Raw genomic sequence first — 57347 nt, 5'->3', positions numbered from 1 at the left:
GGTGGCCACCGACGACGGCGGCCCCCGCGACATCCTCGGCCGCTGTGAGAACGGCCTGCTGGTGGATGTGTCCGATCTCGACGCCCTGCAGAAGGCCGTGGAGGACGCCCTGGCCGAGCCGCGGCGCTGGCGCCGCTGGCGCGACAACGGCATCGAGGCGGTGAGCCGCTATTTCAGCTGGGACGCTCACGCCACCCGCTACCTGGGCGAGGCCCTGGCCGCCACGCGGGCGGCCGCCCGGCAGCGGCCTCCCCACTGGTTTCTGGAGGCGGTGGGAGAGGAGGTTGAGCCGGAGATCCCCCGGGTGCCGGAACGGCTGCTGGTGCTCGATCTCGACGTCAGCCTCGCCTCGCCGGACGAGGGCAGCCTGGCCGAGCTGCGCCATCGCCTCACGGCTGATCCGGAGCTGGGGATCGGTGTGGTGTCAGGCCGGGGCTTCGCGGCGGCCCGGCTCCGCTACGCCGAGCTCCATCTGCCGCGGCCCTGCGTGTGGATCACCGAGGCGGGTACGGAGATTCACTACAGCAGTGCCAGCGCGGACTGGCTCGACCGGCACTGGCAGGCGCACATCGGCCGCCAGTGGGACCGGCAGGGGGTGGAGGCCGCCATGGCGGAACTGGAGCCGCGCCTGCGCCGCCAGCCGGAAGCGGATCAGGGGGTCTTCAAGGTGAGCTACGCCCTCAGCGAACCCGATCAGGGGATCCTGCCGCTGGTGCGCCAGACCCTGCGCCACCACGGGCTGATGGCGCGTCCCCATCTGTTCCAGCACTGGTTCCTGGATGTGCTGCCCCTGGCGGCCTCCAAGACCGAAGCCCTGCGCTACGTGGCCCTGCGCTGGCAGCTGCCGCTCGCTTCGCTGCTGGTGGAAGCCAGCCAGCAGGGCGACGGGGACCTGCTGCGCGGCCTCATCCTGGGCGTGGTGCCGGGTGATCATGACCCGTCACTGGACCGGCTGCGGGGGCACCGCCGGGTGTTCTTTTCGCGCCGCCCCCAGGCCTGGGGCCTGCTGGAGGGTCTGGATCACCACCGCTTCCTGCGGCGTTGAACCCCCTTGTGGCGGCGTTCCCTTGCCGCGGGCGTCAGAAGTTGTAGACCGACCCGCTCTCCGTGCTGCGACTGCTGCTGCCGCCGCTGCCTCCATCGGCAGCCCAGGGTTCAGGGCTGAGGCGATCTGCGGACCAGTCCCCGGATTCAGCCCCTTCGCCGCCGGCCTGCTCGGCGGCGATCTGCTCGGGCGTGCGGCCGTACTGGGGGTTGGCGTCAGGCATCCAGAAGCTGAGGTCGTTGTACCAGTACAGCCGGCCCGGCAGCTGGCTGGCCGTGAGCTGGGTGCTGGCCATGGCCGTGAGCAGTTGCCCGAGTTCCAGCGGGGTGAGGTTGGTCTGGATGTCTTCGCCGGCGATCCTGAGCAGCTCGGGCAGGCGGGTGAGCGTGGTGGGCTCGCTGAGCTTGCGGAACACCTGCTCCAGCACCTGCCGCTGGCGAGCCATGCGGCCCAGATCGCCTTCGGGGTCGTTGCGGAACCGCAGGAAACCCTCCAGCTCCTCGCCCCTGAGCACCTGGGGTCCCGGGTAGAGGTCGATGTAGAGGCCCTGGGCGTCGTCCACGTAGTAGAGGCGCCGGGGCACGTCCACCTCCACGCCGCCGAGGGCGTCGGCGACCCGCTCCACCGCCTGCAGGTTCACCAGCAGGTAGCGGTCGATCGGCTCCTTCAGCAGGCCGCCGAGTTCGCGGCGGGCGCCGTCCATGCCGCCGAAGGCATAGAGGGCATTGGCCTTGAGCACCCCGTAGTGCTCCGATTCGACGTAGGTGTCACGCGGCACCTGGGTGACGCGGGTGGCCCCGTCCCTGATCTCCACGGTGAAGATCACATCGGTGTTGGCCCCCACCTTGTCGATCCCCATCACCAGGATCGGCTTTCCCGCCAGGGGCTGGATCGTGCCGGCGAGGTAGCTGGAGCTTCCCTTCAGGGCCGCCACCGCGCCGCTGAGAAGACCCGGCAGGGGTCCGGTGAGGCCGTAGCCGAGAACCAGCCCGAAGCTGAAGGGCAACAGGGACCATCTGCGACGCCTGCGGGCCGGGCGGAGCCGCACGCCCTTCTCCTGGGCGTTGGATGACGGTTTCGGCGCCGGCTGCTGGCCCATGGACACTCCTGGTCGGCGCACGATAAGGGCGCCCGGCCTGCCGCACCAGGCCTCAGGAGGCCACTACGCGAATCTGTCCGGCTGCGGCGTCGGCCCGGCGGCGGGCCTCGGCCTCGCTGGTCCCGCGGGCCAGGGCCACCCCCATGCGCCGGTGGGGTCTGGCGTCGGGTTTGCCGAACAGCAGCACCTGGGTCTCCGGTTCTTCCAGGGCCTCGGCCACACCCTCGAACGCCACCCGTTCGGCGGCTTGCTCGGCCAGGATCACCCGGCTGGCGGCGGGCCCGAGGCTCTCGATCCGTGGAATCGGCAGGCCCAGCACGGCCCTCAGGTGCAGCTCGAACTCGCTCAGGTTCTGGCCCATCAGGGTCACCAGGCCGGTGTCGTGGGGACGGGGTGAGAGCTCGGAGAACACCACCTCCTCCCCGCAGAGGAAGAACTCCACGCCGAAGATGCCGGCACCGCCGAGGTTGTCGGTGACGGCCCGGGCCATCGCCTGGGCCTGGGCCAGCTGGGCGTCGCCGAGGGCGGCCGGCTGCCAGCTGCACTGGTAGTCGCCCCGCTCCTGGATGTGGCCGATGGGCGGACAGAACAGGGTGGGGCCGCTCCACTGCTTCACCGTGAGCAGGGTGATCTCCAGCTGGAAGCGCAGGAATTCCTCCACGATCACCCGCGCTCCCGCGCCCCGGGCGCCGGCCATCGCCGTGTCCCAGGCGGCGGCGATTCCCTCCGGCCCCTGCACCACGCTCTGGCCCTTGCCCGAGGAGCTCATCACCGGCTTCACCACCACCGGCCAGCCCAGGGGCGCGGCGGCGGCGGCCAGCTCCTCGGCGCTCCCGGCGTAGGCGAACCGGGCGGTGCGCAGCCCCAGCTCGGTGGCCGCCAGATCACGGATGCGGTCGCGGTTCATGGTCACCGCCGTGGCCCGGGCGGTGGGGATCACGGTGATGCCCTCGGCCTCCAGCTCGGCCAGGGCATCCACTGCCAGGGCCTCGATCTCCGGGATCACCAGATCGGGCCGGTGGCGCCGCACCACCGCCCTGAGGGCATCCGGGTCGGTCATCGGGATCACCTCGGCCAGATCCGCCACCTGCATCGCCGGCGCACCGGCGTAGCGGTCCACGGCGATCACCCGGCAGCCCAGCCGCTGGGCCGCGATCGCCACCTCCTTGCCCAGTTCACCGCTGCCGAGCAGCATCAGGGTGCGCGGAAAGGCGGTGGCCATCGGTCGCGGCGGTGCGGCAGCGGCGATCCTCCCGCATCCCCGCCGGCCCTGCTAGAGAGGGCCGATCGGCGCGCACCCCAGATGCGAGGGCTCCCGGATCCAGCTCTGATCGGTCCAGGCGTGCCTGATCCAGGTGTGATCGCTCCGCTGCTGGCGTTCAGCACCGCAGGCGATGCGGCCGAGATGCTGCCCTTCGGGCTGGACATCAACACCCTGCAGACCTCGGTGCTGGTCTACCTGGGGCTGTCGTCGCTGGTCTTCGTGCTGGTGTGGGTGGTGGGCTATCTGCGCAGCCGCTGAGCCATCCCCCGCCCGGCTTCCTCACCCCTCGGCGATCCCACCGCTGGCGTTGCTGTCCGGATCGGAGCCCAGGAGGGTGAGCTGGCGCACCGGCGGTTCCTCGCTCACGAATCCATAGGACTCGAACACCGCCGGATCCGGGTGGGTGATGCGCGGCCCATCGCCGTGGCGCTCCAGGCGGAAGCCCTCGTCAGCCATGCGGCGCATCAGCGCCGCCGCCTCCTCGAAGCGTGCCGCCATCGCCTCCAGGCTGGCGCAGTCGGAGGTGAGGCCGGTTTCCCTCCAGGTGAAGTGGGCCATGGCGCAGGTTGGGCGTGCAGGTCGGGGGCCGTCAGGGCAGCAGTGCCAGCCCCAGAAGTACCAGTAGCAGGCTGGCGATCCAGAAACGGCTCACCACCTGCACCTCCGCCACTCCGCCCAGTTCGACGTGATGGTGGAGCGGGGCCATGCGGAACACGCGCCGCCCCTGGCCGTCCGGCCCCTTGGTGGCCTTGAACACCCACACCTGGATGATCACCGAGAGGGATTCGGCCAGGAACACCCCGCCCATCACCAGGAGGGGCCAGAGGCTGTTGGAGAGCAGGGCCACGGCGCTGAGGGCGGCACCCATCGCCAGCGAGCCGGTGTCGCCCATGAACAGGCGGGCCGGATTGCGGTTGTGGGCCAGGAAGCCCAGCCAGCAGCCGGCCATGGCGGTGCAGAAGGCGGCCAGGGCCGGATCGCCCCCGTGCCCCCGCAGCATCAGCTGCAGGCCCATGCCGGTGAACACCACGGCGCCGCAGCCGGCGGCCAGGCCGTCGAGGCCATCGGTGAGGTTGGTGGCGTTGCTCTCGGCCAGGAACACGAACAGCCCCAGGGGCCAGATCAGCAGGCCGAGGGGCAGCACCCAGCCCAGGGGCAGGGCCACGTCGCCGGGGCTGGCTCCCGCCAGCCACTGACCCTGGGCCGCCCAGATCAGGAACAGCAGGGCCGCGCCGGCCTGGAGCAGCAGCTTGCCCCGGGGCGAGAGGCCGGTGTTGGTGCGGCGGGTGAGGCTGCGCCAGTCATCCACCGCGCCCACGGCCATGTAGGCCAGGGTGACGGCCGCCACCGCCAGCAGCCGGGGATCGGCGGGGCTGATCAGGCCGCCCACGATCACCCCCACCGGCACCGCCAGCAGGCCGCCCATGGTGGGCGTGCCTGCCTTGCTGTGGTGGCCCTGAGGGCCTTCCTCGCGGATCACCTGGCCCAGCTTCAGCCGCCGCAGCCGGGGCACCCCCCAGGCCGTGACTGCCGCGCTCACCCCAGCCGCCACCAGCAGCGGCAGGGTGAGCATGGAGTTGGCCACCAGCCAGTCGCTCAGCAGACAGACGACCAGCAGCAGCACTGCCAGCAGCGCCGCCGCCCGCCGCCCGCCACCGGCCGGAGTCTCGCCCTGCGTCAGCACGGGATCAGTCTTCCCAGTCCTCGTCCTGCTGCTCGTCGTCCTTGTTGTAGTCCTCCTTCTCGCCCATCAGCGCCGAGAGTTCCTCCTCCTCCACGGTGCTCACATCCGTGGTGGCGCTCTCCTCATCGGCCACCAGGCGGCCGCTGGTCTCCAGCCAGCTCAGCAGGTCGGGCTCATCGCGCAGGGGCAGCACCGGCGCCGGCTCGTCCCGGTCGTAGCGGGTGAGGGAGGGGTTGACGCTCTCCAGACGGCTGAGGCTGGAGGGGGAGAGCTTGCTCATGCGGTCCGGCGTTCGTCAGGCTTGCGGGCAGGCTTTGGGGGCCAGGGGGACGGCGCAGTCGCCATCTCCGCTGCGACCCTCCACCCTAGACCCCCAGCATCCGGCCACTCCTCCCCGGTTCCCATGCCCCCGCCTGCCGCCTCCGGGCCCCCGCCCCCGCCCGCCCCGCCTCCCCCTGCCGAGCCGTTGCCCGCCGCCGCGGGCCCTGCCGGCGCCGCCGCAGTGGTGCGGCCCGTGCTGCGCCTCTGGGCCCTGGCCCTGGCCCTGAGCAGTGTGCTGGCGGCCGCCGGCGGGCGCTGGCCCCGGCCCCTGGTCCCCGACGCCGCCCTGGTGTGGAGCCTGGTGCTGGGCCCGCCCCTGCTGATGGCCCTCTGGCTGGCGGCCACCTGGCGTCTGCACCCCCAGGCGGCTGCCGGCGACAGGGGAGAATCGAGCGACCGAATCCAGGAACGGGATTGATGGGGCGTGCCAAGAAGGCGGTGCTGGCCTACTCCGGCGGGGTGGACACCAGTGTCTGCATCCCCTACCTGAAGAACGAGTGGGGCGTGGAGGAGGTGATCACCTTCGCCGCCGACCTGGGCCAGGGCGATGAGCTCGAGCCGATCCGCCGCAAGGCGCTCGATTCCGGTGCCAGCCAGTCGATCGTGGGGGATCTGCTCGAGCCCTTCATCGGCGAGTTCGCCTTCCCGGCGATCCGTGCCAACGCCCTCTATCAGGGCCGCTACCCCCTCTCCACCGCCCTGGCCCGGCCGCTGATCGCCCGCCGCCTGGTGGAGATCGCCCGGGAGGTGGGTGCCGACGCGGTGGCCCACGGCTGCACCGGCAAGGGCAACGACCAGGTGCGCTTCGATGTTGCCATCGGCGCCCTGGCGCCGGATCTGAAAGTGCTCACCCCGGCGCGGGAGTGGGGCATGAGCCGCGAGGAGACGATCGCCTACGGCGAGCGCTGCGGCATCCCCTCGCCGGTGAGCAGGAAGTCGCCCTATTCGATCGACCTCAACCTGCTGGGCCGCTCGATCGAGGCCGGACCCCTGGAGGATCCCGACGTGGAGCCCCCCGAGGAGATCTATGCCCTCACCGTGAGCGTGGATGCCGCTCCCGATCAAGCCCAGGTGGTGGAGATCGGCTTCGAGCAGGGCAATCCCGTGAGCCTCGACGGCGTGCGCCTCGATCCGGTGAGCCTGATCCGCCGCGCCAACGAGCTGGCCGGTGCCCACGGCTTCGGCCGGCTCGACATGATCGAGGACCGGGTGGTGGGCATCAAGAGCCGCGAGATCTATGAAACTCCGGGCCTGCTGCTGCTGATCAGGGCCCACCAGGAGCTCGAGAGCCTCACCCTGGCGGCCGACGTGCTGCGCAGCAAGCGTCAGCTGGAGCAGCAGTGGGCCGATCTGGTGTATCAGGGCCTGTGGTTCGGCGCGCTCAAGGACGCCATCGACGGCTTCATCGAACGCACCCAGCGCACGGTGAACGGCACGGTGCGGATCAGGCTGCACAAGGGCAACGCCACGGTGGTGGGCCGCAGCAGCGCCAGCGACAGCCTCTACGTGCCCGACATGGCCACCTACGACGCCGGTGACCGGTTCGACCACCGCGCCGCCGAGGGGTTCATCTACGTGTGGGGTCTGCCCACGCGCCTCTGGGCTGCCCGTCAGCGCGGGGGTTGACCGACGCCGAAGGCGTGCCGCAGGTTGCGGGCCCACCCCCGCTGGCGGGGTGGTGAGGAGACCGCCGCCTCCGCGTCGTGGGTGGCGGCCGGCATCAGGCTGCCGGCGATCGGCAGACCGCCCGGCTGCAGCTGGCGCAGCTGTTCACGCAGGCCCTCGTTGCCGTGCAGCAGCCGCTCCTTCTGCTCCAGCAGCGGCCTGAGGCGGTTCTCGAACTTGCTCTCGAAGATGCGCGGCAGGTCGTCCAGGAGAGCGCGCATCGCCGCCAGTTCCTCGCGGCAGGCGGCCAGTTCCTTTTCCAGGGACTCCCGCTTCCAGGCCTGCTGGTGGGAGGCCAGCAGGGCGTCGGCGGCATCGGCCTGGGTGCCACTGGCGCCCGCGCCCCGATCCTCTGGCCAGTGGGGAGCCGGGGGCATGGTCCCGGCATCCGCAGTGGCTCCCGGGGAGTCGCTCCTCAGGGAGCCGCTCCCCGGGAATCGGTTCCCTGAGGAGCGGCTCCCTGACGAGCCTTGACCGGAGGATTGGTCCGCCTGCATGTCCTGAGGGTAGGCGGAAACCGGTTTCTCAGGCCTGCTCGGGCTGGGGTTCGCTGCCGGCGCTGACGGCCGCGGGGATGGAGCGGGGCGGCGGCATCGGTCCGTCCTGCTTGACCGTGAGGTAACGGATCACGTCCTCCGAGAGGCGCATCGCCCGCTCCAGGGGAGCCACCTGCTGACCATCACCGTTGTGGTTCAGCTGCACGTAGATGCCTTCGCGGTGCTTGGCGATCGGGTAGGCCAGACGGCGCTTGCCCCGCATCTGGCAGTCCAGCACGTCACCGCCGGCGTCCACCACCAGGTCGCGGTAGCGGTTCACGTGGGTTTCGACTTCCTCCTCCGGAATGTCGGGGCGAAGGATGTACATCGTTTCGTAATAGGGCTGCGTCATGGTCGCCTGTGGGACGGGCCGATGGGCGTTGCCCACCAGCGACGGATCGACCAACCTATCCCAGCGCCCGCGCCTGCACCCGGTCCGGGTCAGTAGAGCTGCATGCGCACCGCCTCCGAGAGGCTGGGGATGTCCGCCTCCTGGCCCCGCAGGCTCTGCACCACCCCGAACAGCACCAGCAGCAGGGCCCCGAGAAACACCGTGTTGCTGAGGGTGCGGACTGCGAAGCCGCCGGCCAGGGGCGCCAGCAGCACGCTGAAGGCCAGGGTGAGCAGGATCAGCAGGATGTCGATCAGGATCGCCTGCAGCACGTTGAAGCGGATCAGGTAGGGCACCCGGCCGTTGCGCACCACCGCCAGGAACAGCACCAGGAAGATCACGAAGCCGCCGAAGGGCACCGCCTGCTGCAGCAGCAGCAGGGGCAGGGCCGGCAGGCTCAGCCACTGCAGCGGCGGAAACAGGCCGAACAGGCTGCGGCCGAAGCCCAGGGCATCGCTCCAGGGCAGCACGTAGGCGAGGGCGGCCAGCAGGCGCTGCCAGATCGGGGGGCCTTGCATTGCTGCCGGGATCATTGCCGCTCAGGCTAGGGACCGGGGCCGGCATGGCCCGGCGTTCAGCTCCCGAGGGCCGCGGCGGCCGCGGCGCGCATCGCCTCCACCGGCACGTCCGGCCGGCCGCTCCACAGGCGCAGGGAGGCCGCCCCCTGCTGCACGAGCATCTCCAGCCCGTCGAGCACCGGGCAGCCCCGCGCGGCCGCCGCCCGCAGCAGCGCCGTGGGGCGTGGTGTGTAGATCAGGTCGTACACAGTGGCGCCGGAGGGCAGGGCATCGAGCTGGGTGGCGCTCAGGGGGCAGCGCTCAGCGGCGCCGGGATCGGAGCTGGCGGCCATGCCCACCGGGGTGGTGTTCACCAGCAGGGCGGCCTGGCCCAGGGCCCCATCCAGCTCCTGCCAGTCCAGGCCCCGCAGCTGGGGGGCCCAGGCACGGCAGCTGGCCACGAACCCCGCCACGGCTTCCGCCCGCCGCCCGCTGACGGTGATGGCGTCCATCCCCAGCTCCACCAGGGCCGCCACCACGGCCCGGGCGCTGCCGCCGCAGCCCAGCACCACCGCCTGACGGCCGCTCCAGGTCGCCGTCCCGCCGCCGGTCCGCAGGGGCGCCAGGAAGCCCTCCACGTCGGTGTTGGTGCCGCGCCAGCCGCCGCCGGCCAGGGGCACGAGGGTGTTCACGGCGCCCAGCCGCTCGGCCAGGGGACTGAGCTCCCGGCACAGCGCCGCCACGGCCTGCTTGTGGGGAATGGTCACGTTGAGGCCGCGGCAGCCCAGCGCCGCCAGCCCCTCCACCGCCGCCGCCAGCCGGTCGGCGGGGGCCGGCAGGGCCAGATAGACCCAGTCGAGCCCCAGGGCGGCGAGGGCGGCGTTGTGCATCACCGGGGAGAGGGAGTGGCGCACCGGATCGCCCAGCACCCCCACCAGGGCGGTGGCGGCGGTGATCGGCTGGGCCATGGCGGCGGCGGTGGCGATGTGGCCGAACCGTAGGCCTCGGTTCGGGAGCTGTTCGGGAACCACCCCTCGCCCCGCAAGGGCTCCGCTGCTGAGGATGCACCCATCGAATCAGTCACCACGAGGAGGTGGGACCCCATGGGCAAGGTTGTTGGCATCGATCTCGGCACCACGAACAGCTGTGTGGCCGTGATGGAGGGCGGCAAGCCCACGGTGATCGCCAACGCCGAAGGGTTCCGCACGACCCCCTCGGTGGTGGCCTACACCAAGAACCAGGACCAGCTGGTGGGCCAGATCGCCAAGCGCCAGGCGGTCATGAACCCCGAGAACACCTTCTATTCCGTCAAGCGCTTCATCGGCCGCCGCGTCGATGAGGTGAACGAGGAATCCAAGGAGGTGAGCTATGCGGTGGAGAAGTCCGGCGCCAACGTGAAGGTGAAGTGCCCGGTGCTCAACAAGCAGTTCGCCCCGGAGGAGGTGAGCGCCCAGGTGCTGCGCAAGCTGGCCGAGGACGCCGGCAAGTATCTCGGTGAGACCGTCACCCAGGCGGTGATCACCGTGCCCGCCTACTTCAACGACTCCCAGCGCCAGGCCACCAAGGACGCCGGCAAGATCGCCGGCCTCGAGGTGCTGCGCATCATCAACGAGCCCACCGCCGCGGCGCTGGCCTACGGCCTCGACAAGAAGAGCAACGAGCGCATCCTGGTGTTCGACCTCGGCGGCGGCACCTTCGACGTGTCGGTGCTGGAGGTGGGCGACGGCGTGTTCGAGGTGCTCTCCACCTCCGGCGACACCCACCTGGGCGGCGACGATTTCGACAAGGTGATCGTCGACCACCTGGCCGACACCTTCAAGGCCAACGAGGGCATCGATCTGCGCCAGGACAAGCAGGCCCTGCAGCGCCTCACCGAGGCCGCCGAGAAGGCCAAGATCGAGCTCTCCAGCGCCACCCAGAGCGAGATCAACCTGCCGTTCATCACGGCCACCCCCGAGGGCCCCAAGCACCTCGATCTCACCCTCACCCGCGCCAGGTTCGAGGAGCTGGCCAGCAAGCTGATCGACCGCTGCCGCGTGCCGGTGGAGCAGGCCCTCAAGGACGCCAAGCTCTCCTCCGCCGAGCTCGACGAGATCGTGATGGTGGGTGGTTCCACCCGCATTCCGGCGGTGCTGGAGCTGGTGAAGCGCATCACCGGCAAGGACCCCAACCAGACCGTCAACCCCGACGAGGTGGTGGCCGTGGGTGCCGCCATCCAGGGCGGTGTGCTCGCCGGTGAGGTGAAGGACATCCTGCTGCTGGACGTCACGCCGCTGTCGCTCGGCGTGGAGACCCTGGGCGGCGTGATGACCAAGATGATCACCCGCAACACCACCATCCCCACCAAGAAGACCGAGGTGTACTCCACCGCGGTGGATGGGCAGACCAACGTGGAGATCCACGTGCTCCAGGGCGAACGCGAGATGGCCAGCGACAACAAGTCGCTCGGCACCTTCCGCCTCGACGGCATTCCGCCGGCGCCCCGCGGCGTGCCCCAGATCGAGGTGACCTTCGACATCGACGCCAACGGCATCCTCAGCGTGACCGCCAAGGACAAGGGCAGCGGCAAGGAGCAGAGCATCTCGATCACCGGCGCCTCCACCCTGAGCGAGAACGAGGTGGAGAAGATGGTCAAGGACGCGGAGGCCAATGCCGCCGCCGACAAGGAGAAGCGCGAGCGCGTCGACCTCAAGAACCAGGCCGAAACCCTCATCTACCAGGCCGAGAAGCAGCTCGGCGAGCTCGGCGACAAGGTGGGCGCCGAGGACAAGGCCAAGGTGGAGGCCTCCAGCGCCAAGCTCAAGGAGGCCCTGGAGAAGGAGGACTTCGACACCATCAAGGGCGAGCTGGAAACCCTCCAGCAGGCCCTCTACGCCGCCGGTGCCGCGGTGTACCAGCAGGCCGCCGGGGCGGAGGCCGCCGCCGGTGGTGCTCCGGGCGGCAACGGTGCCGGCGGGGAGGCCGGCAGCACCGCCGGCAGCGATGACGTCATCGACGCCGAGTTCACCGAGAGCAAGTGAGCGCGCCCCCGCTCACCGGCCGCCGCTGACCCGCTGCCGCTGAGCGAGCCAGCCCCCCGCAAGGGGGGCTTTTTCATGGGCGCCTCCATGGTGCGCCTCGAGCCGGTGGATCAGGCAGGGGCCCCTTCGATCCGCTCGGCCACCCATTCGGCCGTGGCGGGCGCGAGCAGCACGCCGTTGCGGTAGTGGCCGCTGGCCACCAGCAGTCCCGGCTCCGGGGATTCCAGCACCGGCGCCGGCTGCCGGACGGGCCGGCAGCGCTCGCCCTGCCAGTGGTGCACCACCGTGGCCCGCTGCAGCCAGGGCAGCTCTGCTCCCGCCCAGCCGCGCAGGTCCTCCAGGGCCCGTGGATCAGCGTCGCCGCCCGGCTCCAGGGTCGCGCCCAGCCAGCAGCGCCGGCCGCCCGGCAGGTCGGGCCGCGGCACCAGGTTGAGGCCGCGCCACACCACCACCCCCGGCCAGCCGCTGCCGGGTTCGCTCCAGCCGGGCCCGTCGTCGAGCTCCAGCTCCAGCGCCTGACCGCGCACCGGCTCCATCGGCAGGTCATGACCCGCGCCCGCCAGCAGACCAGGCGTGGCCACCCCGGCGCACAGCACCAGCCAGGGGGCGTCCAGGCTGGTGCCGTCGCCGCAGCGCAGCCGCCAGCCGCCGCCGCGACGCTCGATTCCCGTGGCCTCCAGGGCCAGGGTCCTCAGGCCGCCGGCCCGGGCGCTGGCCAGCAGGGCGGCCATCACGCTCGGGGGATCCAGCTGGCCATCGGCCGCCGAATGCAGGCCTCCGAGGGCAGCGGCGGGCAGCTCAGGCCGAAGCGCTCTGAGCTGCTCGCTGGACCGGAGACTCAGCGGCAACCCCAGGGGCGCCCGCCCGGCGGCCAGCCGCTGCTGCCGGACCTGTTCGGCCGCGTCCGCGGCCAGCAGCAGCAGGCCCCGGCGGCGGGGCAGCCTGTGGCCCTCCGCCTCCAGGCCGGCGATCCACTGCTGCCAGAGGCTGTGGCTGCGCTGGCGCAGGCGCCAGACCCGGCCGCTGGAGCGGTGGAACACCTGGGCCATGAGCACGCCCAGGGCCGCCTGGCTGCCGGCCCCGGGGGCGGGCGGCCCGTCGAGGGACGGATCCACCAGCACCACCCGGTGGCCGCGGCGCTGCAGCAGCCAGGCGATCGACAGGCCGATGATGCCCCCCCCAACCACCAGCACCTGCCGGGGCGGGGGGCGGTCGTTGGCAGGGCCGGCCGTCAGATCGCTCAGATCTGCTTGAGGTCTTCCTTCACCTGGGCCGGCAGGATCTGGGCGTACTTGCCGAAGCCGCTGGCCACGGCGATGTAGGTCTTGCGCAGGGCTTCGGCATCCTGCAGACGGGCGGCCTCATCGAGCTGGGCGAGGGAGCGCTTGAGCTGGGCCGCCAGCCGCTCGGCCTCGGGCTGGTCGTCGGGCAGCAGGCGCTGGTTGATGTAGAGCATCTGACGGCCCACTTCCTGCATCGGGCCGTGGATCAGGTTGCGGGTGAAGGTCCAGTCGCGCCGGTTCACCAGGTCGGCGAGCTCGGGCAGGCGGTCGCGGGCCGCCAGGAAGCCCTCGGCCTGGCGCTCGATGCTGGCGATGTCCTCGGTGCTCAGGGTGGGCGGCTGGGCCTGGGCGCCGCTGCAGGCGGCCAGGTTGACGCACAGCACCGCCGCCAGGGCGACCATCAGCAGCCGGCGCAGGGACTGCAGCAGGGTCGCGAAGGGCGCGGGTGCCGGCGCACCGGGAGCCATCACGGGGGCCATCAGGGGATCCATCGCAGGGAGCATCGGCGCACAGCATCAGCTGTGGCTGGGCCTGACTGTATCCGTGTCGTCCCGCGTGAGCGGCGCTGTTGTCGCCGCTTGCAACCTGGCCGGACACAGTCAGCACCCCTGCACTAAAACGGACTGAGTATGAGTTAGAGCGATGCGCGAAGCTGTGCTGCCCCTGGCCGCGATCCGCCGCCCCCTGGAGCGCAGCCTCGATGAGGCCAAGGTGGCCTGGCTGATGGAGGCGATCGCCGCCGAGGGCCAGAAGGAGCCCATCGACGTGCTGGAGGTGGATGGCCACCTCTGGGGGTTCAACGGCTGCCACCGGGTGGCGGCCCATGAGCGTCTCGGCCTCACCACGATCCGGGCGCGGGTGCGGCGCGCCAATCGTGAGGTGCTACGCATGCACATGCTCTGAATCTCCGCCCGGCTGCCGTCCCGATGCCGCCTGCCACCGCCATCCTCCAGGTGATCTGTCCGGACCGGCCGGCGCTGGTGAGCGAGCTGTCCGGCTGGGTGGCGGCCAACGGCGGCAACATCCGGCACGCCGACCACCACACCGACGCCGGCGCCGGGCTGTTCCTCAGCCGCATCGAATGGCAGCTGGAGGGCTTCGGCCTGCCGCGGGCGGCGATCGCGCCGGCCGTGGGGGCCCTGGCCGAGCGCCTCGGCGGCGAGGGCCAGGTGCACTTCTCCGACGAAGTGCCGCGGGTGGCCATCTTCGTGAGCCGCCAGGAGCACTGCCTGGTGGATCTGCTCTGGCGCACCCGGGCCGGAGAGCTGCCGATGACGGTGCCGCTGGTGGTGTCCAACCACCCGCACCTGCAGGCCACGGCGGAGAGCTTCGGGGCCACCTTCGTGCATCTGCCCGTGAGCGCCGCCACCAAGGCGGAGGTGGAGACCGAGCAACTGCGCCTGCTGGCCGACCACGGCATCGAGCTGGTGGTGCTCGCCAAGTACATGCAGGTGCTCAGCGGCGACTTCCTGGCGCGCTTCGATGCCGCAGGCCGCCCCGGTGGATCGGGGGCCTCGGGCCATGGCGTGATCAACATCCACCACTCCTTCCTGCCGGCCTTCCAGGGGGCCCAGCCCTACCACCGGGCCTGGGAGCGGGGCGTGAAGCTGATCGGCGCCACCGCCCACTACGTGACCGAGGAGCTCGACGCCGGGCCGATCATCGAGCAGGCCACCGTGCACGTGAGCCACCGCGACGAGGTGGACGATCTGATCCGCAAGGGCCGCGACACCGAGCGCCTGGCCCTGGCCCGGGCCCTGCGCCTGCACCTGCGCCGGCAGGTGATGGTCTACCGCGGCCGCACGGCGGTGTTCGACTGAGGCTCAGGACGTTGTCCCGCCCGTCTGGTCCAGGTGCCTTGACCTGGACCAGACGGGATCGTGACTCAGACGAAGACAACGTCGCTGGTGCTGATGCCCGAGACGCCCTCCAGCACGGCAATCAGCTCGTCGCGGTTGCGCCCACCGGTGTCAAGCCTGCCGTTGCCGTTGCGATCCCAGTAGAGGGAGAGGTTTCCATTCGATGTGGAGGTCAGATAAGAGTTGCTGCGCAATTGCAATCTGTCGCTTCCGACTGTGAAATCCCTGATCAGTGCATAGTCGGCTGTGCCCAGATTGCCGCTGTTGCGGTCGTCGTAGAACACGCCGCGGCCGTCGCCCAGCACGAACACGTCGGCACCAGCATTGCCGGTGATCACGTCGATCTGGCCGGCGCCCATGGCGGAAGCTGTGGTGCCGCTGGCCAGCACACCGCTGAGGCGGTCGTTGCCGCTGCCGCCGGTGATGGTGTCGTTGCCGGTGGTGCCCCAGAGGATCTGATCGGTGCTCGGTTCGGGGTCGGGGCCGGGGGGCTCCTGCTCCGGCTCGGAGCTGCTGGGCGTCACACCCCAGGCAAAGGGGTCGGCCGTGCCCGAGTAATGGGGGGTGACGAGGTCGCCTGCCTTCACGCCCCCGGTGAGCAGCAGGCCGGCGATGTGGGGCGCGGCCATGGAGGTGCCGCTGAGATAGGCGAGCTGGCCGTTCTGGTAATAGGAGAGCACGCTCACGCCAGGCGCGGCGAAATCCACATCGTCAACGCTGTCTAGACTGTCCAGGCGGTCCCAGTTCGACCAGGACGCCATCCTGTAGTTGCTGTCGACGGCGGAGATGGTGAACACATTGGGATGATCACCGGCCGCCGCCGGCGAATAGCCGTCGGCATCCTGGCCACTGTTGCCTGCCGCGATGGCGAAGAGAATGCCCTGGCCTGCGGCATTCTTCACAGCCGTGTCCAGCGAGGAGCTGAAGCCCCCGCCCAGGCTCATGTTGATCACCGCCTTGCTCTTGTCGAGCTTGTTGTCGTTGATCACCTTCACCGCATGGTTGATGGCATCGATGATCGTGGTGTAGCTGGCTCCACCACCGCTGCTGTTGAACACCTTCAACGAGACGGTGTTGGCACCGGGGGCCACACCCACCACCCCCGTGCCATTGGCCAGGGCGGCGATGGTTCCGGCCACATGGGTGCCATGGCCATTGCCATCGGTGAAGGCGCTCTCACCGCTGATCCAGCTGCGATGCCAGCTGCCGGTGCTGGCCAGATTGAGATCGCCGGTGGTGCTGAGCACACCGGAGTCGATCACAAAGGCGAAGGAGTCGCTGGCGATATTGCCCCGGGCGGAGATGTCTTCCCCCTGATAGACGGCACGCACTCCCCAGGGCAGAGTCTCGCCGCTGCTGGCTTTGCCATTGCCGTAGCTGGTGAGGGCAGTGGTGCCTGCGGCCTGGGGCTGAAGCGCCGAACTGCTGTCTGTAGAGCCGGGAATGGGTGGTTCCAGAAACACCGCCGCATCGGCCTCCACGCTTCTGACGCCACCCAGGGCCCGCAACCGCTGGGCCTGCTGATCGGTGATGTTGAGCACGAAGCCGTTCAGCTGATCGAAGACCAGCGCGGGGTCGCCCTTCACCCCGAGGCTGCGCATCAGTGCTTCGGCGCGTTGCTGAATGCCGCCCTGGCCCGGGGCCTCATCGAGGAACACGATGAAGTCCTTGCTGCTGGAGCCGGCGGCAGCATCGGCTGATGTGCCGACCCTTGGCTCCCGGGCCTGGAGGGTGATGGCTGAACCGACCTCCGGAGTGAGATCTGAGCTGTTGTCTGCACCCTCCTGCGACTGGATCTCAGATGCAGTGCCTGCGGTGTCCTGGACACGGATTTGAGGCGGCTCCGTGCTGCGATTGCCCCTGCTCGATGTCTGTGAAAGGATTGATGTGAGACTCAGTGGACTAGTCATCGACCGCCGGATTTCTGGCCTCAAGCTAGTCAGGGGCGCAGGGCCTGCTCTGCATGGTGTTGCAGGGTGTTGTTGGCCAGCGGCCCCTCCAGGTGCTGCCAGGGGAGCACGCGCTCCGGGCTCCAGGTGGTGTGGATCACCTCCTCCCAGGGGGGTGGCGGCGGCAGCTGAGTGTCCGCGCTGCGGGACGGTGCCGGCTCGTGCTCGCCCGCCAGCACGGCCCGGTAGGCCTGCTTCCACCCGCCCAGGCTGTCGTGGCGGCCGCGGGCGGCGGCGATCACCGGCGCCAGGCGCCGGTCGCTGCGCGACAGCAGCGCCTGGATCACGCTCCAGCCGTAGCTCTCGGGCCGCAGTTCGATGCCCCTGGGCTTGAGCCGCTTGGCCAGCAGCTTCAGGCGTTTCTCGGCCTCCGGCCGCACGCCCTGCCACTGGAAGGGGGTGTGGGCCTTGGGCACGAAGGTGCTGACGCCCAGGCTCAGCCGCAGGCCCGGGGTGGCCTTTCTGAGGGCCAGCAGCAGCTCGGCGGTGGCCTCCACGTCGGCATCCTCCTCGGTGGGCAGGCCCACCATCCCGTAGAGCTTGAGGCCGCTGAGGCCGCCCTCTTTGGCGTAGCGGGCGGCGGCGAAGATCTCCTCGCGCTCGAGCTTCTTGTTCACCAGCCGGCGCATGCGCTCGCTGCCGCTCTCGATCGCGATCGTGAGCGACCGGCTGCCCCGCCTGGCCAGGATCCGGCCGAGTTCGGGGGTCACCGTGGCGGCGCGCACGGAGCTCACGCTCACACGCGTGTCCGCGAAGCGGTCCTGATCGAGCCAGGTCAGCAGCTCGCCGAACTGGGGGTGCTGGGTCACCGAGGCCCCCAGCAGGCCCAGGCGCCGGGTGGCGGCCAGACCCTTCTCCACCGCCGGGATCAGGCCGTCGTCGAGGCTGGGGGTGCGGAAGGGCAGGGTGAGGTAGCTGGCCAGGCAGAAGCGGCACAGCTCCGGGCAGCTGCGCACCACCTCCACCATGTGGATCGAGGGCCAGGCCGCCTCCGGCGTGATCACCGTGGAGTGGCTGAGGGTGTTGCCGCGCCAGGTCTGCTTGGCCACCGTGGCGGGAATGCCCGGCGCTGTTGGCTCAATGCCCAACAGCCGGCCGTCGGAGCCATAGCGGGGGGCGTAGAGGCCGGGCACATAGACGCCGGGCACCGCCGCCAGGCGCCGCAGCCGCTCGGGGCGCGGCGCCTGGCGGCACTCCTGCAGGGCATCGACGAAGGCCGGCAGCAGCAGCTCGCCATCGCCCAGCAGCACCACATCGAAGAAGGGCGCCAGCGGCTCGGGGTTGGCGGTGAGCACCGGCCCGCCGCCGAACACGATCGGGTCGGCGTCGCCCCGCTCGCTGGCCCAGATCGGGATCCGCTGCCGCTCCAGCAGATCCAGCAGCACCGGCCCGTCCAGCTCCCAGCTCAGCGACAGGCCGAACAGGTCGAGGTCGCGGTGCGCTGGATCGCCCTGGTCGGTGAACAGCCGCCGCACATCCACGTCGGGCCGCTGGGCCAGGGTGGCCCACACCACCTGGTAGCCCAGGCTGGTGATGCCCACCGAGTAGGTGCTGGGGAAGGCCAGCACGGTGCGCAGCGCCCCGGCCAGAGGCACGGCGGGCTGGAACAGCAGGGTTTCCTGGTGCAGGGGACGCGGCGGAGAGACCCTCCCCAGCGTGTCACCCGGAGCCGGCCTACTGCCCGATCAGGCCGCTGAGGGGACCGATCAGGCCGCTGATGGCCGACGAGGCGGCGCCCGCGTCCGGCGTGCCGCCGCCGAAGGTGCTGATCACGGTGTTGGCGGCCATCTCGATCGCCGGCCACTTGTCACCGGCCAGGGGCTGGATCACCGGGGCCGCTTTGTCCCAGAGCCCCTTGAAGCCGCCCATGGTGGCCACGGCGGCGGCGAGGTTGCCCGCCTTCACTTCGCCTTCGCCCTTCTTCAGCAGGTCGAGCACGGGCGTGACCGCCGGCGCCAGGGCGGCCTGCCCGGTGGCGGTGGCGGCATCCTTGGCGGCATCACCCACGCCGCTGGTGGTGTCCTCCAGGGTCTGCTGGGCCTGCTGGCAGCCGCTGAGGGCGATGCCGGTGCCCAGAGCCAGGGCGGCGGACAGGCCCGCGGACAGGGCGGCGGATGGGCGGACCAGGCGGAACATGGGCATCGCGTGCATGACAACGCACCGGCAATCTATGCGTGTGCGCGAGTAGGGCAAGCGGTGTGATCGCCGGCAGTGAAAATTGATACAACACGTGGAATAGCGTTGCTTTTCTTATTCCGCGGTCGATGGGTTCCTGTGGTCGCCGCCTGTGCCCTTCCCCCGGCTCAGCCGCGGGCGCAGGGGCACCAGCGCCGGAGCGGGCATCCATCCCGCCCCGTCGCTGCTGGGCGTGAGGCGGATCAGCCGCTCGAACAGCGAGTCGCGGGCCAGCTGGCGCGCCACCAGGATGCTGCCCAGGCAGGCGCTGAGCACCGGCTTGAGCAGCAGCCACTGCTTGCTCAGCGCAAACACCAGGAACAGGGCGGTGATCGGCGTGCGGGCCGTGGCCGTGAGAAAGGCGCCCATGCCGGCGAACACGGCCGTGTTGGGGGCCTGGATGCCCGCCAGCTCCACCAGCTCCACGGCCACCAGGCCCAAGGCGCCGCCGAGGGTGAGCATGGGAGCGAACAGGCCTCCCGGCGCCCCCACCGCCGCGGCCAGGCCGGTGGTGAGGAACAGCACCACCGCCACGCTCAGCGCCATCGCCAGATCGATGTCGCCGCTGGCCACCGCCAGGCGCACGCCGGCGTCGTTGACGAAGGCATCAGGCAGGAAGGCATCGAGCAGGCCCAGCAGGGCCCCCGCCAGGGCCAGCTTCAGCGCCAGCGTGAGGCGCCAGCGGCTGCAGAGCCCCTGCAAGGCGAGCAGGAAGCGGCAGTAGCCCTCCGCCACCAGGGCCACCAGTCCACCCAGGCAGAAGAGCAGGATCAGGTCGACGGGCACGACCTGCACGTACACATAGAGCGTGCGTTTGAGCTGCAGTTCGCCGCTGGCGATCAGGCGTGTGCTGTCCACCCCCAGGCCGGCCAGGCCCATCAGATCGGCGCAGATGTCCGTCCAGAAGGTGAGGCCGAGCACGATCAGCATCACCATCGGCTTCACCCCCTGCAGCAGGGCCTCCACGGTGTAGAAGAAGCCGCCGATCGGCGCACTGAACACGGCCGTGATGCCCGCGCCGCCGCCGGCGGCCACCAGCAGCCGCACGAAGGACTGGGGCGCCTTCAGCAGCCGCGCCAGGCTCCAGCCCACGGAACTGCCCATCTGGATGGCCGGACCGGACGGGCCGAGGGGGAAGCCGCTGCCGATCGTCAGGATGCCGGCCACCAGCTTCACCAGGGCGATGCGCAGGCCGATCGGCACGCCCCGCCGGCGCAGGAAGAGCATCACCTGGGTGATGCCGGAACCCGCTGCGGCCGGCGCCAGGGCCTGGATCAGCACGCCGGCCAGCAGCCCGCCGCCGGCGCCGAACGCGGTGAGCACGAGCCAGGTGGGGCCCTGATCCAGCAGCCGGATGCGCCAGCTCCCCAGCGCGTCGATGCCGAGGGTGAAGACCAGCACGGCGGTGGCCGCCGCCAGGCCCGTGAGGGCCAGGGAGAGGACGACCGCGACCCGGCGCTGGCCGAGCAGCTGGCGGATCGCCCGCAGCTGCAGCCACTCGGCCCGCTGCAGCGGGGCTCCGGCCTTGCTGATCACCCGGCGGTGCTCAGACTTCGGCCAGCACCTTCGCTTCCTCCTCGGCGCTCACCACCCGGCCCTGGTCCTCGAAGCCCTCGATCTGGTCGAAGTTGAGGTAGCGGTAGAGCTCGGCGCCGTAGGGATCGATCTTCTCGGCCGCGATCGCCAGATACTCCTCCTTGCTGGGGATGCGGCCCAGCTGGGCGCACACCGCCGCCAGTTCGGCACTGCCCAGGTACACCTGGGCGCCGTTGCCGAGCCGGTTGTTGAAGTTGCGGGTGCTGGTGGAGAACACGGTGGTGTTGTCCTCCACCCGGGCCTGGTTGCCCATGCACAGCGAGCAGCCGGGCATCTCCATGCGCGAGCCGGCCGCTTCGAAGATGGCGTAGTAGCCCTCCTCCTTGAGCTTCTCCTCGTCCATGCGGGTGGGCGGGCACACCCACAGGCGGGCGGCGTTCTCGCCCTGGCCCTGGAGCACGTTGGCGGCGGCGCGGTAGTGGCCGATGTTGGTCATGCAGGAGCCGATGAACACCTCATCGATGCGCTCGCCCGCCACCTCGGAGAGCGTTTTCACGTTGTCGGGGTCGTTGGGGCAGGCCAGGATCGGCTCGGTGATCGCATCCAGATCGATCTCGATCACGGCGGCGTACTCGGCATCGGCATCCGCTTCCATCAGCTGGGGATCGGCCAGCCAGGCCTCCATCGCCCGGATGCGGCGGGCCAGGGTGCGGGCGTCGCCGTAGCCGCGGGCGATCATGTTCCTGAGCAGAGCCACGTTGCTGCGCAGGTACTCGCTCACCGTGTCGACGCTGAGCTTGATCGTGCTGCCGGCGCAGGAGCGCTCGGCGGTGGCATCGGTGAGCTCGAAGGCCTGCTCCAGCTTCAGATCGGGCAGCCCCTCGATCTCCATGATCCGGCCGTTGAACACATTTATCTTGCCCTCCTTGGCCACCGTCAGCAGCCCCTGCTGGATCGCCACGTAGGGAATGGCGTTCACCACATCGCGCAAGGTGACCCCCGGCTGCAGGGAGCCGGAGAACTTCACCAGCACCGATTCGGGCATGTCGAGCGGCATGGCGCCGATGGCGGCGGCGAAGGCCACCAGGCCCGAGCCGGCCGGGAAGGAGATGCCCAGGGGGAAGCGGGTGTGGCTGTCGCCGCCGGTGCCCACGGTGTCGGGCAGGAGCATGCGGTTGAGCCAGCTGTGGATGATGCCGTCGCCGGGGCGCAGGGCCACGCCGCCGCGGGAGGCCATGAAGTCGGGCAGCTCGGCGTGGGTTTTGAGATCCACCGGCTTGGGGTAGGCGGCGGTGTGGCAGAAGCTCTGCATCACCAGGTCAGCGCTGAAGCCCAGGCAGGCCAGCTCCTTCATCTCATCGCGGGTCATGGGCCCGGTGGTGTCCTGGGAGCCCACGGTGGTCATCAGCGGCTCGCAGCTGGTGCCGGGGCGCACGCCCGGCAGACCGCAGGCCTTGCCCACCATCTTCTGGGCCAGGGTGTAGCCCTTGCCGGTGTCGGCCGGGGCCACCGGCCGGATGAACAGCTCGGAGGGCGGCAGGCCCAGCTGGGCGCGCACCTTGTCCGTCAACGAGCGGCCGATCAGCAGGGGGATGCGCCCGCCGGCGCGCACCTCATCGGTGATCGTGCTGGGCTTGAGCTCGAAGCGGGCCACGATCTCGCCGGCATTCGGCTCACCGGCGGCGCGCTCGATCGTGCCGGCGTAGGGGCGGATGGTGATCACATCGCCGCTGTTGAGCGCCGTGACGTCGCACTCGATCGGCAGGGCGCCGGAATCCTCGGCGGTGTTGAAGAAGATCGGCGCGATCTTGCCCCCCAGGATCACGCCGCCGCTGCGCTTGTTGGGCACGTGGGGGATGTCGGTGCCGGTGTGCCAGAGCACCGAGTTGATGGCGGATTTGCGCGAGCTGCCGGTGCCCACCACATCGCCGACGTAGGCCACGGGATGGCCCTTGGTTTTCAGCTGGGCGATCAGCTCCAGGCCGCCGGGCATGCGCGTCTCCAGCATTGCCTGGGCGTGCAGGGGGATGTCCGGGCGGGTGGTGGCGTGGGTGGCCGGCGAGAGGTCGTCGGTGTTGGTCTCGCCCTCCACCTTGAACACCGTCACGGTGATCTCGGCGGGCAGTTCCGGCTTGGCGGTGAACCACTCGGCGGCGGCCCAGCTGTCGATCACCCGCTTCGCGTAGGCGTTGGTCTGCGCCAGCTCGAGCACGTCGTTGTAGGCGTCGTAGACCAGCAGGGTGGTGCTCAGGCCCGTGGCGGCGGCCTTGGCAATGGCGGGATCGGCGCTGGCGAGCAGCTCGATCAGGGCGCCCACGTTGTAGCCGCCGATCATCGTGGCCAGCAGCTGCACGGCCTCCACCGGGGTGAGGAGCGGGGTGGTGGCCTCGCCCTTGGCCACCGCCAGCAGCCAGCTGGCCTTCACGTAGGCGGCTTCATCCACCCCCGGCGGGATGCGTTCGCTGAGCAGGTGCAGCAGGAACGCCTCCTCGCCGGCAGGGGGAGCGCCCAGCAGCTCGGTGAGGGCGGCCGTCTGCCCGGCGCTGAGGGGCAGGGCCGGCACCCCCAGGGCCTCGCGCTCGGCGGCGGCGGCGCGGTAGTCGGCGAGGAAGGTGGTGGCGCTCATCCCGGATCGGATCACTTGGAGTCCATTGTTCTTGGCCGCGGCCCGGACTGTTGGTGGCAACCGCTGCCATTGCCCGGCGGAGCCCCTGCCTTGCCGGGGGCCTGAGCGGTCGGGGCCCAGCTCCTGACTAGGGTGATGGGTCTGAACGCGGCACCTGCTCGGCAGCCTGTTTCCCATGCACCCCACCACCAGCGACCTCCATGTGGTGGAGACGCGGCCCCTGGTGCCGCCCGCCGTGCTGCATCGGGACCTGCCGATCACCGACCGGTCGGCCGACACCGTGCAGCTGGCCCGCCAGCGCATCCAGGACATCCTCCATGGCCGGGATCAGCGCCTGCTGGTGATCGTCGGTCCTTGCTCGGTGCACGACGTGTCGGCCGCCAAGGAGTACGCCGCCTTCATCGCCGAGGCGCGTCAGCGCCATGCGGCCGACCTCGAGGTGGTGATGCGGGTGTACTTCGAGAAGCCCCGCACCACCGTGGGCTGGAAGGGCCTGATCAACGACCCCCACCTCGACGGCAGCTACGACATCAACACCGGCCTGCGCCTGGCCCGCTCGCTGCTGCTGCACGTGTCGGAACTGGGCCTGCCGGCGGCCACCGAACTGCTGGATCCGGTGGTGCCCCAGTACATCGCCGATCTGATCAGCTGGACCGCCATCGGCGCCCGCACCACCGAGAGCCAGACCCACCGCGAGATGGCCTCGGGCCTGTCGATGCCGATCGGCTTCAAGAACGGCACCGACGGCAGCATCGCCACGGCCGTGAACGCGGTGGAGGCCGCGGCGCGCCCGCACCATTTCCTGGGCATCAACCGCGACGGCTACGCCTCGATCGTGACCACCACCGGCAACCCCGACGGCCACGTGGTGCTGCGGGGCGGCAAGCACGGCACCAACTACCACCCGGAGGCGATCGAGGCGGCCGCGGCGGCCCTGGAGGCGGCGGGTCTGCCCTCCCGGCTGATGGTGGACTGCAGCCACGGCAATTCCAACAAGGACTACCGCCGCCAGTCGGAGGTGGCCGCCCGGGTGGCTGACCAGGTGCGGGCGGGCTCCCGCCACGTCATGGGCGTGATGCTCGAGAGCCATCTGGTGGCCGGCAACCAGAAGCTCGGCGCCGACCTCGCTGCCCTCACCTACGGCCAGAGCATCACCGATGCCTGCATCGATCTGGCCGCCACCGCGGAAGTGCTGGCCGGACTGGCCGCCGCGGTGCGGGCCTCGGCCGGGGCCGGGGGGGCTGTCGAGCGCCAGGCGCTCACCGTGTGAACGCCTGGCGCTCAGCATCAGCATCTGGCACTCGATTGGCGTGAGTGCCAGACAACGAAGCCTGCAACATCGTGCAAAGAACTGTTCTTCCTGAACAGAATTCTTGTGCCGACTCCATAGCGTCGATGCACGTCAGTCGCAGGAGCGCCATGAGCTATCTGCTGCAGTTCTGCGGGTTATCCGATCCCCTGCAGCTGTTCTATCTCGAGCAGCGCAGTGGTCCGGCCTTCGCTGGATTCCGGCCCGTGCAGCTCGACGGCCTGCTCAGCTGGGCCCAGGCCATCGGTCAGCAGCGGCACTGGGACCTGGAGGTGATCCACCAGGCCGTGATGGAGGCCTGGATGGAGCGCGCCGACGTGATCCGGCAGTGGCAGCTGCGGCTGCGCCAGGAACCCGACGACCGGCTGCTGGTGGCGGGCCTGGGCACCGCCCGCGACTGGGAGCGCCGCTGCGAGGATCTGCTGCGGGCCTGAATCAGCCGAGCTGTTGCCAGAGCCAGGCCACCCCCAGCGGCACCGTCAGGTTGTCGATGCCGACGATGGCGATCTGCTCCAGCAGGGTGGCGGCGGCGGCGATGCCCAGCAGGGCCGGCCAGGTGGGGACCTCCAGCCCCAGAGGGATCAGGCTGCTGCGCAGCAGCGCCAGCACCAGCAGGCTGGTGCCGGCCATCACGGTGGTGCCCAGCAGGGAGCGGCGCTGACCCAGCACCTGCCAGCTGGGACTGGGCACCAGCGGTCCCAGCAGGCCGGCGAGGCCGTCACCGAAGGCCATCACCAGCACCCCGGCCGTCACCGGCGCAGGCTGCTGGGGCCAGTACAGCCAGAGCAGCAGGGTGATCGAGGCGCCATAGGCCACGGTGCCGTAGCTCGCCCGGCCCACGTCCTCCACCGCGGGCAGCAGCCGCAGGCGATGGTTGAGGGCCGCCAGGAGCGTGATCGCCCCGGCGGCCGGCAGGGCGATCGGCCGGGCGATGCCGCAGGCCCAGGCGATCGGCACCACCGCGCCGGTGCCGATGTGCACCAGCTTGCGGCTCCATTCGCGCTGGTGGGGGGTGGCCGTGCCGTTGAAGCGATGCCGCACCGCCACGGCCAAACTGGCGAGCAGGGCAAGCCATCCGGCCACCGCCGCCACCCCCAGGGCCTGATGGGGCCAGTTCAGCCCTGGCCAGGTCAATCCCGCAACCAGGGGCCCGTCAGGCGGCTTTGTGCAGGTTACTGAGCAGCCGCAGCTTCATGATCGCCTTGGCCTCGAGCTGGCGCACCCGCTCGCGCGACACGTTGATCAGCCGGCCGATCTCGGCCAGGGTGAGGGGCTCGCTGCCCTCCAGGCCGAACCGCAGCTTGATGATCGTCTGCTCGCGCTCGTTGAGCTGGGAGAGCCACGACCCCAGATGCTCCTTCTGGAGATGGCGGTCCATGGCGTCGAAGTGCTGATTGCTGGCGGGATCGGCGATCAACTCGCCCAGGGTGCTGCGGTCCTCCTCGCCGCGGGCATGGGCATCGAGGGAGGCGCAGGGAGCGCTCTGGGAGATCAGGTCGTCCAGCTCATCGGGGGTCATGCCGAGGGCATGGGAGAGCTCCAGCCGGTTGGGCTGGCGGCCCAGGCGGTGGGAGAGCTCGCGGGTGACCCGCCGCATTTTCGAGAGCTTCTCGCTCACGTGGATCGGCAGGCGGATGGTGCGGGCGCTGTTGTCGATCGCCCGGGTCATGCCCTGGCGGATCCACCAGTAGGCGTAGGTGGAGAATTTGTAGCCCATGGCCGGATCGAATTTGTCCACCGCCCGCTCCAGGCCGATGGCACCTTCCTGCACCAGGTCGAGCAGTTCGAGGCCCTGATTCTGATATTTCTTGGCCACGCTGACCACCAGGCGCAGGTTGGCGGACATCATCCGCTCACGGGCCCGCTGGGCCATGCGCAGCTGGCGTTTCTGCTGGGGGTTGAGCTGATCGGCCCCGAGCTCCAGCAGGCGCTTGCCCGCCTGCACGTGATGGGCCAGTTCGATTTCTTCGGCCGGTGTAAGAAGTGGCACACGGCCGATGTTGCTCAGATACCAGCCGATGGAATCGGCGTTGATCCTGGCGGTGGGCCGGGATGCCGTTCGCCCGTTCGACTGACCGGTTGACTTAGTGGATGGCGTCCGGGTGTCACTGGCTGTGACGCCGGAGCCGGATCGCAGAGGCGTCCCCACACCCTTGCCCTCCGAGGAGAAATGAATTGTGGCCGGAATGTAGCACTGTTGCAGCGGTGCTGGGGCGGGAATTTTGAAGATATTGCGAAGTAGCCGTCAATCGAAAAAATGGCGAGGTCGGAATGACTCTGACTTTGGTGTCCGATGCTGCGGATCGGCAGCAATCCTGTAACGAACGCCACCTCAAGCCTGTCCGTTCCCTCGGGGATGCCCGTTCTCGCCTCTCCGCTCAGCCCGCCTGTCAGGCTGCAGGCGCCAGTCCGCCGCGCCAGCGGGCCATCAGTTCCGCCTGGGCCAGGTGTGCCTCGCCCTCCTGCTGGGGCTGGCTGAACTGGCCATCCGGGCCCATGTGCCAGGCGCGGGTGTCGTGGAGATAGATCTCCAGCAGTTTCTCGAGCTGCTCACGCAGCAGCGGATCCTCGATCGGCGCCACCGCCTCGACGCGGCGGTCGAGGTTGCGCGGCATCCAGTCGGCGCTGCCGATGAAGATCTCCGGCGCGCCGCCGTTGCCGAACCAGAACAGCCGCGAGTGCTCCAGGAACCGGCCGATCACGCTCACCACGCGGATGTGGTCGCTGATGCCCTCCAGGCCTGGCCGCAGGCAGCACATGCCCCGCACCACCAGCTCGATCGTCACCCCGGCCTGGGAGGCCTGGTAGAGCAGGCCGATGATCGCCGGATCCACCAGCGCGTTCATCTTGGCCCGGATGTGGCCGCCGCGCCCCGCCTGGGCGTGCTCGATCTCGCGGCGGATCAGATCCTCCATGCCCTTGCGCAGGGTGACGGGCGCCACCAGCAGGCGGCGGAAGCTCTGCTGCTTGGAGAAGCCGGTGAGATAGTTGAACAGCTCCACCAGATCGGCGCCGAATTCCGGCCGCGCCGTGAGCAGGCCGATGTCGGTGTAGAGGCTGGAGGTCTTGGAGTTGTAGTTGCCGGTGCCGATGTGCACGTAGGTGTTCAGGCCGCGCTTCTCGCGGCGCACCACCAGCAGGATCTTGGTGTGGGTCTTGAGGCCGATCACGCCGTACACCACATGCACCCCGGAGCTCTCCAGCTGCCGGGCCCACTGGATGTTGTTGTCCTCGTCGAAGCGAGCCTTGAGCTCCACCAGGGCCATCACCTGCTTGCCGTTCTCCGCCGCCCGGATCAGGGCCGCGATCACCGGTGAATCCTTGGAGGTGCGGTAGAGGGTCATCTTGATGGCCAGCACCGAGGGATCGTCGGCGGCCTGGTTGAGGAACTCCTCCACCGAGGCCGAGAACAGGTCGTAGGGGTGCTGCAGCAGCACATCGCCACGGCGGAGCACCGAGAAGATGCTCTCGAACTCCTCCTGCTTGATCGAGCCGTCCTCCAGCTGGCTCTTCTGGGTGCGGGCCAGGGCGGGCGGCGTGCGGCCGCTGAAGGGCTTGTCCTTGAGCCGGGGCAGGCGGATGCTCAGCAGCCCCATGAGGTCGTCGAGGCCGAGGGGGCCGTTGATGCGGTACACGTCCTCGGCTTCCACGTCGGCGCCTTCGATCAGCAGGTGCAGCACCGACTCCGGCATCTCGTCGGCCACCTCCAGGCGCACCACCTCGCCGCCGCGGCGGCGTTTGCGCAGGCCCGCCTCCAGGGCCTCCATGAGGTCGTCGGCCTCCAGGTCGCGCAGCTCCAGGTCGGCGTCGCGGGTGACGCGGAAGAAGTAGTGCCCCTCCACGTTCATGCCGGGGAAGAGCAGGCTGAGGTTGAAGGCCACCACCTGCTCCAGGGGCACCGCCGTGAACACCGGCTCGGGGCTGCGGCCGCTGAGTTTCGGAGGAATGGGCACGAAGCGCGGCAGGATCTTCTGGGGCACCTTCACCCGCGCGAACTGCTGCTGGCCGCTGTCCGGGTCGCGCACCAGCACCGCCACGTTGAGGCTGAGGTTGCTGATGTACGGGAAGGGATGGGAGGGGTCCACCGCCAGCGGCGTGAGCACCGGGAACACGGCGTTGCGGAAGTAGTCGTCCACCCACTGCCGCTGCTCGCCGTTGAGGTTGGCGTAGTCGATCAGGTGAACGCCGTGTTCCGCCAGCTGACTCTTGAGCGAATGGCGGTAGTGCTGCTGCTGCAGATCCAGCAGGGGCCTGAGTTTCTGCTGAATCGCCTCCAGCTGCTGGTGGGGGGTGAGGCCGTCGTCGCTGAGAGTGGCGACGCCGGCCTCCAGCTGGCTCTTCAGGGAGGCCACCCGCACCATGAAGAACTCGTCGAGGTTGTTGCTGAAGATGGCGCTGAACTTGGCCTGCTCCAGCAGAGGGGTGTGCTCGTCGAGGGCCTGGGCCAGCACCCGGTAGTTGAACTCGATCCAGCTGAGCTCCCGGTTGATGTAGAGCTCCGGGGAGACCTTGGGCGCGGCTTTGCTCATGGCAGAACCGTAGCAATCACGGGCGGCCTGGCCTGTGCCGCGTTTGCTTGACGGCGCCCATGCGCCGGGCGCCGCCGGCCACGATCGCCGCCACCCCCAGCAGCAGCCCCAGGCCGAGCCAGAAGGGGCTGGTGCGGCCGAGGGTCTCGTAGGCCAGCCCCGCCAGGGCCGGCCCGATGAAGCTGCCCAGGCTCTGCAGCCCCTGCAGGCTGCCCAGGGCCGCGCCCTGGCCGCTGTCGTCGAGGCGGCGCGACACCTGGGCGCGCAGACAGGGCGTGACCAGCCCCGTGCCCAGGGCCAGGAGCGACACGGCCGGGAAGATCAGGGCGCGGGAGGTCTCCGCCGTGGCCAGCAGGATCAGCAGGCCACCGCCGATCACGAAGCCGATCCCCGCCATGGTGAGGCGCCACTCGCCGAAGTGCGCCACCAGCGGGCCGATCAGGCCGCCCTGCACCACCATGGCCACCACTCCCACCACCACGAAGGCGGCGCCCGCCAGCCCCGGCCCCCAGCCGAACTGCTGCTTGAGGTAGAGGATCAGCACGGCGGCGAAGCCGTTGAAGGCCAGGAAGAAGAGGAAGAAGGACGCGCACAGCCGCCGCACCTGGGGGTTGACGAACACCCGCGCCAGCTGGGTGAACGGCTGCAGCTCCCGTTTGCGCGGCAGCGGGATGCGGGCCTCGATCGGGTGGGTTTCCGGCAGCAGGGTGACCACCAGCGTGAGGTTGAGCACGGCGATGGCCACGGCCACCAGCAGCGGCAGGTTCACGTGCACCCGCCCCAGCAGGCCGCCGAGGGCCGGGCCGAGGATGAAGCCCAGGCCGAAGGCCACCCCGATCAGCCCGAACGCCCGGGCCCGCTGCTCCGGCGGCGACACATCCGCCAGCACGGCCCCGGCGGTGGCCGCGGTGCCGCCGCTCACTCCATCGATCAGCCGCGCCGCGAACAGCAGGCTCAGCGGCAGGGCGGAGCCGGCGGCCCAGGGCAGCGCGCTCCAGTCGGTGGCGATCGTGAGGGCGAACAGGCCCAGCCCCAGCACCGAACCGGCCACGCACACGCTGATCACGGGCCGGCGGCCGAAGCGGTCGCTGAGGGCGCCGATCAGCGGTGTGGCGGCGAACTGGGCGAAGGCGTAGCTGCCGGTGAGCAGGCCGAGCACGCGGCCGTCGCCGGTGAAGCCCGCCAGCAGGAACGGCAGCAGCGGAAAGATCAGCGTTTCGCTGAGCCGGTCGTTGAGCAGGGTGAGAAACGCGCAGAGGAAGGCGGCGCGGCGCGACGCGGTCACCGGCGGGCCACGAGCACGCGGTGGCGGTGGTCGGAGGCCACGCGGCGGATGGCCTCGAAGCCGGCCTGCCGCAGGGCGGCCTCCATGTCGAGGGCGAAGTAGTCGGCCAGGTAGGGCTCGGTGCTCTTGAGCAGGGTGGCCAGCGGCGCCGGCATGGCGCGGATCGTGGGGGACTGGGGATCCTGGTCGACCATCGCCAGCACGCCGCCGGGGCGCAGCAGCCGGGCGGCTTCCGCCAGCACGGCGCGGGTGGCGGTGGCCGGCAGCTCGTGGCAGAGGAACTGCAGGGTGATCAGATCGAAGCCGGCCTCCGGCAGGCCGGTGGCCTCGGCGGCGGCGTGGTGCCAGGCCTCGATGCGGCCCTCGGGATCGCGCACCCGGGCCACTGCCAGCATCTGGGGGGAGAGGTCGAGACCGCTGACGCGGGCCGGCTCGCTCTGGCGGGTCTCGAGCCAGGTCTTGAGCAGCTGGGTGCTGATGCCCACCGAGCAGCCCAGATCGAGGGCCTCGCGCACCGGGCCGGAGAGGCTGGGGGCGATCGCCGCGAAGATCGCGTCGCGCATGCGCGCCTCGGCCGTCTCGGGGCTGAGAGGCTCCTTCTTCCACACCCGCAGTGCCACCGAGGCGGTGGCCTGCTCCGCCTCGCAGGCCGCGTCCCAGCAGAGGTTGCCCTGGTCGTAGGCGTGGAAGCGGGCCCGGTAGTAGGCGGGCACGACGGTGGCGGGGTTGGTGCTGGCCGCCAGCAGGGGCTCGGCCTGACGCCGCAGCTGCTCGCGGCGGGCCCGCCAGGGGATGCCGCGCTGCTCGGCGGTGCGGATCATCATCCGCCGGGCCTGCAGGAACAGCAGCCGGCGCAGGGGATCCACCGCCAGCACCCCGGAGATCAGGCGCCCCAGGGGGGTGCGATCGTCCGCCCAGTTGGGCGGCGCCAGTGTGGTCGGCGCTGCGGGGCTCGTGCCGGCGGCGGCGGCGGACATGGGGTCGCGCTGGCTGGGGGGCTGGGGGCAGTATCGCCGCCGCCGCCCTTGGCCTGAGAGCCGCCGCCGTCCGCCATGCTGTGGCACGCCGCGGATGGGTGCCGTGCCGGAGCTGAGCCATCTCAACGCCTCCGGGGAGGCGCGCATGGTGGAGGTGGGTGACCGGCCGGCCAGCCGGCGGCAGGCCGAGGCCGAGGGCCTGATCGCCATGGCCCCGCAGACCCTGGCGCTGGTGCTCGCCGGCCATGCCCCCAAGGGCGACGTGCTGGCGGTGGCCCGGGTGGCGGCCATCCAGGCCGCCAAGCGCACCTGGGAGCTGATCCCGCTCTGCCATCCGATCGCCCTCTCCGGCGTGGACGTGACGATTGAGTCCGCCGCCGACGGCAGCGGCCTGCGGCTGGTGGCCCGGGCCCGCACCACCGGCCCCACCGGGGTGGAGATGGAGGCGCTCACCGCCGTGCAGGTGGGGCTGCTCACCCTCTACGACATGCTCAAGGCGGTGGATCCGGCCATGACCATCGGGCCGGTGCGGCTGCTGCGCAAGAGCGGCGGCCGCCACGGTGACTGGTGCCATCCCGACCTGCCGCCCGACCTGCCAGCGGCTGATGCCGGGCGGGCCGATGGCTGAGGCTGCGTCCGCCGAGCCCTATGGCCGCGAGGGCCTGCCCCTCGATCAGGCCCTGGCCCGCATCCTCGACACGTTGGAGCCGCTGGGGGTGTGCGAGGAGCTGCCGCTGGCCGCCTGCGCCGGCCGCGTCACCGCGGCGCCGGCGGTGGCTGCGGCGGCGGTGCCGGGTTTCCGGGCCTCGATCATGGACGGCTACGCCATCGCCGGTGCGGAGGTGCCGCCGCGGGGTGCGCGCTGGCGGCTGCTGGGACGCTCGGCGGCGGGCGCGCCGTTCGACCGGGTGCTCGAACCGGGCCAGGCGGTGCGCATCCTCACCGGCGCCGTGGTGCCGGAGGGCAGTGGCCGGGTGCTGCCCCAGGAGCTGGTGCGCGTGCTAGAGGAGGCCGATGGCGAGGCGATCGAGTTGGCGGGCGACTGCGGTTCCAACCCCTGGATCCGGGCCCCCGAGGAGGAGGCCGCCGCCGGCGCGCTGCTGGTGCCGGCCGGCTACCGGCTGGGGGCGGCGGAGCTGGGCCGGCTCGCCAGCTGTGGGGTGGAGCGCCTGGCGGTGGCGGCGCGGCCGCGGCTGGGCCTGCTGATCAGCGGCGATGAACTGGTGCCGCCCGGCGCTCCCCGGCGTGCTGGCCAGATCTGGGAGAGCAACTCCACCCTGCTGCGGGCCCTGCTGGAGCGCCTCGGCTACGGCGTCACCGCCGAGCGGGTGGTGGTGGATCAGCCCCAGCCCCTGCGCCGGGCCCTGGAGGATCTGGCCGGCTGCTGCGACGTGGTGGTGAGCACCGGGGGCGTGTCCGCCGGCGACAGCGACTGGATCCGCCCCCTGGTGGCCGAGCTGGGGCAGGTGGGCTTCTGGAAACTGTTCCTGAAGCCGGGCCGGCCGTTCGCCTTCGGCCATCTGCAGCACGGGGGCCGGCGGGTGCCGTTCTTCGGGCTGCCGGGCAACCCGGTGGCGGCGGCGATCACCGCCCTGCAGCTGCTCTGGCCGGCGCTGCAGCAGCTGGAGGGCGCCGGGATCCAGCGGCTGCCGCGGCTGAAGGTGCGCCTGGAGGCCGATTTGAAGCGGGCCAGCGGCCGCCCCGAGCTGGCCCGGGCCGCGCTGGTGGTGGCCGCCGATGGAGCGCTGCTGGCGCGGGTGAGCGGCTCCCAGGCCTCCTCGCGCATCGGGTCGCTGGCCGGGGCCGACCTGCTGCTGGAAATCCCCGCCGAGCTGGGCACGCTGGAGGCCGGCACCGAGCTCTGGTCCCAGCTGCTGCGCCTGCCGATCCTCTGAGCTCCGGCGGCGCGGTTTGCCGCGCCTGATCAGAGCGGCGTGTTGCCCTCCAGCCACTGGCGGCTGCCATCAAGCAACCACTCGCGCTTCCAGAAGGGCGCTTCGTGTTTGAGGGCTTCCAGCAGCTCCTGGCAGCAGCGCTGGGCCGGGCCGCGGCGGTCGGCGGCAACGGCCACCAGCACGATCGGCTCCCCCGGCAGCACCCGGCCGATCCGGTGCCGCACCAGCACGGCGGCCACCTCCGGGTTGTCGGCGGCCGCGGCGGCCAGCTGCCGCAGCTGGGCTTCGGTCATGCCGGGGTAGTGCTCCAGCTCCAGGGCGGCCAGGGGCACACCGGCGCCGCTGTGGGGCCGCACCCGACCCACGAAGCTGCTCTCGGCGGCCGGCAGGTGGCCCAGCCGGTGGCGCAGTTGGCCGTGCCAGCGCTCCAGGGCCTGCAGCGGCTGGAAGGGTCCGGGTTCCAGCGCGATCGAGAGCAGCGGGGCGGCCATGAACGCTCGCAGGTCAGCCGCCGCTGATCGGCGGCAGGAAGGCCAGCTCGTCGCCGCCGGCCAGGGGCGAGTGCCAGGTGGCGAACTGCTGGTTGATCGCCACGCGCACCGTGGCGGCGGCATCGGCGGGCTCCAGCCCCAGCTGCTCCCACACCGCGGCCGGCGTGATGCCGCCCGTCACCGGGAGGTGGCGTTCCCGCCAGCCGGCCCGCTCGCGCAGGGCGGCGAACAGCAGCACACGCAGCTCGCCAGGAAGGGGCAGCTCGGGGCTCGGGGAGGGATCGGTCATGCCAGCACGGGGCGGTGCCGGCCCCCACAATGGCGTCAGCCGAGGCGGGCCGGTGGGGCTGGCGATTGCGTTGCTCACGGTGTCCGACACGCGCAGCCTGGCCGACGACCCCTCCGGCGATGCGCTGCAGGCTCGGCTGGAGGCTGCGGGCCACGCGCTGGCGGAGCGGCGGATCGTGCCCGACGACCGCTACCGCATCCGGGCGGAGGTGAGCCGCTGGATCGCCGATCCGACGGTGCAGGTGGTGATCAGCAGCGGCGGCACCGGCCTCACCGGCCGCGACGGCACCCCCGAGGCCGTGGCACCCCTGCTGGACAAGACGATCGAGGGATTCGGCGAACTGTTCCGGGTGCTGTCGTTCGAGACGATCGGCACCAGCAGCCTGCAGAGCCGCTGCCTGGCGGGGGTGGCCAACGGCACGGTGGTCTTCGTGCTGCCCGGATCGCTGGATGCGGTGGAAACGGCCTGGGACCGGCTGATCCGCGCCCAGCTCGACGCCACCACCCGCCCCTGCAATCTGGTGGCGCTGCTGCCGCGGCTGGCGGAGTCGCCCGATCGGCCGCAGGCGCCCGCCTGAGGGGGCTCGGCCGTGCGGCTGCGCACGGCGGCGCGAGGCCGATCCGGCGTGAGACGAACCGGCAGCGGGCGCAGGATTCCGCCGTCGTTGCCGGAGTCGTGGGAGGAGATGCTGCAGAGGTGGCCATCGGCATCGGCCGCCATGGCAAGGATGGTGGCCTCCACGGTGTCCACGGGCACGGGCCAGGGCATCGGCGCGTCGAGGCTCCACCTGCCGTTGCGGTTGGACGCCGAGGAACAGATCGCCCTCCACCCAGGCCAGTCCGCTGAGGTCGGGCAGGGATCGGGCCCGCTCCACCCCCTGGGAACGGCGCGGCAAGCTCGCCGCGGCGGTGATCAGCAGAGTCGCGGCCATGGAGATCGCTGCCAGAGCTGGCTTGGGCCTGCTGGGTCTCCGCCCCCAAGGTTTCAGGCCCACCGGCCGGGTGGCGCTGATGCTGCAGGTGGTGCGCTCCGGCGCCCGCAGATCGCCGGGCACCCAGCTCTCGCTGCGGGGTACTGCGCTGGAGGTCCAGATCACGATGGCGCCCTCCTGTTCGCCCTTGCCCACCGGGGAGGCCTGGTAGCCGAGGGCGGTGGGCACTACCTGCCAGCGGAGGCTCTGGGCACCGCCTGGCGCTGCCGCGCTGGTGAGCCCCTGGGCGGAACCGGTGGGGACTGGGTGGTGTCGGGCCAGGGCCGCCAACGCCTCACGCATCTGCCCGGCCGCCAGGCCCTGCAAGAAGACGATTGGCGGAGGCGTAGCTGGAGCAGGCGAGGCTGAAGGATCTTGGTGCTCCGTGAGGCGCACCTCGCGGTGCGACAGGGCCGTCGTGGTCCTGCAGGAGCGTTACCGGGCCTGAGAGCGGCTGGTGTGCCGGGTGGTGGGCCAGCACCGCAGCACCCAACGACAGCCCGGCAAGGTCGTTTCGATCGAGGAGGCCAGGCTCAGGCATCGCATGCGGGAGATCGCGGCGAATCACATCCGCTGGGGCCGGGGGATGGGCCCATCACCTGCTGGGGCGGAAGGGCTGGATGGTGCACCACAAGCGGGTGCAACTCCTGTAGCGGGAGGAGGGCCTGCAGCGGCCCACCACCCCCAGGAAGCGCAAGCTGGCCCGCCCCGCCGACTGCTAAGTGCGGCGTCGCCGGGCTGAGCATCCCCACCTGGTGTGGGCCATGGACTACCAGTTCGCGCCACCGCCGATGGCCGCAGACTCAAGTTCCTGAACGTGATCGCCGAGCACAGCCGCCTCTGCCTGGCGATCCGGGTGGGCAGGCGCTGCAAGGCCAAGAATGTCGTGGTGGTGCTGTATGCGCTCACCAGCCTCCACCCGGCACCGGCCTTCATCCTCAGCGACAAGGGCTGCCTGGAGTTCATCGCACCAGCTCCGTAGGAGCTGGTGCGATGGGAGTGGGATGACCACCCCTTACATCGAGCCAGGATCACCGTGGGGAATGGCTTTGCCGAGTCGTTCAACGGACGGTTCCGGGATGAATTCATCAACACCGAGCTGTTCACCACAACCAAAGAGGCGCAGATCCTGGCTGATCATTGGCGCTGGGAGTACAACACTCTCTGGCCAGATTCGGCACTCAAGGGGCTTGCGCCCCCGGAGGCAGGTCAACAGGGAACTCCAGCATGACAACATCCACCCATTCTCATACTGTCTGGACCGATAACGGGGGTCACGTCACCAGCACCAGGGCGCTGGAGGTGGGGCTGGCGCAGTACAGGAAGTGCAAGCAGCTGATCGTCGATGAACTAAGGCACCTGCTGTTCGAGCCGCAGCCAGGCCGCTCGGTCTTCCAAGTGATCTGGCGCGGTTACAAGTAGGGGGGCGTGGTGATCAGCTCCAACCGGCCGGTCTGGGTGTGAGACGGAATGTTCAGAGGGGTGGTGGGTGGGCGTGGCTGCGGCAATGCTCGATCGGCGGATGGATCACAGCCACGGGGTGACGATCCTCGGCGACAGCTACGGGCTGAGGGAGAAGCGCCGCTTCGGATTGGTCCGGGCACGTGAGGGCGATGCCTGCCAGGACGGCCTGAAGAGAAACAACAGGAACAGCCGCACCAGCGGCAAGAGCAGACCACAACCCACCAACCAAGACCAAAAATCATGAGCAAGCTCTTATAGCGCCGTCGCAAAAAATGCCGGTTCACTCGGAAAGCCCCACCCCTGAGCATCCCTGGGGTGGGGCAGCTGTTGATGTCGGCTATGGCTCAGGATCCAGTTTCGGCTATCACCCCTCTACCCGCTACCCTGGCAGGGGGTGGTGATGTGACAGGATGAGTTCAGCAAGCTTATATGGCCAAAAAAGGTTGATGAGCCTGCCTCACAAGCGCCGATCCAGAGTCAGTCTCGCTCACAGTAATCCCTGGCAATCCCTAGTAATCCCTGGTCGCCCATACTTTGAAGCGGCAGCGGAGGATTGCAACCTGTCGGCTGTTCATGTCCACAAGAAGGAAGCGGCGAGCTCTCCGACGGCGTCCCTTACCAGGAATCCAGGAATTCAAGGCGTATGATCAACGGCCGGTCACGCCAACGAATCAGCAATTTCCCCATGTGTCGTTTTGGGGCGCTAATAAGGTCAAGGCCGCTTACATTCCAGTAAGGGGCCTTGAATCTGATCATCAGAACAGCCTAGTTGTGGGCAACTAGGCTGCGACGGGAAAGGGATAGGAGCCCGTAAAAGCAGTGGCCGCAATTGAGCTGTCAAATATCGACTCAAGCGACGCAACCTTTCCACCATTTCTTGAAGTGGCCGTTAAGACAATGCTCAAGACAGGGATATCATAGTTGCGACCGGTCTGCACTGCGGTGCGGGACTCGAATGTCTTTGCTATGAAGCGGTCGCCTTTGGCATAGACCTCCTGAATGTCAAAGATACGCGGCACACTATTATTAAGAATGTCCGCGAGGCTATTTACTACAGCCCTTTTGCCGGTACGGATTTCCTTGTCGGCAAAAGGAAGGATGCTTGGATCTCCAGTAAATTTAACAGCGGTACCTGGCTGCACGAATTTAGTCAGGACATCCAGATCATCCGCACTCTGGACACCTCCGAATGCACCAAAGAATCTCAGTGCAGCGCCCAAGGTCTCTTCTGTGGTGATTGATCTATCACGCTTGCCTGTAATAATATCGTCAATATCAGGATTCGGGACCTGCTTCTTGCCACCTACGAGAGCCTCAGACATCAGATAGGAGTCATTGGCAACATTGACACTTCTGATTCGGCCCTTCCCATTGACGTCCAGATAGATTACAGAATCTAGACGAAAGTCTCTACCCTTTAGTGTTGATCCCTTGCCACGCGTCGTCGCCGCTTGCTCGGCAATGACTGCAAATTTATTTCTTACAGGGGAAAGGGGGTTGGGCTGGGTGAAGTCTACAGAAAATGCAGAATCAATGATCTCTTGACTTTGGAATGAAGTGGTCTTGACCTCACTCTTCAAAGCCTTCAGAGCCGAAGCAATGCTCTTGCGACCCTGAAAACTGCCATACGACCCAGAAACGAGTCCAGGCTGTCCTGAATAGGTCCACTCAGCCCCACCGCTGAGCAGATCCTTAATTTTTGAGAGTGAGGACTGCTCCCTTTGCTTGCTATTTGACTCTAAAAAGCGTTCGTAATATTTAAGGAATGAGGAAACCGTTGAGGACGCAGCGGAGCCGGACATAACAGTGAGGTCAGTACCTTTAGTTAAAAGCATAATTGCATGGGCCAGCGATGGAAACATTCTGGAAATATATGTTCACCGGAGGATTGTGTAGCAGAGCTGTCGTCAGGATGGAATCCTGGCCGTTGGCGGAGGAGTGGTGATGTCGTTGCTGAGTCCAGGTAGATCGTGCGCTTGACGTGGACCCCGGAAACTGAACCAGTCCTTATGAGAGCTTCCCTATCGGCCAGGCCTGGCCAGGAGAAGCCCCATGAAACGCAAGCGCACACCCCCGAGCAGATCATCCGAAAGCTGCGCATCGCTGAGCAGCTCCTCAATCAAGGCCAGACCGTTGCCGACATCTGCAGGACGCTGGAGGCGTCGGCTCCCACGTATCACCGCTGGCAGCAGCTCTACGGCGGCATGAAGGCCACTGAGGCCAAACGCCTCAAGGAGCTGGAGCAGGAGAGCACCAGACTCAGGCGCTTGCTGGCTGACGCCGAGCTCGATAGGGCCATGCTCAAGGAGCTGGCCGAGGGACACTTCTGAGCCCGGACCACCGTTGCGCTGCAAAGCGCACCTCGCGGTGCGACAGGGCCGTTGTGGTCCTGCAGGATCGATTCCGGGTGTCCCAGCGCCGGGCCTGCCGGCTGGCGGGCCAGAACCGCACCACCCAACGCCGGCCCGTGCCGGTGTTGGCGATCGAGGAGCAGAAGCTCAGGCGGCGGATCCGCGAGCTGGCCCGGCGCCATGTGGGCAGGGGCCGAAGACTGCTTTACCAGCGGCTGCAACTGGAGGGCTGCAGCGGCCCCTGCCGCGCCGGCGCAAGCGCTCCCGCCCCGCCAGCGGCTCAAGGGAGTTGCTGCGGGCCCAATACCCGTACCACGCGTGGGCGATCGACTTCCAGTTTGACCTGACGATGGATGGCCGGATGCTTAAGCACTTGAACATGGTGGATGAATTCAGCCGCGTATGCCTGGCCATTCGGGTGAGCAAGCGCTGCAGGGCTGTGGATGTGATCGACATAATCGAGGAGCTGCTCAAGCTGTATCCACCACCCACCTGCGGATGGACAATGGCCCTGAGTTCATTGCCCATGCCTTGCAGGAGTCGTGCACAGGCAGCGGTTCTGGCGCGGCCTCCATTGACCCAGGTTCACCCTGAGAGAATCCATTCGTGGAGTCCTTCAACAGCCGCTTCTGAGATGAGTTCCTGACTATCGATCTGTTCGCCTCAGTGCCAGAAGCCAGGCGGTTGGCAGAGCATTACAGGATGGAGTACAACATCGACAGACCGTATTCGGCGCTCTATGGGCGTACGTCCCTGGAGAGCCGAATGCAATGGAGAGCGGCCTGACTACCCACCAACTCTCAGAAGAACTGGACCAGCTATGGGGGTCACGTCACGCTTAGGAGGTGTGGCACCGGAGATGATCAACGGCGGCTGGAAGGAATAGTGATGGGCTTCGCGGAGTCCCTCATTGGGTCTTCTTAACGGCAGCAATCGGCATTGACGTGCATTGCAGAAGCCCACAGAAACCTGCAAAACAAGAAGGGCGGTCACGTGATGATCACAAACCAAGGCTTCTGCTTGCTCAGCGATCCAAACTAGGTGAAGCGTACTGATTGTGAAGTCTGGCCTGAACTCAATGAAATCGAGAAGCTATCACGAATGTGGATGGAGTAGTTGTTGGCAGTCTCAGCCTCATCCTGGACTTCAGTGATGCAGTCTGCGGGTTAGAGATGAAAACTCATGAACTCCTGGTTCTCACTCGGGACCAGCAATGGTTAAGCATTGCTGCCGTATCGTCAGTAAATGCTGAGGATTCAAGGCGACAGTGGGAAGGATTGAGCGAGGCCGAGGACTTTAACTGTTGCAGAGCAGAGTCACAGTGGCGACAACGGATTACGAAGGAGCAAGATCTAAGCCAATCAAGCCATGCAGGGAGCAGGATTAAAAGATTGTATGAGAGAAGGAGATCGTGTATCATGGGAAGAGTTACGGCCTGTACTGGGCGTCTATAGTCAAAAATACATGAAAGACGAGGCAGAGATCTCTCTCGGACAAGGCGACTACGCCGCATTATTCGCATTGGGCGGAAACATAATCCGAGAGCCTGATTTGGATGGGTTATTGAAAAAGATTCTCGAGGAAAGCAGGCCTTGGATATCATGTGAGGCCTGCTCAATCTTTTTGCTTGACGAGGCTACCGGCGAGCTCCTGATTCTTTCAGCATATGGAAATACCGCAGATTCAATGACGGAGTTCCGCATGCCCGCTGGTCAAGGCATTGTGGGAACTGCAATGACTGAAAAGTGCACAATACGTGTCGATGATGTCAGAACAGATAAGCGATTCTATTCTGCTGCCGATCAGAAGACGGGATGGAAGACACGCGCACTTGTTGCAGCTCCATTGCTTGATGGCGATAGGGCGATCGGTGCAATTGAATTCTTAAACCCGATAGGTCGCCCGGCATTCACGAGGAATGATGAGCTGCTAATTGACTATTTCTCAACCCTAGTATCAGCATCACTCGTTAGGATTCAATCACATCGAGCAGCTCTTGAGCGTGCACAGGTACAGAGAGACCTCGATTTAGCTCGAGAGATTCAGTCGGGGATCCTCCCAAAAGACTTCCCTTCTCCAGAACTGATTGGAGGTTTAGACCTCTATGCAGTGATTCACCCCGCAAAGGAGGTTAGCGGTGACCTCTATGACTTCTTCCTCGGTCCAGATGGAAGACTCTATTTCCTTGTGGGAGATGTATCAGGAAAAGGTGTTGCCCCAGGTCTTTTCATGGCAATATCGCGCACAATGATTCGTGCCATTGCTGGGCAGGGGTTGGGTCCGATGGAACTTCTCATGGCAGCCAATGCACAACTATGGCCGGAGAATCCAACATTCCTATTTGTAACCATCGCACTTGGGCTGTACGATTCAGATAACAGCACGATACATTATGCCCAAGCTGGTCACTGCCAAGCCGTATTAATCAAGCAAAACGGAAAGGCAGAATTGCAGCCTGCCGGAGGTCAGCCCCTCGGTGTGTTTGAGGACGCTGAGTTTTCACCGTTATCATGCAAACTAGAACTTGGAGACACCTTTGTTCTTTACTCAGATGGTGTGACCGAGGCCATGAATAGTAGAAAAGAGCTATATGGAGATACGCGCCTACTATCTGTTCTTGGCAATGTTACGGGACTCAGTTCACGGCAGATTTGCGAAAAGATGCTAGAGGATGTTGCAAGCTTTGTAAACCGAGCAGAGCAGTCAGATGATATTACAATTATGGTGCTGCGCAGGATGAAATGACTTCAGTGTCATGGGTCTTGCAGATCTACAAGACACCTGCGCAGTTAGACGTGGTATCGATTACAGAAAGGCACTTACTCATCTTGAAATCCGTGACTTATTTCAATGATCCGGCCATCCGGATCTCGAATCCAGACGGTGCGCCATCCAGGAATGTAGTCATCGAAGTTCAGAGGGCCGAGCGTAATTTCGACATCTGCGATTTCGGACAACTTCTGATCTACATCGTTAACTTTAAAAGCCAAGTGACGGAAGCCAGGGAAGGTATATCCGTCATTCATAGCCTCTGGAATAGGAAGTTCTTCTTCTGCCTGGAAGAGTTCAAGATAGAAGGCACAGTCTGACATCTTCAGGAAAACGATTTTCTTTCCACCTGGGAGAACAGCAACCCTGGTTCTCCTGAACCCAAAGTTCTTGCAGTACCAAGCCTCTGTAGCCTCCTGATCTTTGCAGGTGATTGCAAGCTGAGAAATGATTTGGAGCATGATTGATCTCAGGCAACGGTTCCGTCAGGATACTGGGTCATCCCAGCAAAGTGGATCTTGATGCGACCGTCTTCATCAAGAACCCAGCTATCAGCAAAACGCATGTGGGCTATACCATCAGGAGTTTGAAGAGTAATTGCCTCGACGATCATGAGAGTGCATGGATTTTCAGTCTCTGCCCAGAAGGCTATATCTGTTTCCAAGCCTTCAATTCCTAGAATGCCTTTGAAGTGTTCTGACAACTGCTTTTGGCCTCTGAAATACTTGGGTTCGCGCTCAAAACTAGAAATAAGAAGCGCGTCTTCAGCGTACTGACCGAGCAAAGCATCAATATCCTTGTCCAAGATATATTGTATATGTTCTCGATACATATCGCCGAGCTTTGTAGCTGGTACATTGTTCATTGTTGTCAAATTCAATGGTACGAGATTAAGTCCGAGTTTCAGAGCTTACATGATCCAGGCATGTAGGTCATGCCATTTACAACATACTGAACTACGACAAGACGGTCGTCAAGACGCCTGATGCGCCAAGTCTGATCGGCATCCATCATCAAGCGAGTGCTTGTTGCTGCCGGAGGATCCCATACGCTGGCCTGCCAGTTGACAACTACATGAACAGTACATTCATCGTCGTCAACAGATTCAATGTCAGCCACCTTAAGAGTATGGACTTCATCAAAGAAGATGTTTACTACCTTGTTGTACCATTCTGCGTAGCCGTCAAAGCCTGTGACTGTAGCCTCTGGGAATACAAGCTGAACGTCGTCTGTCAGCAATGGGCGAAAGCATTCAAGTGGTGCATGTATATCAAGAAGTTGGTACCAAGCACTGGCGAAGGACCAGATTTCAGGATGGGTAAACATGAGGACAGTCTCTCAAAGAGCAGTTACGGAAAAGCAAGAATTATGCTGAACAATGAGTCAAGAGTGGTGATCACTGGCCACAGTGGACACCAATTAAATCGGGGTGCACGTCACCTTCTAAGACGAGATTAATCAAATAGGGCTCAGTGGAATTAAGCATTCGCTCAATTGCGGCATTGATCTGTGAGGGTTTCCAAACACGTTCACCCTTTACACCCATAGAAGAAGCAGCATCTTCAAATGAAATTTCAGGCCTGGAGAGATCAAAGCATAAGGGGTAGTCGTGTGGTTCTATATTTCGTTCGTTCCAGAACTGTTGAATATTTGCCTGCAGCAAACGGTAGGATCGATTTTGACAAACCACAAACTTGGCGGCTATATTGTGCCGAGCTGCTGTCCACAGCGCTTGGATAGTATACATGCTACCGCCATCGCCTGAAATGCCAATCACCTCACGTTCAGGGTGAGCAAGTTTAATTCCAATGGCGCCAGGAAATCCAGTACCTAAGGACCCTCCTCGTGTCCAGTGCTTGTCGCCAAAGTGTCGTCCGGGAAGATATTTTGATATTGGAGGGGAATTGGTCAGTGCTTCATCAAAGATAATGGAGTTAGGAGGGAGCTGAGATGAGAGCTGCGAGAAGAATGCTCCTGAAGACATGAAGACAGTCTCGCCATCATAGGCACTGTCAGAGATTTCATCTCTAAGCCCATAAAGTTCTTGTATACGGTCATCAATAGTGGCTCGCCGCGACTCGTTCGAGTCTCGAAGACGGATGAATCTATCACGAGCTTCTATCGGCATCGATTGCAATACCCCGATTAGCTGACCGACTAAGCCCTTTGGATCACCCAGAACTGAAAGATCAACCCTATGGTTTTTGGCAATGTTGGCAGGGTTGCTGTCGATGTGAATAACTGTTGCTCCAGCCGAGAATATGTCGCCCAAATGCGGAAACACTTCAGGAAGCAAATAGCATCCAATAGCAATAATGCAGTCAGAATCCCGTGTTATCGGCAAACTGGATTGGCCGAACATATGACCAGTGCTTCCAAAAAATAATGGATGATCTTCTGGAAAATTGATCTCCCCGCCATCTGCCATATAGACTCTTGCGCCTATCAGCTCAGCAAGTTGTTGCACTGCTGCGTTGGCATCGCTCCAAGCGACACCATCGCCTACGAGTAATATCGGATCATGGGAGCTGGAGATGGCTTGAGCAATATCCTGGATGGACGACGAGGGTGCTAGTGAAGCTAGAGAGATCTGATGTGCAGGGAGAAGTGGTTCCTCTACCTCTGTATCGAGAATATCTTGAGGGACACAAAGATAGACTGGACCGCAGGGCGGAGTGCTAGCAATCTTGATAGCTCGGCGCACCATTCTTAATAGACTTGAAGGATGACTGACCATCGCCGCCCATTTTGTGACCGGCTCTGCCATCGCCACCAAGTCTCCTGCCATCTGTGCATCCATGGCCTGGTAACAGATTCCAGCATCACCTCCGATAACCACAAGCGGTGCATTGCCGCGCATGGACTGATATAGGTTGCCTATGGCATTGCCGAGACCAGGCGTTGAATGGATCTGAACCAGAGCCGGCATTCGCCGCGCCCGAGCATATCCATCCGCACATAACACTGCGATTGACTCTTGCAATGTCAAGATGTACCGCATTTCTGGCACCATCCCCAGCGCGTCAAGAAAGCCTTGCTCAACGGTTCCTGGATTGCCAAACATGTAGGTGATGTTGCTTGCGACAAACTGCCGCAGCATTGCTTCGTGTCCTTTCACAGAATTGCCTCACCAGCCATAGCGCTTAAGACCCTGCTCAAGACATTTGACCATTAATTCCCCAACAAGAGTGGAATCCTGGGTTGAGCGACCCGTCAGAAAGGGATAGTCAAGAATGGTTGAAAGAGTGTGGCCCACACCACCATGAAACTTACCTGTTGGACCAACAGCGTCTCTTAGAATATATTCGAGAGGATAGAAGGGTGGACCAAAATTGGCCGAGGTATTCATCGGTTGGTTATCATACCCGTACATTTGGGCAAAGCCAGTTCCATCCTTGTAGTCATACTCACGAGCATGGCCAGTGACATGCTTGCCGTTAATAATGCTTGTGCGATCGGTCCAGTCACGGGCGAAGGCGAGACAAGTTACGCAATAGCACTCAGCAGCTATAAGCTTATCCCTATCAAGATATCCAAGAATAAGATTGTGAAGCCTCTCATTGTTGACCATGTCAACCATGGGGCCGCTGCCGCCTGGCAACAATAACGCATCATATTCATCTACATACAGCTTCCAGAACTCCTCCCGAATAGCATAGAAGCGCTCTAACTCATGACCAAAGTTCTCACTATTGAAATAGGGCATTTGTGGCAGGACATCCTCTAGACTTATGGGGTTGCTTAGTAATTCCGAGCCATCGATTTCTTGTGTGCGCCTAGCAAAATGAGAAGTGGTGACACACTTACCAAGTGGTGGGTCCATATAGCTCTCATCCATGCTTGGCGGTAAGGCAGGTGGCTTACGACCCTTGGGTGTCATGAAGTCGAAGCTGTAACCAGCTGCCTTGAGGACGTCATAGGGACCGACGAGCTCCTCGCCCCAGTAACCCCATTCAGAGAGTACAACAAGAATCTTTTTGGCCATGGAGTCTAGAGGGACGTGAGGGACAGAAGTGTTAAGCAACAACATGGAAACCATGTTGTTAGATTCAACAGATGGCTCTTACATCCAGCGCTTTGGGTCGACTAGGGAAGCAAGATCTGCTGGCTTTAAGTAGAAATAGTGAGTGCAAGCACAATAATTAGGTTTAGAGCGAATTCTAGAGATCAGAGTCAGAGCTAGATGCCTAAGACATGGCGAGTCGATTTGCAAGACGATTTGCAAGAGATTTGCAAGAGATGAGGATCCAAATAGGGCCTCTGGCTTCTTCTTAAACAGAGCCTGGTGGCAGTAGCGCATACTCATACATTTCTTTACGATTGAACCTTACTCTGGGCTGCTGGGGCAGCCCACGGGGGCCAGTGCAGGCTGAACACTGTACGCACCTGTGTTGAGATCCACACAGAAACGGTGCATTCCTGTTTGCTTAGGACGATAGCGAATCGGAGGGGGATTGCCATGGGTAGTCAACTGGCCATAGCGCCTTAGATCACATAGCCGACTATCAAAAGGGCTGGGATTGATGGGGCTCTCATATGACATCCCGTATCCATCTAGCTCATAGTCAGCAAAAACAATATGCCAATTGCTGCGATTAGCAACAAACTTGAACTCATAGGAACAAGAGGACTCTAAATATACAAGCTTCTCGAAGCGACAGCCTCCAAGACAGGCCATGATGTTGTTGGCTGAATCAGTAGACCAACTCTCAAGAGGTGGCGCAAAGCTACCCACCAAAGAAAGTGTCTCAATGCCCAAAATGGGCTCCAGAATGCCAGGCTTCTGGTGTTCAGGAGCAACAGGTTCAATTGTGAATTGATCACAACTACAATCGTAGCGAAAGCGATAATGCCCTGCTTTGCGCACATGAAATCCAATATTCACTTCGTTGGGTTTACCGTGCCAAGCTATTCCTCGCAGGCCATATCCATCATACTCCAGCCAACACCCAAGGCCCATTGTGTCAAGAAATAGCTCGTGAGCAATGGCAAAGTTAATTGAGTATGCTCCTGGGCCAATCGATAAGCAAGTTTCGAATGCCATTCCGCTGGCATCAGGCTGCATCGTCGCTTGAGGGTGACTGGGGTCAAAACCATGCTCAGAAAAAATAGTTCCGAGCAACTGAATACTCAATGAAGAGTGGTTTAAAAATGGTACGTTGTAGCCATCGGAGTCTCGGATCCACAGCCGATAACCTTGGGGTTCTTTCTTAAGGCTAAATATATATAAACAGTTCTTTTCTACTTTGATCGTAGGAGCTGAGTGACGAGCAGTCCCATGGCTGCTACCAAATCCACTACCTTCTATGAGGTGTAGATCATGCGCGGTTGTGGGTCGATTCAAGGCAGAAAGTCCTTGATCTTCGTCCCCATTACAGGAAATGAGAAACTGATAAACTCCATCTCGACGAAAATCTATTCCACCATCACGGCGCAACGGAACAGCCAACTCCCAAAAGTTCTCAGCTACTCGCCTGAAAGATCGGCAAGGAGCACGCTCATCGAACTTTAAGAACATATCAACGTCATCCCATACAAAGCCATTCAATTGGAAGCTGACAGCTTGCGCAATAGGGGAAAGGGACGCAGGTGTATCGCTTGTAAAGCTGGCTTCACCCGCTTCTGGGTCCACACGAACGCAGACACTACAGGATTGCAGAACATGCAGGGTGAGGTTGCCTCCAGTATCACCTAGGGAACTCTCGCGTAGCGATGCTATTAGGAGCTCGGGTGAAACGTTCCACTCGATCAGCTTAAGAGTGCGCCTCGGATTATAGTTGATGATAAACCTTAGATTATAGATCCCATCTTGATGGCGTCCTCCCTTAGAGTGCAGATTAAACCACCGCATCCAGACCCGAGAATTCCCCTCGCGCTGCATCACATTTTCGATATGGAAAGGATTCCAGCGGTTGCGATGATTGTGAAGCGTGCCAAGAACCGATACGGTATGAATGCCAGTAGTAAATAACTGGTTGGAGTTAAGCAGCGGGAAGTTCAACACGCTTGGAAAGACTAATAATAAGGAAGTATAGTTCAGAGTAACCACTATTGCCATCAGAATGCCAGATCTGCTCTAGGTTCCGCAACATGTCGCGGCATATGCTGCCTTGTCAGCTTGAGGTCAGGTCCAAGCTCATTGCCGACTCTGTGTCCGAGGGTTGCCCATAGTGAGAAGCCCGTCTAGCCTACGTATGGACGTGTACACCAAGTAGGAGATCTCGTCATGACTGATCATTTCGATATTGTAATCATTGGTGGTGGCGGAGCTGGATGTATCTTGGCTCGTCGTCTTGCCGAGCAATGCTCAGGAGCTGCGGTGGCATTGCTAGAAGCTGGCATGGAGGGACGCCGTTCACCATTCCAAGAAGCAAGCCTGGCCAGCGTCATCCAAACCTGGGCGCCTGAGTCGAACTGGCCACTACAAAGTGTGCCACAGCCAGGGCTGGAAGGGCGCACCATTCCCCTGATGCAAGGCAAGGTTCTAGGTGGGGGGACATCAGTTAACGCAATGATGTATGTGCATGGTGATATTGCAGTTGTTGAGGAATGGCATCAACTATCAGGACTTCATCCAGCTTGGGCACCATCCCGCTATCAAGCTCAATATCACGATCTAGAAGCCTGTGTTGGTGATGGATTCGCTCCTTCTACACGAGGAATGTCTGGTCCCATCACAATCCGTCAAACGCCGAATCCAAGTGCCTCAGCCCTTGCCTTTATCGACGGTGCGTGTCAGGCAGGTTTTCGACGAGATGATTTCAACGGTCAGCAGCAACTGGACGCTGTAGGTTTAATGCAGCTAAACCTTGCAGCAAATGGTATGCGGTGTAGCATGGCTCATGCTTTTCTTCAAGAGCCACTTCCGAAAAATCTGACACTTCTGCTAGGAGCAGAAGTGCGTAGTCTAGTGCTTGAAGGGAACCGTGTTGGCAGAGTATGCATTGCCGATGGCAGGGAAGTAAATGCCGATACCGTAATCATTGCGGCCGGTGCATTTCAAACACCTGCATTGCTAATGACATCTGGAATTGGTGATCCAAACAGGCTTGAGGCGGCATCAATTCCTTGTGTCATTCCTAATAGTCGCATTGGTGTCGGTCTTAGTGATCACATGCGCGCCATGGTTGCCTTCAAGTCCAACGTAAATCCGGGGAACACAGAGTTTCTCTGTGAAGCAGCACTATTTACCAGCTCAGGCCTTGTCGATCGCCCCGAAGCTGATCTCCAGATTAACTTCTCGGCTGGAATCGATGGGTTTATTCCCCCAGAGTTCTTACCATCCCCACCACCAGAGCACACTGTCATATTCGTGCCTATACTTGCAAGACCATTGAGTAAAGGATCTGTTTACCCTCTGGGGCCAACGGTAGAACATGGCTTCGGCATTGACCCCGCATATCTGAGCAACCCCATCGATCTTGAAGTTTATGTTCGCGGAGTTGAACTGGTTCGAGAACTGGCCAAGACAGCTGCACTAAAACCCTATTGCAGCCAAGAATTGTGTCCCGGCTCACTTGAATCTGCAACATTTCTCAAACGATACGCCCAAACTGTTTGGCACCCTGTCGGATCCTGTGCAATGGGGGCAGATCCAAATGGTAGTGCCTGCACTCCTGGTTTCAGGGTTCGGGGAACGGACAACCTGTTCGTTGCTGATGCATCGATACTGCCGACACTACCGAGCGGAAATCCCCAGGCAGCAATTTTCGCAATGGCTGCAATCGCCTCTCAAAGCATTGCCTCCCAGATCAGTTGATGGTGAAGAACCTAGAAGGTTCTAACAACCGTCCTGGATCTGAGTCGCTAAGCGCTCAAATACCAAGGCCGCCCCCAGATCTGCTCTGGTCAAGGATGATACTTATAGGCCTTAGAGTTACGATGATTGACAATCATTGATTCGGTCTCGCCATAGAGCAATGCACGTGAGTAGAAGCTCGGAAGGGCCGGGCTACCGTACTCAAGCATGGGATATGGATAAGGCCCATACTCAGGCAGCGGGGGGGCAATGGCAGGCCTAGTCTTTAGTTCAATAAAATCCATGTCCTGCTTGCTAAGTTCAAATTCTGAAGCCCTAAGTGCTTCCTGCAATTGATCGTAAGTCCTCACAGAAAAAATGGGAATCGTAACCAATTCCTCCTGCTGCATCAGCCAGCGTAATGCGATAGCCGTTGGCGGTTCGCCAATTTGGTCAAAGCGAGGTAAAAGCTGCTCAATGATCGAGAGATTTCGCTGTGTACAGGGGTACCAGAACTGGCTTTGATCTTCGACATGAGGAACAAGGCGGTGCGGCATCCCTTGCGGTAACGGCTTACGATTGTATTTCCCAGAGACAATTCCGCCGCCCAAGGGAGACCAACTGACGATTCCAAGATCCAAAGCCTTGCACATCGGGACATATTCAGGCTCCTGAGATCGCTCAACCAGACTCCATTCATTCTGCAATGCAATGAACGGGGAAAGGGCATGAAAGTCCGCATAGGCATTCAGACGTGCAACTTCCCAAGCCGGAACGCTAGAGAGGCCTGCATATAAGATCTTCCCTGACTGGATTAGATCATTAATGCTCTGAACGAGCTCATCAACTGGAGTTGTATAATCCCAAATATGAAGCCAGAGCAAGTCGATATAGTCTGTTTGCAGTCTCCGCAGGCTACCCTCCACTGAACGCCTCAAATTCTTGCGGTGGTTTCCGCGATTGTTGGGGTCAGCTTGATTCGTGGCTTTACCCAGCCCATTAAAGTCTGAGGCACCATCACCAAGACTAAACTTTGTCCCAATGACAAAGCGATCACGATCCGACCGGACAAACTCGCCCAGCCATTGTTCTGACTGGGACTCTTGGTAGCGATTTGATGTATCCAGAAAGTTGCCACCTGCCGCAGCAAATCCCTCCAGAATCTTGAATGATTCGGTTCGATCCGAACCTAATGGGCCCCAATTGGTACCGATTGTGCCGCAGCCAAGACCCAGTTCAGAGACCCTTAAACCGGAACGACCGAGAAGATGGTATTTCATTGGTTTGAATGTTCAGACCTGCAGCCAACAGGCCTAGACTAGTCACTTGGAAGGTTCGCTGCAACTTGGGTTATTGAGCTCTCAGCGGGAGGATTGCTCTGAGCGGGAGTTCCAAATCTAGCGGCGATCAGCCTGCAGCAGCCGGGAGCACCAGTTGATTCGCACATGGACCGTGCACAGGCATTCTGACCACGGTTGCGCAGCCAATAGTAGTAGTCTAGAGTTGCGAACATTAGTCAGAGTGGAATGCATCATTCTCAAGTTGTCGTCACTCTTGAGGATGACTGGAGATCCAAGCAGCTATGTAAGGTCCTGCTCCAGGCCAACGAAGCTTGCCCCAGGTGGTCAAAGCACTCGTAGTTCTTGCAAGACCTGGATAGGAAGGCGTCGTACACTGGTCCGAGCTCTAACCGATCTGTGAACCAGCCCTTTGAGCCTGTAGTGGGTGACACCATTCCAACTAGTGTGCTGGATCCCAACGATCCCTATCGCAGAGAGCACCAGATCTTTCCTCGACTGACAGAGAATCAAATCCAACGATGTCGTGAGTTTGGGATTACAGCTGACTTCCATGGCGGAACACTACTTTTTGAACGAGGGGATTCGTGTGTAGACTTCTATATTGTTGAAGCAGGGGCTATCGAGATTTTCGAGACGTCATCCCAAGGTGAACGTGTGATCACCGTTCATCGCGAGTCAAATTTCACAGGCGAGCTTGACCTCTTCAACAAGCGCCAGATTCTTGTCTCTGGGCGTGTGAGCAGTGAAGGTGCTACGTTAATTCGCATTGCTCCAGCAGACTTTCGGAGGCTGATCACCGCCGAGCCGGATATCGGAGAGGTAATTATCCGCGCATTCATCCTTAGAAGAACTGCATTTATTTCTCATGAACAAGGTGGCGTCGCACTTGTAGACAAGGAGCGCAGCGCGGATGCGATTCGGATTGAGAGGTTCCTGAGGCGCAATGGCTATCCAGTGAGGTTGCTGGACCCGAGTTGCCAGGGCTTTGCTGAAGTTATTGAGCGACATCAGCTGGTTATCGAGAAGTTGCCAGCAGTAATTATTAACCTGAATGAAGAAGTTCTGTATTCCCCTGCCAATCATGTTCTGGCAAAGGCTCTCGGCCTTGTAGAGGACTTTGACTGTTCCACTCCTTATGATGTAGCCATCGTCGGAGGAGGGCCTGCCGGGCTCTCTGCAGCTGTCTATGCCGCATCCGAGGGACTCAGAACCATCCTCATTGAAGGGGAAGCTCCCGGTGGTCAAGCCAGCACCAGCTCCAAAATCGAAAACTATTTGGGCTTTCCGACGGGCATTTCCGGTCAGGCGCTAGCTGGGCGCGCCCAAGTTCAGGCGATGAAATTTGGTGCCACAATTGCGCTGCCAATTGAGGCAGAATCTCTGACACCTGGGCCTGAGCTTCATACAGTCACTTTGAAGCGTGGCGAAGGCTCCTACCAATCCTTGAAAGCGCGTACAGTGGTTGTCGCAACAGGAGCGACATACCGTACTCTCTCTGTTGACAACAGTCGAGAGTTCGACAACAGTGGAGTATATTACGCTGCCACTGCGTTAGAAGGTGATATCTGCACTAATCAAGAAGTGATTGTCGTCGGGGGAGGTAATTCTGCTGGCCAGGCTGCTGTTTTCCTCTCATCCAAAGCAAAGCATGTCCACTTGCTCATCCGGCGTCCGAGCTTGGTGGAGACAATGTCGAACTACCTCATTGATCGCATTAATTCATCGGACAGGATCACAGTACATCCCTATACAGAGATTACTGCTTTGTCTGGTGGCCGCCATCTTGAGCAAGTGACGTGGGAGAACATTCAGACAGGTGCAAGTGAAACACTGCCAGTTCGGCATGTATTCCTGATGATCGGAGCAAAGCCCAACACCGACTGGCTTTCTGGCGTACTGGCTACTGATGAGAAGGGTTTTATTCTTACAGGAGCAGATGCCGAGGCTTCGGGATCCTGGCGAACCGGCGCCAGGACAGGCAACGACCGTGCCCCCATGCTCCTCGAATCCAGTGTTCCTGGAGTGTTTGCGATCGGTGATGTTCAATCAGGTTCTACGAAACGAGTAGCCACGGCTGTTGGCCAAGGAGCATTATCTGTAAGCCATGTTCATGCCGTGTTGGCTGAACTGGTCCATGTCTCTTAGGGCTTGCTATTGAGGATAGTCTGCAGCGGTCTGACGTCTTCAGCGGAGCTCCAACCCTCGACCTGGGTCACCGATTTCGCTGCACGATCTCCTTGGCAAGTCACTTACCCTTTCCGGAACTTGATCATCCGCACCCTGTTTTTATTGAGCTATCTACATCAATCGCACAGCCAGCTTATCCCATGGGGCAGCAATGTTCAGCCGAGATGGGTGCTCTGCCGTAGAGACGACTATCTTGATTCACTCTTGAGTCTCTATCCGATCGCAACATCCCTTCTACCTGTCAATTGAGCAGGGACCCACGGCCAAGCTCGACCTGTAGCCAGCCCCCACGGTTCTTCCAAACTCGCCATTAAACGAAAAATGCCAGACATGTCTGCGGTAAAATCACGGGCACCGGCAATCTGGCGACAGCGAAGAGATCGGCTGGTGTTGATTCTGAAAGGTCTCTCACCCTATTTGGGTGCCGTGGCCGTTGTGGCCGGCTTGCACTTTTCGGGCATCTCACAGACTCTCAATCTACTGCTCTATGACCTGATCACAACTGTTCGGCCTGCGACCTCGGGGCTTGCTCAGCCTATCACCATCATCAGGATCGAAGAATCAGATATTCGTCGGTTGGGCTGGCCTGTCGACGATGCCCTGCTCTGTCGTGGTCTGGACCGTCTGACAGGTGCGGGCCCCCTGGCCGTTGGCCTCGACCTGTATCGCGATCAGGGAGTCGGCGTTGATCAGGCCTGCTTGCGTAACCGTTTTCGCAGCGATCCGCGCCTGGTGTCGATTTTCAACGTATCCAGCGCCATTGAGGCAATTCCGGGAACTCCTTACAATCGACAGGCTTACAATGACCTGTCACTGGATCGCGATGGCGTTCTGCGTCGTGATCTTGTTCATGTAACTGGCCAGGACGACGCCACGGTGGCTCTGCCGCTGCGACTTGTGGAGGTGGCTCGAGGTGACACCGAGCTCCGCCGACTGTTGAATCGAGGCGCCCTGTCCGGTCCATGGTTGAGCGCCGACTCTGGTGGATATCACAATGAAACAGATGCGGGCCTGGGCATACAGCGTATGCTCATCTTCCGCCAACCAGGCAGTTTTCGCTCTTATTCACTTTCGCAGCTGCTGGATGGAGAGGTTCCCGAAGCCGACATTCGCGGGAAGATCGTGTTGATCGGCAGCACTGCTCCTTCCTTGAAGGACCTCTTCCTCGTGCCCATGAGCCGCTTCCAGGCCGGTGAGGAGAAGATGACCTTGCCCGGCGTAGAGATCCATGCCCTGCGGCTGGCAACACTGCTTGAACAGCAGGACGGTCGTGACATTCCGGGATGGTTGATGCCCGGCTGGGGGAACCACCTGCTGGTTCTGGCGGGAGCAGGTTTCGGGATCGCACTTGGAGAGGGCTTCCGCAGCCTGCGCAGAAGTGTTCTGGTGACAGCGGCCACCACACTCTTCCTCAGCGGTGGACTTGTCGTCCTGCTGATGCAGCATGTCTGGGTGAGCACCACCACGCCGCTGGTGACAATGGTGGCGCTCGCAGGTGCCGGATGGTTGCGACGGGGATCGGCGAGTCAGCAGCATGAGCAGCAAATCCAACGTCTGCTGGGCCAGGCCACCTCTCCAGCGGTTGCCCGTCAGCTCTGGGAACAGCGGGATCAACTGCTGCGAGAGGGCCGCTTTGAAGGACGCCAGTTGCCAGTGACAATTCTCTTCTCCGACGCAGCCAATTTCACCACGGTGTCTGAAGCGCTGACGCCGGCAGCTCTGATGGCCTGGTTGAACAGGGGTCTTGCCTGTTGTGTACCCGCGGTGACCAAGCGCTCCGGAATGATCAATAAGTTCACCGGCGATGGCATGCTCGCCGTCTTTGGTGTGCCGCTGAGCTCTGATCCGTCAGCCGATGCACAGTCAGCCATCGAAGCTGCGCTGGAGATACGAGCCGGCCTCAAACTGCTCAACCGCGAGTTGGCTGCAGAAGGGCTGCCAGAGATCAGGCTTCGGATAGGTATCCATTCAGGCGAAGTCTTGGCTGGATCCATGGGCAGCAGTGAGCGGCTGGAGTACGCTGTCATCGGCGACACCGTGAACTGCGCCTCTCGTTTGGAGAGCTTCGACAAGGAGCGTCACACCGGTGTCGTGCGGATCCTGGTGTCATCAGCCACCAGGGCCCTGCTCAACTCCGAGCTGGACGAGGAACTGGCATGGTTGCCATGGGGGCCCCTTCACCTCAAAGGACGGGCAGAGCCTCTTGAGGTGTCAGAACTTCAGGAAGGGCAGCGCACCGGCAGCTGATCGGGCCAGTCAGGGGTCAGCAGGTCGGCCAAGCCGAACGTGGCGGCGAGATCTGATTTGCCAACGCTCCCTCCACAACGGCTCTGGAGCTGCTGGAGGCCTGCTCGGATTGACGAATATGAGGGATCGTCAGTGCCTACAACGAGGAGGCTGAGGGCCGGAGGCGACACAGGCTCGATGAACTGAAGCGGATCGGAACTCGGGGAAGGGGCAGCGTCGCTTCCACAGCGGTAGCTGGATTCCCAGACGGTTGGAGCATCCATGGCAGGAGCACGCAGCAGCACAACCGAGACTGGGTGAGCAGGCAGGAGGCGTTGGCTCGACCCTGCCTCAGTCCCTTGAGGGCGGAAGCTCAGCTGGAGGGGTCGGGGGTTCGCGGTTGGGCCCTCCAGCAATCCGAGCAAGAGGGACTCACCAGGAGCAAAGACACTGGACTCGGGCACCAGATGCACGATCAGACGCGCACTGCACTCGCCTCTGGTGCCCCCCCCCACGCGCCGACCTGGGAATGTGGAGCGGAGGTCGACCTGGGCGCGTGCGCTCGGGGCATCCGCAACGACGAAGGCAGGCACGCCAACCAGCAGCGGCAACAGCCCCGCAAGCAGGGGCTTCATGAGGCGGGAGCTCAACGACGAGACAGTAGTCGGCATGGAGAGGCAGGTCTGTACATGAAGAGTAGAAGTAACTGCTGTGGCAGACGAAGTGGCCAGACGCAATCGTCACCAGGGACTGCCAAGCAGCGTGATACCAGCCCAGAAGAATGGATGACTGAGGCCTGTACGGATCCGTTGCTGCTGAGCCAGTGTGAGATTCGTCAGCAGGGGAACTTGGCCACTCCCCATCACCCTGTTCCCTTCCAGGCGGATGCTGCCCTGGATGAGGTCACGACGCGTGGCCTGGATGGCCTCGGCCTTGGGGTAGCCCTGATCCATGTAGCGGTAAAACTGCACGAAAAAAGCCGAGGTCGCCACGTCATCGACATACCAAAGGCTGCCCACAGCGCTGCGGGAGCCAGCCTGGAGAGCCAGCCCGGCAAAACCAAGCTCGCTGTCCTTATCTCCCACGGCAGTACGACAGGCACTGAGGATGAACAGATCGAGGGGCTGGCCTTCACGGCGAGCGCGCATCTGGACAAAGTCGGACAGGGGGATGGATCCTGTGCCGGTGTACACACGGGCTTCCTGGGGACCTCCAGGCAGGAACTCGGCATGGGTGGCCACATGCACCCGGTCATAGCGCGGGTCTGACGCCTTTTCCAGCAACACGCCGGGGGTGAAGGCCCGATTCAGGAACACATCGGCGGGACGCTCTCTGGCAAGGCCATCGATTTCCTGGGGCACGAGCGGGAGGGGTGTGAGGCCGGGGAAGACCTCAGCTCCTGCTGCCAGCAGCCTGCCGCTGCTGGGCTGGGGTGGGGTCAGAGCGGTGTAGCGGAGGGCTGGTGAGATTGAGAAGGCATAGCGCTGGCCAAAGTAGGTGTTGCCGTCATGCAATGCAGCGAAGGGCAGCGCCTGCAGGCCCCGATCTGCAGCGATCAGCAGGGTGGTGATGCCCTGCTCACGCAGCACCGGCTCAATCGGGGCGATCATGGCGTCGTGCAGGCGACGCACCGGAGCGGCAGGATCCTGCGGCGAAAGCGGCGCCTGTGCAGCCAGTTGCTGATACAGATCTCGCAAGGTCGCAGCAAACTGATCCCGGGAGATCTGCACCCGCCGGGTGACGGCCTGGGGCTCCGTGCTCACCAAGGTGAGATCCAGAAACACTCTGGGGGCCGCTTCAGAGCCGGAGCTGGTGTCCTCATTGAAGGCGATGCTGAGGACGGCTGGCCGGTAGGCACTGCGGTCGAATGCTCCACCCAAGGCTTGGGCCCTGAGGCCAGCAGGTGAAAGTGTGAGGGCAGCAGAAGCCACGACGACCACCATGCGGGCCAGTGATCGGGTCTGTCGGCGCGGGTTCGCTCTTCGCAGGAGCATCGGGAAAGGGGGAAAGGCGGTCATGGCTGTCGCCCTCCCGCCGAAGGCGTGGAGCGGACTGCGTCCTGTGCCATTTGGAGGCGAACCCGCAGGTCCTCAATCGAAAGCTCATCCGGCGCCTCTTCGGGCCTCTCAACCTCAGGAAGGCCGTTCTGCAGCGCCAGGCTCCGGGCCTGTTCTGCGGCTCTCAGCTGAGCAAGGGCAGGGTCTCCGAGCAGATCCTCGACCACGATCACCAACGGGAGCTGGTCTCGCTGGGGGGTATCCGCGGGCAACTGGGGGAGACGGAAGGCAAGATCGGACAGGTCAAGCTTCTCGATCAGCTGAATTCTTTTCCTGTCTTCGTCCTCCTCATCGCGGCTCCGGGATTCCGAAGCAGACAACGCCGTGGTGGTTTCCCAGGGAGGAATGATCGGCTGGTTCAACTGATTGAACTCTTCGGGAAATTTCAGCTCCGGCCTGGGATCGGGATTCGGTGATGGATCGGGGTCTGGATCTGGCTGGGGAGCGGGACCAGGACCAGGACCAGGACCAGGACCAGGACCAGGACCAGGACCAGGACCAGGACCAGGACCAGGACCAGGACCAGGACCAGGACCAGGACCAGGACCAGGACCAGGAC

54 protein-coding genes (1 of these 54 running past the window's edge) are annotated in these 57347 nt (G+C 64.3%); 21 read left to right on the top strand and 33 right to left on the bottom strand.

Annotated elements, in window-relative coordinates; all coding sequences use genetic code 11:
* A protein-coding gene (locus KBY90_RS04250) for an HAD family hydrolase (RefSeq protein WP_254967232.1) crosses the window boundary here: on the top strand, positions 1-1045 show its 3' end. Its footprint begins 1124 nt before the window's first position; only the last 1045 of its 2169 coding nucleotides appear in the window; its start codon lies beyond the left edge, outside the window; the stop codon is at positions 1043-1045.
* A 34-nt stretch (positions 1046-1079) separates the two neighbouring features.
* Here KBY90_RS04250 and KBY90_RS04245 read toward each other — a convergent pair whose 3' ends face one another.
* Both KBY90_RS04245 and purT read right to left on the bottom strand, forming a co-directional pair.
* Positions 1080-2051: an LCP family protein gene (locus KBY90_RS04245; RefSeq protein ID WP_254967231.1), complete on the bottom strand. Its 972-nt coding sequence runs from the start codon at positions 2049-2051 to the stop codon at positions 1080-1082.
* Between the two features lie 145 nt (positions 2052-2196).
* Positions 2197-3366, bottom strand: coding sequence for a formate-dependent phosphoribosylglycinamide formyltransferase (gene purT, locus KBY90_RS04240; protein ID WP_254967230.1), 1170 nt, complete (start codon positions 3364-3366; stop codon positions 2197-2199).
* 120 nt (positions 3367-3486) lie between these two features.
* On the opposite strand from purT, the gene KBY90_RS04235 reads away from it, so the two are divergent.
* Positions 3487-3666 (top strand): cytochrome B6, encoded by a 180-nt coding sequence (locus KBY90_RS04235; protein ID WP_254967229.1) that lies wholly within the window; start codon positions 3487-3489, stop codon positions 3664-3666.
* A 21-nt stretch (positions 3667-3687) separates the two neighbouring features.
* On the opposite strand, the gene KBY90_RS04230 is transcribed toward KBY90_RS04235, so the two are convergent.
* Genes KBY90_RS04230 through KBY90_RS04220 form a run of 3 tightly spaced genes read right to left on the bottom strand, consistent with a single transcriptional unit; the run spans position 3688 to position 5372 of the window.
* Positions 3688-3966 (bottom strand): hypothetical protein, encoded by a 279-nt coding sequence (locus KBY90_RS04230; protein WP_254967228.1) that lies wholly within the window; start codon positions 3964-3966, stop codon positions 3688-3690.
* Between the two features lie 31 nt (positions 3967-3997).
* Positions 3998-5092, bottom strand: a complete 1095-nt coding sequence (gene mraY / locus KBY90_RS04225; RefSeq protein WP_254967227.1) for a phospho-N-acetylmuramoyl-pentapeptide-transferase — start codon at positions 5090-5092, stop codon at positions 3998-4000.
* Between the two features lie 4 nt (positions 5093-5096).
* Positions 5097-5372 (bottom strand): DUF3134 domain-containing protein, encoded by a 276-nt coding sequence (locus tag KBY90_RS04220; protein ID WP_254967226.1) that lies wholly within the window; start codon positions 5370-5372, stop codon positions 5097-5099.
* Positions 5373-5495: 123 nt separating this feature from the next.
* On the opposite strand from KBY90_RS04220, the gene KBY90_RS04215 reads away from it, so the two are divergent.
* Positions 5496-5831, top strand: coding sequence for a hypothetical protein (locus tag KBY90_RS04215; RefSeq protein ID WP_254967225.1), 336 nt, complete (start codon positions 5496-5498; stop codon positions 5829-5831).
* Complete coding sequence (locus tag KBY90_RS04210; protein ID WP_254967224.1) at positions 5831-7039, top strand: argininosuccinate synthase; 1209 nt, start codon at positions 5831-5833, stop codon at positions 7037-7039. The genes KBY90_RS04215 and KBY90_RS04210 overlap by 1 nt, the downstream gene beginning before the upstream one ends.
* Here the strand turns inward: KBY90_RS04210 and KBY90_RS04205 are convergent.
* From KBY90_RS04205 to KBY90_RS04190, 4 genes are all read right to left on the bottom strand, one after another.
* On the bottom strand, positions 7024-7455 hold the full coding sequence (locus tag KBY90_RS04205) for a hypothetical protein (protein WP_254967223.1): 432 nt from the start codon (positions 7453-7455) through the stop codon (positions 7024-7026). The two genes, KBY90_RS04210 and KBY90_RS04205, sit on opposite strands and share 16 nt — an antisense overlap.
* Before the next feature lie 148 nt (positions 7456-7603).
* Entirely contained in the window at positions 7604-7966 is a 363-nt protein-coding gene (gene rpsF, locus KBY90_RS04200) for a 30S ribosomal protein S6 (protein ID WP_254967222.1), read from the bottom strand.
* An 89-nt stretch (positions 7967-8055) separates the two neighbouring features.
* Positions 8056-8523, bottom strand: a complete 468-nt coding sequence (locus tag KBY90_RS04195) for a Tic20 family protein (RefSeq protein WP_254967220.1) — start codon at positions 8521-8523, stop codon at positions 8056-8058.
* Positions 8524-8579: 56 nt separating this feature from the next.
* Entirely contained in the window at positions 8580-9470 is an 891-nt protein-coding gene (locus KBY90_RS04190) for a shikimate dehydrogenase (protein WP_254967219.1), read from the bottom strand.
* A gap of 135 nt (positions 9471-9605) precedes the next feature.
* On the opposite strand from KBY90_RS04190, the gene dnaK reads away from it, so the two are divergent.
* Positions 9606-11522, top strand: a complete 1917-nt coding sequence (dnaK, locus tag KBY90_RS04185) for a molecular chaperone DnaK (RefSeq protein ID WP_254967218.1) — start codon at positions 9606-9608, stop codon at positions 11520-11522.
* A 110-nt stretch (positions 11523-11632) separates the two neighbouring features.
* On the opposite strand, the gene KBY90_RS04180 is transcribed toward dnaK, so the two are convergent.
* Complete coding sequence (locus KBY90_RS04180; RefSeq protein ID WP_254967217.1) at positions 11633-12715, bottom strand: FAD-binding oxidoreductase; 1083 nt, start codon at positions 12713-12715, stop codon at positions 11633-11635.
* Positions 12716-12762: 47 nt separating this feature from the next.
* Positions 12763-13233, bottom strand: coding sequence for a photosystem II protein PsbQ (psbQ, locus tag KBY90_RS04175; RefSeq protein ID WP_254967367.1), 471 nt, complete (start codon positions 13231-13233; stop codon positions 12763-12765).
* Between the two features lie 214 nt (positions 13234-13447).
* On the opposite strand from psbQ, the gene KBY90_RS04170 reads away from it, so the two are divergent.
* Positions 13448-13708, top strand: coding sequence for a sulfiredoxin (locus KBY90_RS04170; RefSeq protein WP_254967216.1), 261 nt, complete (start codon positions 13448-13450; stop codon positions 13706-13708).
* A 23-nt stretch (positions 13709-13731) separates the two neighbouring features.
* On the top strand, positions 13732-14625 hold the full coding sequence (purU, locus tag KBY90_RS04165; protein ID WP_254967215.1) for a formyltetrahydrofolate deformylase: 894 nt from the start codon (positions 13732-13734) through the stop codon (positions 14623-14625).
* Positions 14626-14690: 65 nt separating this feature from the next.
* Here purU and KBY90_RS04160 read toward each other — a convergent pair whose 3' ends face one another.
* The 5 genes from KBY90_RS04160 to acnB all read right to left on the bottom strand — a co-directional run bounded on the left by KBY90_RS04160 (position 14691) and on the right by acnB (position 22950).
* Entirely contained in the window at positions 14691-16322 is a 1632-nt protein-coding gene (locus tag KBY90_RS04160; protein ID WP_254967214.1) for a S8 family serine peptidase, read from the bottom strand.
* A gap of 281 nt (positions 16323-16603) precedes the next feature.
* Positions 16604-18181 (bottom strand): radical SAM protein, encoded by a 1578-nt coding sequence (locus tag KBY90_RS04155; RefSeq protein WP_254967366.1) that lies wholly within the window; start codon positions 18179-18181, stop codon positions 16604-16606.
* Between the two features lie 106 nt (positions 18182-18287).
* Entirely contained in the window at positions 18288-18749 is a 462-nt protein-coding gene (locus KBY90_RS04150; RefSeq protein ID WP_254967213.1) for a hypothetical protein, read from the bottom strand.
* A gap of 114 nt (positions 18750-18863) precedes the next feature.
* Entirely contained in the window at positions 18864-20324 is a 1461-nt protein-coding gene (locus tag KBY90_RS04145; protein ID WP_254967212.1) for a chloride channel protein, read from the bottom strand.
* A gap of 10 nt (positions 20325-20334) precedes the next feature.
* Entirely contained in the window at positions 20335-22950 is a 2616-nt protein-coding gene (acnB, locus tag KBY90_RS04140) for a bifunctional aconitate hydratase 2/2-methylisocitrate dehydratase (protein WP_254967211.1), read from the bottom strand.
* Between the two features lie 175 nt (positions 22951-23125).
* On the opposite strand from acnB, the gene KBY90_RS04135 reads away from it, so the two are divergent.
* Both KBY90_RS04135 and KBY90_RS04130 read left to right on the top strand, forming a co-directional pair.
* Positions 23126-24220, top strand: coding sequence for a 3-deoxy-7-phosphoheptulonate synthase (locus KBY90_RS04135; RefSeq protein ID WP_254967210.1), 1095 nt, complete (start codon positions 23126-23128; stop codon positions 24218-24220).
* Positions 24221-24369: 149 nt separating this feature from the next.
* Positions 24370-24693: a hypothetical protein gene (locus tag KBY90_RS04130; RefSeq protein ID WP_254967209.1), complete on the top strand. Its 324-nt coding sequence runs from the start codon at positions 24370-24372 to the stop codon at positions 24691-24693.
* Between the two features lies 1 nt (position 24694).
* Here the strand turns inward: KBY90_RS04130 and KBY90_RS04125 are convergent, their stop codons facing one another.
* The 5 genes from KBY90_RS04125 to KBY90_RS04105 form a co-directional block, all read right to left on the bottom strand.
* A complete protein-coding gene (locus tag KBY90_RS04125; protein WP_254967208.1) occupies positions 24695-25393 on the bottom strand; it encodes a diacylglycerol/polyprenol kinase family protein in 699 nt (232 codons plus the stop codon).
* Between the two features lie 19 nt (positions 25394-25412).
* Complete coding sequence (locus KBY90_RS04120; RefSeq protein WP_396122523.1) at positions 25413-26408, bottom strand: RpoD/SigA family RNA polymerase sigma factor; 996 nt, start codon at positions 26406-26408, stop codon at positions 25413-25415.
* 241 nt (positions 26409-26649) lie between these two features.
* On the bottom strand, positions 26650-28788 hold the full coding sequence (gene ppk1, locus KBY90_RS04115) for a polyphosphate kinase 1 (protein ID WP_254967207.1): 2139 nt from the start codon (positions 28786-28788) through the stop codon (positions 26650-26652).
* A gap of 16 nt (positions 28789-28804) precedes the next feature.
* Complete coding sequence (locus tag KBY90_RS04110) at positions 28805-30073, bottom strand: MFS transporter (protein ID WP_254967206.1); 1269 nt, start codon at positions 30071-30073, stop codon at positions 28805-28807.
* Positions 30070-31050 carry a class I SAM-dependent methyltransferase gene (locus tag KBY90_RS04105; protein WP_254967205.1) on the bottom strand — a complete coding sequence of 327 codons (981 nt, stop codon included), beginning with the start codon at positions 31048-31050 and terminating at the stop codon, positions 30070-30072. Before KBY90_RS04105 ends, KBY90_RS04110 begins: the two co-directional genes overlap by 4 nt.
* Positions 31051-31144: 94 nt before the next feature.
* Between KBY90_RS04105 and moaC the strand changes: the two genes are divergently transcribed.
* Together moaC and KBY90_RS04095 are read left to right on the top strand one after the other, a co-directional pair.
* Positions 31145-31678, top strand: coding sequence for a cyclic pyranopterin monophosphate synthase MoaC (gene moaC / locus KBY90_RS04100; RefSeq protein ID WP_254967204.1), 534 nt, complete (start codon positions 31145-31147; stop codon positions 31676-31678).
* On the top strand, positions 31671-32945 hold the full coding sequence (locus KBY90_RS04095) for a molybdopterin molybdotransferase MoeA (protein ID WP_254967203.1): 1275 nt from the start codon (positions 31671-31673) through the stop codon (positions 32943-32945). Before moaC ends, KBY90_RS04095 begins: the two co-directional genes overlap by 8 nt.
* Before the next feature lie 29 nt (positions 32946-32974).
* Here KBY90_RS04095 and KBY90_RS04090 read toward each other — a convergent pair whose 3' ends face one another.
* Both KBY90_RS04090 and KBY90_RS04085 read right to left on the bottom strand, forming a co-directional pair.
* Positions 32975-33436: a molybdenum cofactor biosynthesis protein MoaE gene (locus KBY90_RS04090; protein ID WP_254967202.1), complete on the bottom strand. Its 462-nt coding sequence runs from the start codon at positions 33434-33436 to the stop codon at positions 32975-32977.
* A 13-nt stretch (positions 33437-33449) separates the two neighbouring features.
* Positions 33450-33725: a MoaD/ThiS family protein gene (locus KBY90_RS04085; RefSeq protein ID WP_254967201.1), complete on the bottom strand. Its 276-nt coding sequence runs from the start codon at positions 33723-33725 to the stop codon at positions 33450-33452.
* 52 nt (positions 33726-33777) lie between these two features.
* Between KBY90_RS04085 and moaB the strand changes: the two genes are divergently transcribed.
* The 5 genes from moaB to KBY90_RS04060 all read left to right on the top strand — a co-directional run bounded on the left by moaB (position 33778) and on the right by KBY90_RS04060 (position 36403).
* A complete protein-coding gene (gene moaB / locus KBY90_RS04080) occupies positions 33778-34302 on the top strand; it encodes a molybdenum cofactor biosynthesis protein B (protein ID WP_254967200.1) in 525 nt (174 codons plus the stop codon).
* 352 nt (positions 34303-34654) lie between these two features.
* Positions 34655-34867 (top strand): hypothetical protein, encoded by a 213-nt coding sequence (locus KBY90_RS04075; RefSeq protein WP_254967199.1) that lies wholly within the window; start codon positions 34655-34657, stop codon positions 34865-34867.
* Between the two features lie 645 nt (positions 34868-35512).
* The gene (locus KBY90_RS04070) at positions 35513-35677 is read left to right on the top strand and encodes a hypothetical protein (RefSeq protein ID WP_254967198.1); all 165 of its coding nucleotides are present in this window, start codon (positions 35513-35515) and stop codon (positions 35675-35677) included.
* Between the two features lie 54 nt (positions 35678-35731).
* Positions 35732-35926, top strand: coding sequence for a transposase (locus KBY90_RS04065; protein ID WP_254967197.1), 195 nt, complete (start codon positions 35732-35734; stop codon positions 35924-35926).
* A 258-nt stretch (positions 35927-36184) separates the two neighbouring features.
* Positions 36185-36403: a hypothetical protein gene (locus tag KBY90_RS04060; protein WP_254967196.1), complete on the top strand. Its 219-nt coding sequence runs from the start codon at positions 36185-36187 to the stop codon at positions 36401-36403.
* A gap of 535 nt (positions 36404-36938) precedes the next feature.
* Here KBY90_RS04060 and KBY90_RS04055 read toward each other — a convergent pair.
* Positions 36939-38021, bottom strand: a complete 1083-nt coding sequence (locus tag KBY90_RS04055; RefSeq protein ID WP_254967195.1) for a nuclear transport factor 2 family protein — start codon at positions 38019-38021, stop codon at positions 36939-36941.
* A gap of 147 nt (positions 38022-38168) precedes the next feature.
* Between KBY90_RS04055 and KBY90_RS04050 the strand changes: the two genes are divergently transcribed.
* Both KBY90_RS04050 and KBY90_RS04045 read left to right on the top strand, forming a co-directional pair.
* Positions 38169-38489, top strand: a complete 321-nt coding sequence (locus KBY90_RS04050; protein WP_254967194.1) for a transposase — start codon at positions 38169-38171, stop codon at positions 38487-38489.
* A gap of 1485 nt (positions 38490-39974) precedes the next feature.
* On the top strand, positions 39975-41255 hold the full coding sequence (locus KBY90_RS04045) for a PP2C family protein-serine/threonine phosphatase (protein ID WP_254967193.1): 1281 nt from the start codon (positions 39975-39977) through the stop codon (positions 41253-41255).
* A 74-nt stretch (positions 41256-41329) separates the two neighbouring features.
* Here the strand turns inward: KBY90_RS04045 and KBY90_RS04040 are convergent, their stop codons facing one another.
* The 6 genes from KBY90_RS04040 to KBY90_RS04015 form a co-directional block, all read right to left on the bottom strand.
* Positions 41330-41740 carry a VOC family protein gene (locus KBY90_RS04040; RefSeq protein WP_254967192.1) on the bottom strand — a complete coding sequence of 137 codons (411 nt, stop codon included), beginning with the start codon at positions 41738-41740 and terminating at the stop codon, positions 41330-41332.
* 8 nt (positions 41741-41748) lie between these two features.
* Positions 41749-42084: a hypothetical protein gene (locus tag KBY90_RS04035; RefSeq protein WP_254967191.1), complete on the bottom strand. Its 336-nt coding sequence runs from the start codon at positions 42082-42084 to the stop codon at positions 41749-41751.
* 98 nt (positions 42085-42182) lie between these two features.
* Positions 42183-42605: a hypothetical protein gene (locus tag KBY90_RS04030; protein ID WP_254967190.1), complete on the bottom strand. Its 423-nt coding sequence runs from the start codon at positions 42603-42605 to the stop codon at positions 42183-42185.
* A gap of 70 nt (positions 42606-42675) precedes the next feature.
* On the bottom strand, positions 42676-44397 hold the full coding sequence (locus KBY90_RS15065; RefSeq protein WP_254967189.1) for a thiamine pyrophosphate-binding protein: 1722 nt from the start codon (positions 44395-44397) through the stop codon (positions 42676-42678).
* A 9-nt stretch (positions 44398-44406) separates the two neighbouring features.
* Complete coding sequence (locus tag KBY90_RS04020) at positions 44407-45264, bottom strand: type 1 glutamine amidotransferase domain-containing protein (protein WP_254967188.1); 858 nt, start codon at positions 45262-45264, stop codon at positions 44407-44409.
* A gap of 342 nt (positions 45265-45606) precedes the next feature.
* A complete protein-coding gene (locus tag KBY90_RS04015; RefSeq protein WP_254967187.1) occupies positions 45607-47328 on the bottom strand; it encodes a hypothetical protein in 1722 nt (573 codons plus the stop codon).
* Between the two features lie 177 nt (positions 47329-47505).
* Here KBY90_RS04015 and KBY90_RS04010 point away from each other — a divergent pair, with 177 nt between their 5' ends.
* The gene (locus tag KBY90_RS04010; protein WP_254967186.1) at positions 47506-49038 is read left to right on the top strand and encodes a GMC family oxidoreductase; all 1533 of its coding nucleotides are present in this window, start codon (positions 47506-47508) and stop codon (positions 49036-49038) included.
* An 89-nt stretch (positions 49039-49127) separates the two neighbouring features.
* On the opposite strand, the gene KBY90_RS04005 is transcribed toward KBY90_RS04010, so the two are convergent.
* The gene (locus KBY90_RS04005; protein WP_254967185.1) at positions 49128-50297 is read right to left on the bottom strand and encodes an aldo/keto reductase; all 1170 of its coding nucleotides are present in this window, start codon (positions 50295-50297) and stop codon (positions 49128-49130) included.
* A 417-nt stretch (positions 50298-50714) separates the two neighbouring features.
* Between KBY90_RS04005 and KBY90_RS04000 the strand changes: the two genes are divergently transcribed.
* Both KBY90_RS04000 and KBY90_RS03995 read left to right on the top strand, forming a co-directional pair.
* A complete protein-coding gene (locus tag KBY90_RS04000) occupies positions 50715-52463 on the top strand; it encodes an FAD-dependent oxidoreductase (RefSeq protein ID WP_254967184.1) in 1749 nt (582 codons plus the stop codon).
* Between the two features lie 429 nt (positions 52464-52892).
* Positions 52893-54752, top strand: coding sequence for a CHASE2 domain-containing protein (locus KBY90_RS03995; RefSeq protein WP_254967183.1), 1860 nt, complete (start codon positions 52893-52895; stop codon positions 54750-54752).
* 719 nt (positions 54753-55471) lie between these two features.
* On the opposite strand, the gene KBY90_RS03990 is transcribed toward KBY90_RS03995, so the two are convergent.
* Together KBY90_RS03990 and KBY90_RS03985 are read right to left on the bottom strand one after the other, a co-directional pair.
* Complete coding sequence (locus KBY90_RS03990) at positions 55472-56749, bottom strand: CHAT domain-containing protein (RefSeq protein WP_254967182.1); 1278 nt, start codon at positions 56747-56749, stop codon at positions 55472-55474.
* Entirely contained in the window at positions 56746-57150 is a 405-nt protein-coding gene (locus tag KBY90_RS03985; protein ID WP_254967181.1) for a hypothetical protein, read from the bottom strand. The genes KBY90_RS03990 and KBY90_RS03985 overlap by 4 nt, the downstream gene beginning before the upstream one ends.
* Between the last annotated feature and the right edge of the window lie 197 nt (positions 57151-57347).

This window comes from Cyanobium sp. CH-040, assembly GCF_024346135.1.
GTDB lineage: Bacteria > Cyanobacteriota > Cyanobacteriia > PCC-6307 > Cyanobiaceae > NIES-981.
This window is presented reverse-complemented; position numbering and strand designations above follow the sequence as displayed.

Bases quoted from the DNA above. Each gene is read 5' to 3' on its own strand.
- purT (WP_254967230.1), bottom strand. From the start codon at position 3,366: ATGGCCACCGCCTTTCCGCGCACCCTGATGCTGCTCGGCAGCGGTGAA.
- KBY90_RS04230 (WP_254967228.1), bottom strand. From the start codon at position 3,966: ATGGCCCACTTCACCTGGAGGGAAACCGGCCTCACCTCCGACTGCGCC.
- KBY90_RS04220 (WP_254967226.1), bottom strand. From the start codon at position 5,372: ATGAGCAAGCTCTCCCCCTCCAGCCTCAGCCGTCTGGAGAGCGTCAAC.
- KBY90_RS04215 (WP_254967225.1), top strand. From the start codon at position 5,496: ATGCCCCCGCCTGCCGCCTCCGGGCCCCCGCCCCCGCCCGCCCCGCCT.
- KBY90_RS04210 (WP_254967224.1), top strand. From the start codon at position 5,831: ATGGGGCGTGCCAAGAAGGCGGTGCTGGCCTACTCCGGCGGGGTGGAC.
- KBY90_RS04205 (WP_254967223.1), bottom strand. From the start codon at position 7,455: ATGCCCCCGGCTCCCCACTGGCCAGAGGATCGGGGCGCGGGCGCCAGT.
- rpsF (WP_254967222.1), bottom strand. From the start codon at position 7,966: ATGACGCAGCCCTATTACGAAACGATGTACATCCTTCGCCCCGACATT.
- KBY90_RS04195 (WP_254967220.1), bottom strand. From the start codon at position 8,523: ATGCAAGGCCCCCCGATCTGGCAGCGCCTGCTGGCCGCCCTCGCCTAC.
- KBY90_RS04190 (WP_254967219.1), bottom strand. From the start codon at position 9,470: ATGGCCCAGCCGATCACCGCCGCCACCGCCCTGGTGGGGGTGCTGGGC.
- dnaK (WP_254967218.1), top strand. From the start codon at position 9,606: ATGGGCAAGGTTGTTGGCATCGATCTCGGCACCACGAACAGCTGTGTG.
- KBY90_RS04170 (WP_254967216.1), top strand. From the start codon at position 13,448: ATGCGCGAAGCTGTGCTGCCCCTGGCCGCGATCCGCCGCCCCCTGGAG.
- purU (WP_254967215.1), top strand. From the start codon at position 13,732: ATGCCGCCTGCCACCGCCATCCTCCAGGTGATCTGTCCGGACCGGCCG.
- KBY90_RS04150 (WP_254967213.1), bottom strand. From the start codon at position 18,749: ATGTTCCGCCTGGTCCGCCCATCCGCCGCCCTGTCCGCGGGCCTGTCC.
- acnB (WP_254967211.1), bottom strand. From the start codon at position 22,950: ATGAGCGCCACCACCTTCCTCGCCGACTACCGCGCCGCCGCCGCCGAG.
- KBY90_RS04135 (WP_254967210.1), top strand. From the start codon at position 23,126: ATGCACCCCACCACCAGCGACCTCCATGTGGTGGAGACGCGGCCCCTG.
- KBY90_RS04130 (WP_254967209.1), top strand. From the start codon at position 24,370: ATGAGCTATCTGCTGCAGTTCTGCGGGTTATCCGATCCCCTGCAGCTG.
- ppk1 (WP_254967207.1), bottom strand. From the start codon at position 28,788: ATGAGCAAAGCCGCGCCCAAGGTCTCCCCGGAGCTCTACATCAACCGG.
- KBY90_RS04105 (WP_254967205.1), bottom strand. From the start codon at position 31,050: ATGTCCGCCGCCGCCGCCGGCACGAGCCCCGCAGCGCCGACCACACTG.
- moaC (WP_254967204.1), top strand. From the start codon at position 31,145: ATGGGTGCCGTGCCGGAGCTGAGCCATCTCAACGCCTCCGGGGAGGCG.
- KBY90_RS04095 (WP_254967203.1), top strand. From the start codon at position 31,671: ATGGCTGAGGCTGCGTCCGCCGAGCCCTATGGCCGCGAGGGCCTGCCC.
- KBY90_RS04090 (WP_254967202.1), bottom strand. From the start codon at position 33,436: ATGGCCGCCCCGCTGCTCTCGATCGCGCTGGAACCCGGACCCTTCCAG.
- KBY90_RS04085 (WP_254967201.1), bottom strand. From the start codon at position 33,725: ATGACCGATCCCTCCCCGAGCCCCGAGCTGCCCCTTCCTGGCGAGCTG.
- KBY90_RS04075 (WP_254967199.1), top strand. From the start codon at position 34,655: ATGGAGATCGCTGCCAGAGCTGGCTTGGGCCTGCTGGGTCTCCGCCCC.
- KBY90_RS04055 (WP_254967195.1), bottom strand. From the start codon at position 38,021: ATGTTTCCATCGCTGGCCCATGCAATTATGCTTTTAACTAAAGGTACT.
- KBY90_RS04050 (WP_254967194.1), top strand. From the start codon at position 38,169: ATGAGAGCTTCCCTATCGGCCAGGCCTGGCCAGGAGAAGCCCCATGAA.
- KBY90_RS04045 (WP_254967193.1), top strand. From the start codon at position 39,975: ATGAAAGACGAGGCAGAGATCTCTCTCGGACAAGGCGACTACGCCGCA.
- KBY90_RS04040 (WP_254967192.1), bottom strand. From the start codon at position 41,740: ATGCTCCAAATCATTTCTCAGCTTGCAATCACCTGCAAAGATCAGGAG.
- KBY90_RS04030 (WP_254967190.1), bottom strand. From the start codon at position 42,605: ATGTTTACCCATCCTGAAATCTGGTCCTTCGCCAGTGCTTGGTACCAA.
- KBY90_RS04020 (WP_254967188.1), bottom strand. From the start codon at position 45,264: ATGGCCAAAAAGATTCTTGTTGTACTCTCTGAATGGGGTTACTGGGGC.
- KBY90_RS04010 (WP_254967186.1), top strand. From the start codon at position 47,506: ATGACTGATCATTTCGATATTGTAATCATTGGTGGTGGCGGAGCTGGA.
- KBY90_RS04005 (WP_254967185.1), bottom strand. From the start codon at position 50,297: ATGAAATACCATCTTCTCGGTCGTTCCGGTTTAAGGGTCTCTGAACTG.
- KBY90_RS03990 (WP_254967182.1), bottom strand. From the start codon at position 56,749: ATGACCGCCTTTCCCCCTTTCCCGATGCTCCTGCGAAGAGCGAACCCG.